The sequence below is a fragment of the Sphingopyxis granuli genome (assembly GCF_001559015.1).
GTDB classification, from domain to species: Bacteria; Pseudomonadota; Alphaproteobacteria; order Sphingomonadales; family Sphingomonadaceae; genus Sphingopyxis; species Sphingopyxis granuli.
On record NZ_CP012199.1, the window covers coordinates 109,013 to 166,683 of the forward strand.

Below are 57,671 nucleotides of genomic sequence, written 5' to 3' on the forward strand. Positions count from 1 at the left end.
CGGCACCTCGGCGATCGGCGCGCTCGCCCATTATGTCGTGATCGTGTCGAGCGCCGGGCTTGCCGCCTGGGCGCTCGCCTATCCGGTCGCGGTATTCGGTGGCCGCGTGCGTCTTCTCGCCTTCGCGAAGGCGGTCGCACCCGCGCAGGCGGTCGCGCTCAGCACCCAGTCGTCGCTCGCCTCCTTGCCGCCGATGCTGAAGGCATCGACCGATCTCGGGATCGACCGCTCGGTGTCGCGCGTATCGCTGCCGGTCGCGGTCGCGATCTTCCGCGTTACGAGCCCGGCGATGAACCTCGCAGTCGCCATCTATGTCGCGCACTGGCTTGGCATATCGCTCGCGCCGTCCACGATCGCGGCGGGCGCCGCGGTGGCAGCGATCACGACGATCGGGTCGGTGAGTCTGCCTGGACAAGTGAGCTTTCTGACCTCGATCGCGCCAATCTGCGTCGCGATGGGTATTCCGATCGAGCCGCTCGCCCTGCTGATCGCGGTCGAGATGATCCCCGATCTCGTGCGGACGGTTGGCAATGTGACCATGGATGTCGCTGCGACGACGGCGATCGCACGGATGGGGCCGGCGTCGGATGCCGTCAGTGAGGCCGCCGATGGATATGGAGGCGGCGAGGATGACGCCTCGTCGCGACCCGCGCCTTCCTTCGTTGGCGCGCAAGACGTTTGAAGGAGGAAAACCATGACCCGCGTTTCACTCGACGATGCCGACGTCCGGATTCTGGGATTTCTTCAGGAGGATGCGACGCTCTCGGTCGCGGCCGTCGCCGCCAAGGCCAATATGTCGCAGAATGCTTGCTGGCGGCGGATCAAGCGGCTCGAGGAAAGCGGAGTGATCTCGCGGCGCGTCACGATCCTCGACGCCAGTGCGCTCGGTCTCGACCTTACGGTCTTCGTGAGCCTGCGCGCTTCCGAGCATAGCGAAGCCTGGCTCGAGATGCTCAATTCGGCAATCCGCGATATTCCGGAGGTCGTCGAATTCTACCGCATGACCGGCGACGTCGACTATCTGCTCAAGCTCAGGGTCGAGAACATGGCCGCCTATGACGCGGTCTATCGGCGCATCATCCGTTCGATCCGGCTCACCGATGTAAGCTCGGCCTTCTCGATGGAAGAAATCAAGTTCACCACCGCGCTGCCGCTCACGGCGCGCCCGTCCTGACCTTCAGTACGGGCGCGGCGCGTCAGCGCGCGTAGCGCTTGCCGAGTTCGGTCGCGCGCGACGTCAGCGGCTGTTCCTTGCCCGCGATGAAGATCGCGGTCGGCTGGGTGAGCGGCTCGAGCGGATCGCCGTCCCAGATCACGATGTCGGCTGCCTTGCCGGGTGCGATCGAACCCATCTGGTCGGCAACGCCGAAGATGCGGGCGGGTGCGAGCGTGAGCGCCTCGATGCCTGCGGCATAGGGCAGCCCGCGCGATACGGCGAGGCCGGCATTATAGCGCATCTCGCGGACGCGGTGGCCGGCGTCGTTGCCGCCGATCGCAATCTCGACCCCCGCTGCCTTCAGGATCGACGCGTTCTGGAGCGAGGCACCGAGCATGTCGAAGTTCGCGGGGATGTTCGAGGTCGGATTGATGAGCACGGGGACCTTCGCCGCCGCGATTTCGTCGGCGACGCGCCAGGCTTCCTCGGCGCCGGACAGGATGATCTTGAGCTTGTAGTCGCGCGCCAGCTTCAGCACCTGCTGGATGTCGGCGGCGCGGTGGACGACGACGATCAGCGGCATCGTGCCAGCGAGCACGGGTTTCAGCGCCGCGACATCGGCCTGCGAGAGCTCGAACGGATATTCGTCGCGCGGCGCCTGACGCGCGAGATCGAAAATCTGGCGAAGCTGCACGAATTCGGCAGCGCGCGAGCCGCCGATGCGCGCGGCGCCATCCTCGCCAAGCTCGAGCATCATGCCGATCCCGGGCCGGTGGAGGATAGCCGCGCCCTCGCCGAGCGAGATCAGCGCCGCCTTGCCCGCGAATGGCAGTTCGCGTTCCTTGTCGCTGTCGTCATAGTCGGGCATCACGACCGCATGGGTGACGCCGCCGAGCCGCGCGATAGGTATGAGCGTCGACGCCGGGTTAAGCCCGTACTGGACGTCGAACGAGGCGCTGATCCCCGAATTATGCGTCTTGTTGTCGACCGAACCGTCGACCGAGCTGACCTCGAGTAGGCCGAGCGCGGTGTTCACCGCGATGAGCCCCGGAGTGACCGTCGCGCCCTTGGCGTCGATCGTGCGCACGCCTGACGGGACGGCGACATTTGCGCCGGCGGCAGCGATGCGCCCAGCGCGCACGAGGACCGTGCCATTCTGGACCTCGCCGACGGGGCCGGGGGTCAGAAGATGCGCGTTGGTGATCGCGAAGGTCTGCGCTGCGACCGGTGAGGCGGTCGCAGCGAGGGCCAGGGCGATGCCTGTGAAAACTGGGAGCCGTCGTTGCATCTCATTCCTCCCCGACCGGTTGGCCGATTTCAAAATCGCTTCGGTAGCGCGTGGCGGGATCGCTCGTGTCGAGGACGAGCGCGCCGTCGATGAAGACCTCCTCGGCGATGGCGTAGACGCTGAACGGATTCTTGCTCCACAGCACGACGTCGGCCATCTTGCCCGGCTCGAGCGAGCCGGTCTTGTCGGCAATGCCCATGATCTTCGCGGGGTTGAGGGTGATCCACTTGATCGCCTCCTCCTGCGGAATGTCGATCCCCGCGCGGCGCCCGGCGGCGATCGCGACCGCGCTTTCGACGTTGAGGCGCTGGATCAGTCGCTGCTCGTCCGAGTGGATCGCAACGCAGACGCCCGCCTTGCTCAGGATCGCGGCATTTTCCTCGATCGCGTCATAGGCTTCCATCTTGAAGCCCCAGCGCGTCGCCCAGGTCGCGACGCAGACATCGTCGGCGACGAGCAGGTCGGCGATCTTGTAAGCCTCGACCGCATGGTGGAAGGCGCGCGTCTTGTAGCCGAACTCGTGGCCGACATCGAGCATCACCGCCATTTCGTCGGCGCGGTAGCAATGGTTCTGAACGAGGATGTCGCCCTTCAGCACGCCTGCGAGCGTTTCGAGCCCGAGGTCGCGCTTGGGCGCCTCGCCGCCTTCGCCGCGCGCGCGCTTTTTTTCATAGATATCGACCTTGCGGCTATATTCGGCGGCATCGATCCAGGCGCGGCGGAAGCCCGCGACTTCGCCCATGCGCGTGGCGGGGGCGCGGCCGCGGCTGCCGTAGCGACCTTTCGGATTCTCGCCGCACGCCATTTTCAGCGTGTAGGGCGCGCCCGGGAATTTCATCTGCTGGACGGTCACCGCGGGCACATTCTTCACGCTCACGCCGCGGCCGCCGAAGAGGTTGGCCGAACCCGGCAGGATGAGCAGGCTGGTGACCCCGCCGGCGCGGGCCTTTGTGAATACCGGGTCCTGCGGCCAGATCGAATGCTCGGCCCAGACATGCGCGGTATAGGGGTCGATATTTTCGTTGCCGTCGGCATGGCCCTGGACGCCGGGCGCCGGAAAGACCCCGAGGTGCGAATGGGCGTCGATGATGCCGGGGGTGACCCACTTGCTGCGCCCGTCGATGACGCGCACGCCTGAGGGAACGGCGACATCGGCGCCGACCGCGATGATCTTGCCGGCGGCCATCAGCACCGTGCCATCGTCGATCCGGGTGCCGGTGCCGGTCAGGATCGAGGCGCCGACGATCGCCGTGTCGGCGGCGGGACGCGGTTGGTAGGTGCTCGCGAACGGTGCGGGCGCCGGCGCTGCCGCCGATTCCGCGGGCGGCGGCGTGCTGGCGGGACGCGCCGAGGAGGGGTCGCCGGCGCAGCCAGCGAGGAGCGCGAGCGCGGTGGCGAGCAGCGCAGTGCGCCCAGGGCGGTGGGTGAAGGGTTGAGGGGCTGGGTCAATGAAAGAGCGGGCCACGCTGGTGTCACCTTGTCCGAAAGAGGAAGGGAAGCAATTTTCCGGCCGCCTCGCCTTGCGGCGAAGCGGCCGGTCCAGGGACGTCAGAAGGTCTTGCGGACGTTGACATACCAGTAGCGCGGGATCGGCGAATGGAGCGAACCCATATATCCAAAGGAACTCGAATCGATGGGCGGCTGCGCATTGGTGATATTGCGGACGCCGACGCGGAGTTGGGTGCCGTCGGTGAAACCACCCTTGAGATCGTACTGCACATAAAGGCTGGCGGTGGTGTAAGCCTTTATCAGCAGATTCTCGCCGTTGATGGAGATGTCATTGTCGATGACGCTGCCCGTATAATTCACGAAGCCGCCTGCGGTGAACTGTCCGAGCTTCCAGGTAAGCGAGCCCGAACCGCGCCATTTCGGGAATTGGTCTCGACGAATTTGATCGCCACCCTCCGGGATGACCGTATCGATATTGATGTCGCCGGCCGCCCGCGCGTCGAGCAATATCTGGATGTCGGGAGAAACGTCGCGGAAATATTTCAACAGATAGGCGGCATTGGCGGCGAACGTGAAGTCGCCGATGCCCGTATCGCGCAGCCCGATATTGAGTCCGAAATCGATGCCGCGAACGGTCTGCGGTTCGAGGTTACGATATTGGTCATCGACATATTGCACCCGGCCCACCGGATCGATGCCGGTGCCAGCGAAAAGAGCGACGTCGTCCGCGGTGGGCGCAAGACGGAAAACCGTGGGGTCGCTCGACCCCTGTACGCGGGCCAGATAATCCGCGATCAGCGCATTGCCCTCGCCGAACACGCCGACGATGCCCTTCTGCTTCACCTGCCAATAGTCAAGGGTAAAGGTCGTCCGCAGCCGGCCCGTATTGAAGGCGGGCGGTTGAAGTACGGTCCCGATCGTCCACGTGGTCGAGGTTTCCGGTTTGAGGTCGGGGTTGCCCGCCCGTCGACCGGTGGTCACGAAACTCTGCGAGCAATCGTCGAAGGTGGCTATTCGTCCAGCGCGCAAATCAGCCTCGCACCGGATATAATCTCTTCTCGTGTTGCCGCGCGTGATGATGGTGGCCTTGGTTTGTTCGAGATTAGGCGCGCGGAAGCCCTGCGCCCACGAACCGCGGATGCGCCACCCATCGAACAGGTCCCATGCGCCGGCAATCTTCGGCTTGGCGATGCTGCCGAAGTCGGAATAATGCTCGTACCGTCCCGCCAGTTGCAGTTCGAAGCTGCGAACCAATGGTATATTCATTTCGGGCGCGATCAGCGGAACCGCAAGTTCGGCGTAGGCTGCAAAGACCGTGCGCGACCCCTTGGTGTCGGGGGTTGGGCTCACCCCAAAAAGGTCGCTGGGCTGTTCGAAGCCGGTGACGCTGTCGGTCCAGGTCATCGTCCCGTCAACTCGCTCGTCGCGATCGTCCAGATAGGAATCGCGTCGCAACTCGGCGCCGATGGCCATGCCGACATCGCCAGCGGGAAGCGTCAGCAGGTCGGCTTTCGAAGCGCGGAGATCCCATTGCGCCAAGGTCGATTTCCCGCGCCGGACAGTCTTGATCCGGAAATCCTCGCCCGCGGCGAGATTGCCGGCCGAAATCGGTAGGCCGGTAGGATCGTCGGGATTGCCGCCGCTAAAGGGATTATAGGCATCAGGCGTCGATAACGCGAGATTCTGCTGGAGCAAAGTGGCGCTGATCCCATCTTGGACGTCGCGTACCGTCGCCTGTGAATAAAGGGCAGCGGTTTCCCAGTTGAAGCCGAGCGCCTCGCCGCGCAGGCCGAGCAAAGCGCGAAACTGTCGGTTGGTGACATCGACCACCGTGGGTCCGAGATCGACGAAACGATAGCTGGTCATCGTAACCGGGAGGCCCGCGGCGGGCGCGTCGATCCCTGCAAGGCGGTTCGGGTTCGCCATGCCATTGGCGAAGGTAACGGGGCCGAAGGGGTTCCAATAGTTGGATGCAGGAACTGTCATCTGGATTGAGCCGATCGAGAAAACACTATCCTGGATGCTTCGCGTCTTGGCGTAATAATAGCCAGCTTCGCCGAAAAGTGTCAGATTGTCGGTCAGGTCGTAGTGGCCGTTCGCGAACACATTGATCCGGTCGAGCCGGGGAATGATCGACTGGGGGAAATTCTTCTGCGAATCCCAACGAGTGTTGCGGTCGGCACCGGTCGTGGCGCGTGTCGCGTCGTCGATACAGATCCCGCCGCCAAGATCGGCCGAGCAGCCGCCGTTCGCCGTCGGCTGGATCGAAAACACGCCGCCGGCGCTTGTGATGTTGGTCGTTCCGCGGCGCACGCGGATGCCGCCGGTCGTGAAGTTGCCCCATTGCGAAAGCGTGCTGGTGTCATCAAGGCTATTCGATCCCTCGAAGACGGTACCGGTAAAATCGTCGAAGAAGCGGTGATCCCCCGTGGCAGTGAAATCTTGGTCCTGCGAGGTCAGTGCGGAGCGGTTCGTATAGTTGAACAGCAGCGAGATATTGCCGCGATTCTCGGCGAAGTCGGTGCCGAGGTAACCCGAGCCGTTGAATTCGCGTAGCCCCGTTCCCTCGGCGCCGCCATATTGCAGCGATACCCCGCCGCCGTTGACGTTATCACGTAGAATCGTGTTGACGACGCCCGCAACGGCGTCGGTGCCGTATAGCGCCGCGGCGCCATCGCGCAGTACTTCCAAGCGTTGGATGCCGAATACCGGGATCGAGTTACTATTATAGGTAATGACCGGCGCGAGTGACGTGCTCGCCTGGCTGCTCGGATGTTGGACGAGGCGGCGTCCGTTGAGCAAGACGAGCGTGTTGCCGACACCGAGTCCGCGCAGATCGATCGAACCGACGTCTCCGCGTGCGAAATTGCTGCTCGTCTGGCCGTTGCTGCTATTGAACGACTGGTCGCTCATCTGAGGGATTGAGCGAAGTAGCTCATCGCCCGAAACGGCTGCCGTGGCCGCTATCTCGTCTTGGCCAACGACCGTGACCGGAAGGGCTTCGGTAATCTTGGTCCCTGCTATACGGCTGCCAGTGACGACGATTTCCTCACCGCGCGGGGCCGTTTGCGGTTCGGTCGCAGCTTCAGTTCGCGTAGCCTGTTCCTGCGCCGTCGCGTTTTGCGCAACGATCATTCCAATCAACGATGCGGCGGCGAGAATTTGCTTCCGGTAGCTAAAATATGTGCTGTTCGTCATGCCATGTCCCCTGTTTTCAACCGATTGGCGGGTCATCCTCCGTGCGGCGAGTGGATTTTTCCTCCATCTCGTCTTGCTTTGACGCAAGTTATCGAAACATCCCCATCAACATTGGCGCACAAAATTACAACCCATTGCGCTACAGCGAATTTTCCGTCTTACTAACCCCTGCTTCCGTTCAGACCAGTTCGATCACCGCATCAACCTCCACCGCGAAGTTGAAAGGCAGGCGGTATACGCCGATCGCAGAGCGTGCATGTTTGCCGACGTCGCCGAACACGTCGACGATAAGGTCGGAGCAGCCGTTCATCACCGTCGGGATCTCGTAGAATTCGGGACCCGCCTGGACATAGCCGCCGAGCCGGAGCACGCGCGCGACGCGGTCGAGATCGCCGTCCGCGGCCGCCTTGAATTGGGCGATCAGGTTGATCGCGCAGAGCCGCGCGGCGATGATGCCGTCGGCAAGGCTGCAGTCGGCGCCGACAATGCCCTTGATCCCGCCACTGGCATGGGTTGAGAGCTGGCCCGAGATCTGGACGATGTTGCCCGACCGGGTCGACGACACATAGTTGGCGACGGGCGGGCAGACCTGGGGCAGTTCGATCCCGAGACTGGCGAGGCGGGTTTCGATATTGGGCATGATCACTCCTTGGCTGTGAGAGAGGGCAGTTGTTCGGCGGGTGCGGGCTCGCCGGTGGCGGCTTCGCGCGCCATGCGACGGCCTTCCCAGCGGTCGATGACGGCGGCGGCGACCGAATTGCCGACGACGTTGGTCGCCGAGCGGCCCATGTCGAGCAGATGGTCGACCGCGAGGATCAGGAGCAGTCCGGCCTCGGGGAGCTTGAAATAGGCGAGCGTGGCCGAGATCACGACGAGCGAGGCGCGCGGGACGCCCGCCATGCCTTTCGACGTCACCATGAGCAGGAGCAGCATCGTGATCTGCTGGCCGATACTCATGTCAATGCCATAGGCCTGCGCGATGAAGAGCACCGCGAAAGTGCAATACATCATCGAGCCGTCGAGATTGAAGCTGTAGCCCAGCGGCAGGACAAAGGAGACGATGCGCCGGTTGACGCCCTGCTTCTCGAGCTCCTCCATCGTCTTCGGATAGGCGGCTTCCGAGCTGGCGGTCGAAAAGGCGAGGAGCACCGGAGTGCGGATGCTGCGGAACAGTCCGAAGGCGCGCGTGCCGATGATCGCGAGCGCGGCGAGGAAAAGCACAAGCCAGAGCGCGCCGAGCGAGAGATAGAAGCCCGAGACGAAGCCCGCATAGGTCACGAGGACGCCGGGGCCCTGCGTCGCGACGGTCGAGGCGAGCGCGGCGAAGATTGCGACCGGGGCGGTCTTCATCACGAAGCCGGTTACCTTGAGCATGATCGCGGCGACCTGCTCGACGAGGGCGAGCACGGCGGGAGCCTTGTCGTCGATGGCGGCCACCGCCGAGCCGACGAGGACCGAGAAGACGACGATCTGGAGGATCTCGTTCTCGGCCATCGCCTGGACGATCGATTGCGGGATGAGGTGGGTGACGAATTGCTTGAGCGAGAAGTCGCCGGTCGCGACGAGGCCTTCAGCGCCGGTTGTCGGCAGGTCGAGCGCGAGGCTCGCGCCCGGCTGGAGCAGGTGGACCATGACGAGCCCGATCGAGAGCGACACGATCGAGGCCCCGATGAACCAGCCCATCGTCTTCGCGCCGACGCGGCCGATCGCGGCGGCGTCTTCCATATGCGCGATCCCAGCAACGAGGGTCGCGAAGACGAGCGGCGCGATGATCATCTTGATGAGGCGCAGAAAGAGGTCGGTAAGGATCGAGAGATTGTCGGCGATTTCGGCGGCTCTTGCGGCCGGGTAATGCGAATTCACGAACCAGCCCGCCGCAATCCCGGCGACCATGGCGAAGATGAGGATGAAGGCGAAAGCTCTGTTCATGACTGTCCCGTTCCGGCTTCGCCCCGGCCGGGGCGTACAGGAAGCAGAGACGCAAGTGCGGCGCGGTTCCGCAGCAGCAATGCGGTCGACAAGCGCATATTGTTGCGACATGGCGGGCGCGGACCGAACAGGCTGGTGGGGATATCTACCGCCGCTGCGTCAAAGCAGGGCAGGGCGACAATCAGACAATCGAGGAGACGCGCGTGGCCAGTTTTCGGAAGATGATCGTAGCGGGAACGGCGCTCGCCGCCGGGCTTGGCTGGGCGAGCCAGTCGGTACTCGCCGAACCGGGCGGCGAGCTGGTCGCGATCACCGGCGCGACGATCTTCGATGCCACGGGCAAGGATCCCTATCGCGGCACCGTCGTCGTGCGGGGTGGCCGGATCGATGCGGTCGGAGCTGACGTCAAGGCTCCCAAGGGCGCGAAGATAGTGCGTGCCGACGGCAAGGCGCTGCTCCCGGGCTTCATCGACGTCCATACGCACTGGTCGCCGTCGGGCTCGCCCGCCGCGCTGCCGCAAATCGCCAACGCTTACCTCTCGAGCGGCGTGACGACCGTGAACGACTTCCACCAGCAGCCCGAAGCCTTCGCGCCGCGCCGCGCCTGGCTCGCCGACATCTACGCGCCGCACGTCAACTTCGTCGCGCGCATGAGCACGCCGGGCGGCCACGGCGCCGACTGGGGTGACACCAATACCACCAAATGGGTCGCGACCGCCGAGAGCGCGCGGCGCGAGGTGCAGGCGCTCCAGCCCTATCGCCCCGACTATATCAAGGCTTTCGCCGACGGCTGGCGCTACGGCCAGCTGCCCGAGGAAACCTCGATGAACGTCGAGACCCTCGCCGCACTCGCCGACGAGGCGCACAAGCATGGCCAGCGCGTGCTCACTCATACGGTGACCGTCGAACGCGGCAAGCTCGCCGCCGACGCCGGCATCGACGTGATCGCGCACAGCATCCAGGACGGCGTGCTCGATGCCGACGCGATCGCCCGGATCAAGAAGGCGGGCACCTTCTACGCCCCGACGCTCGCCATCTATCAGCTGAAGCCCGACGAGATCGGCCCCGGGCGCAAGGACGACGCCGCGACGCGCCTGCGCATTCGCAAATATGGCTTCGCCGAAGAGAATGTCCGCAATCTCCACGCGGCCGGCGTCACGATCGCGGTCGGGACCGACGCGGGGATCGGCGGTGCGAAGCACGGCGTCTCGACGCTCCAGGAAATGGAATTGCTCGTTGCGGCTGGCCTCACGCCGAAGGCGGCGCTGCTCGCGGGCACGTCGAATAGCGCGCTCGCGCTCGGACTTTCGGCCGACCGCGGCACGATCGAGAAGGGCAAGCGCGCCGATCTTGTGCTCATCGACGGCAAGCCGTGGGAAGCGATCGGCGATGTCGAGAAGATCGACCGTGTTTTCGTCGACGGCAAGCTCGTCCATGGCGCCGGGGTGAAGCTGCCCGCGGGCAACCTCGCCACGACGCTCCCGGCGTTGCCCGCTGAGGCGCTGATCGACGATTTCGAACGCGCCGATGGACGGAGCTCGCTCGACACGCTCCGCCTCACCGACATGGATGGCGGCGTCGAGCGTTCCTCGGTGGTCACCAACCGCGTGACCCACGCGGGCGGCGACGGCTCGGCGCTTGCCTTCGCGGTGCAGATGTCGCTCAAGGACAAGCCCGAGGGCGGCATCCTCGTGCCCTTGAGCCGTGGTTCGGTCCGTCCGGTCGATGCGCGCAAGTTCGCAGGCGTCCGGCTCGATATGCGCGGCGCCGGCCGCTATCTCCTCGTGGTCAACACGCTCGCAGGCGAATTCACCGCGCCGATCGAAGCGAAGGAAGGCTGGTCCGAGCTGCGCGTGCCCTTCTCCGCGCTCGTGGCGACGCGCCCCGGCCGCGGCGATGCGCCGTCCTGGCGCGGCGACGATCTCGTGCAGGTCGGTGTCGTCGTCCAGCGCGAGGCGGGCGCAAGTTCATGGGGCGAAATCGACAATCTTCGCTTTTACTGATTCCCGCGCGGCGCCGCTTACGGCGGTCTGCCGCAAAGCGAGCGATCCTTGCTCCATCCGTGTCAGACTCGGTTGGGCAATATAGGAGTGGGGTAAACTCGCTTCGTTGCGTCTCTTTCTATTGAGAGCGGATGCATTTGCTCAGAATCGCGCGTCCGCTGTTCCTGGAGGGAGTATTCGCTGATCATGGAGGAGGACCGGGCTGCATGGACTTTAGCAGCGGATGTCCCGCTCGCGGCTGCACGGCATCAGCTTTTGTCGATAGCGAAAGATACGGCGGCGGTGCGCGGCTTCTTCGATCCCGAGACCTCGACGATCAGCTATTTGGTCCATGATCGGCGCACGAAGCGCGGCGCGGTGATCGACAGTGTGCTAGACTATGACGCAGCTGCCGGGCGTACCTCGACCGCCTCGGCCGAAGCGATCATGGAGTATGTCCGCGCCGAGGGCATCGCGATCGACTGGCTTTTGGAGACCCACGCGCATGCCGATCATCTCTCGGCAGCAGCTTGGATCAAGGAAAGGCTCGGCGGCGCGATCGCGATCGGCGAGCATATCCGGGACGTTCAGGCTGTATTCGGCGACATCTTCAACGCCGGACCCGAATTTCGCCGTGATGGCTCGGATTTCGATCGTCTCTGGTCCGATGGCGACCGTTTCGCAATTGGCGAACTGCCAGTTACCGTGCTCCATGTTCCCGGTCATACGCCAGCTTGTGTTGCTTATGTGATCGGCGATGTGGTGTTCGTCGGCGACACGATGTTCATGCCCGATTACGGCTCGGCGCGCGCTGATTTTCCGGGCGGCGATGCTGTTTTTCTGTTCCGGTCGCTCCGCCGCATCCTTGAGCTCCCCGGCGATACGCCGCTCTTCATGTGCCACGACTATCTGACCGCGGAGCGGCAGGAGCACCGCTGGCAAACGACCGTCGCCGAGCAGCGTGCCGCAAACGTCCACGCGCGCGACGGTATCTCCGAAGACGAGTTCGTCGCTCGCCGCCGCGCGCGCGATACCGAACTCGCGATGCCTCGGCTGCTGCTGCCTTCGATACAGGTCAATATGCGGGCGGGGCGCTTGCCGCCCGCGGAGGACAATGGCGTCGCCTATCTCAAGATACCGATCGATCGGCTGTGAGCGCCGACACCTTTCCCCGAATGGAGAAACAATGACCATCAGGAGCCTGACCCCAGCACTCAGCGTGTCGCCGCAGATCGACCCGGCCGATGTCGTCGCGCTCGCCGCGTCGGGGTTCCGCTCGATCGTCTGCAATCGCCCCGATGGCGAGGAAGCAGGGCAGCCGACGGCAGCGGCGATCGCCGCTGCTGCAGAGGCGCACGGCCTTCGCTTCGTGCATATTCCCGTCATGTCGGGCGGGATCGATGAAGGCGATGTCGCCACAATGGCCCGAGCGCTCGCCGACCTCCCGGCGCCGGTTCTGGCCTATTGCCGCTCAGGCGCGCGCTCCGAGCAGCTTGCCGGTATGGCGTCGGCGCGCGGCGCCGATGGTAGTGTCGCGCATTATGATATCATCGTGATCGGTGGCGGCAGCGCGGGGATCGCGACCGCAGCGAGCATTCTGCGCCGCCGTCCCGGGGTGTCTATCGCGATCGTCGAGCCATGCGCGGATCATTATTACCAGCCCGGGTTCACGATGGTCGGCGGCGGCATTTTTGCGGCCGAGGCAACCCGGCGCGACGAAGCGGGGCTGATCCCAGCAGGCGCCGAATGGGTCCGCGGCGCGGCGGCATCCTTCGATCCCGCGAGCGACCGGGTGACGCTCGCCGATGGGCGCGTGCTCGGCTATCGCGCGCTCATCGTCTGTCCGGGGCTCAAGCTCGACTGGGACGCGATCCCAGGGCTCGCCGGAGCGCTCGGCGCGGACGGCGTAACGTCCAACTATCGATACGATCTTGCGCCCTATACCGACCGTCTGGTGCGCCGTTTTCGCGGCGGCCGTGCACTGTTCACCCAGCCGCCGATGCCGATCAAATGCGCGGGCGCCCCGCAGAAGGCGATGTATCTCTCGTGCCACCGCTGGGAGCGCGCCGGGTTGCTCGGGCAGGCCGAGGTGCAATTCCATACGGCGACGCCGTCGCTGTTCGGGGTCGCTGCCTATGTGCCTGCGCTCGAAGCCTATATCGCGCGCTACGCCGTCGATCTGCAGCTAGAATCGCGTCTCGTGTCGATCGACGGGCCGGCAAAAGTCGCGCTCTTCGAGCAGCGTCGCGGCGACGCCGTCCGCCGGGTCGAGGAACGCTTCGACATGATCCATGTCGTCCCGCCGCAGGTCGCCCCCGAATTTATCGCATCGAGCCCGCTCGCGGCGCCCTCCGGCTTCGTCGCGGTCGACGAGGCGACGCTCCGCCATAGTGTGTACGCCAATGTCTTCGCGCTCGGGGATGTCGCTGCAACCACCAACGCCAAGACCGCGGCCGCCGCGCGCAAACAGGCGCCTGTCGTGGCGCTCAACGCGCTCGCCGCGCTCGATGGCGCTCCGCCAGTGGCAGCTTATGACGGTTATGGGAGCTGCCCACTCACGGTCGAAGCAGGGAAGATCGTCCTCGCCGAATTCGGCTATGGCGGGAAATTGCTCCCGACCTTTCCCAAATGGATGATCGAGGGCACGCGGCCGTCGCGCATCTCCTGGCTGCTCAAGGAAAAGATTCTACCGCCGGTCTACTGGCACGGCATGCTGCGCGGCCGCGAGTGGCTCGCGGCGCCGGCGCCGATCGGTTCGGGGGCGTGACGCTCGACACGCTTCAATATCTGCTCGGCGGCCTGTCGGGCGGCATCGTCGGCTTCACCCTCGGCCTTGTCGGCGGTGGCGGCTCGATTCTCGCAGTGCCGCTGATGGTCTATCTCGTCGGGGTCGCGAGCCCGCATGTAGCGATCGGGACGAGCGCGCTCGCGGTTGCCGCCAACGCGGCCTCGGGGCTCGCGCAGCATGCACGCGCCGGGACGGTCAAATGGCGCTGCGGCTTTCTCTATGCGGGGAGCGGCATCGTCGGCGCGCTCGCAGGCTCGACCATCGGCAAGGCGATCGACGGGCAGAAACTGCTCTTCCTCTTCGCGTTGCTGATGCTCGTCGTAGGCGTGCTGATGCTGCGCGGGCGAGACAATCCCGGCATTGAGGGGGCCGCCTGCAATCGCCATAATGCGCCGAAAGTGCTCGGCTATGGTCTCGGCACCGGGGGCTTTTCGGGATTTTTCGGTATCGGCGGCGGGTTCCTGATCGTGCCTGGGCTGATCGCCTCTACGAAGATGCCGATCCTCAACGCGGTCGGCACCAGCCTCGTCGCGGTCACCGCCTTCGGGCTGACCACGGCGCTGAGCTATGCGGCGTCGGGATTGATCGACTGGCCGCTGGCCGCAGTCTTCATCGCCGGGGGACTCGCCGGCGGTATCGCCGGGACACGCGCCGCGCGTCAATTATCGAGCCGGGGGGCGCTGACCGCGATCTTCGCCGGCCTTATCTTCACGGTCGCAGCCTATATGCTCGTCAGGAGCGCGAGCGCTCTTTTCGCGACCGCGGGCGGTTGAGGTTCCTGCCGCCCGCCGCCACCGTCTATTTCATCTTTTCAATCCGCGTGATCGTTCCCGCCTTGCCGTTCCAGTCGAGCTCGAAACTCACCCGGTCTCCGACCGCCAGACCTTCCAGCAGCTTCTGCGGCGCGGCGAAGCCCATCGTCATCGCCGGCCAATCGAGTTCGGCGATCGCGCCATGATCGAGGGTGACCTCCCCGGCCGCGGTGTCGATTGCGGTCACGCTTCCCGTGCCCTTGCCGTGCCTGGTTTCGGCCAGCATCGCCATGGCGCCGACATCCTTCGCGGGCGCGGCCGCGTCTTCGGCCGGTTTCGAGGTTTCGCCTTGCTGGCCGCAAGCGGCAAGTCCTGCGGTGAGCGCGAGGCCCAGCGCGAATGTGACAGATTTCTTCATGTCGCTTCTCCTTCGGGTTGAATGGGATTTGCCGCGCGTCTCCGCATGAGCAGATAGGCGGCGGGAATGATGAACATCGACAAGAGCGGCGCGGTGAGCATGCCGCCGACCATCGGCGCTGCGATCCGGCTCATCACCTCCGAACCCGTCCCGGTCCCGACGAGGATCGGGAACAAGCCGGCGAGGATGACTGCGACGGTCATCGCCTTGGGCCGCACGCGCAGCAGCGCACCGTCACGGACCGCGGCCTTGATGTCGCCGTCGTCGCGGGCGGCGAGCGCCTGCTTGAGATAGATAAGCATCACGACCCCGAACTCGGCGGCGACGCCGGCGAGCGCGATGAACCCGACCGCGCTCGCGACCGACTGGTTATAGCCGAGCAGATAGAGCAGCCACAGGCCGCCGGTGAGCGCGAAGGGCAAGCTTGCCATAATGAGTAAAGCCTCGTCCCAGCGGCGGAAGGTGAGATAGAGCAGGACTAAGATGATCGCGAGCGTGACCGGCACCACGATCTTCATCCGTTCGGTCGCGCGGACGAGGAACTCGAACTGTCCGGTGTAGGAGACGCTCACGCTGGGGGGCAGCTTGACGTCGCGCGCGATCGCCCGCTGAATGTCCTGCACCAGCCCCTGCAGGTCGCGGCCGCGGCTGTCGACATAGATCCAGGTCACCGGACGTCCATTCTCGCTGCGCAGCATCGGCGGGCCGTCGCTCACCTTCACGCTGGTGACGGTGCCGAGCGTGATTTGCTGGCGCGACGGCGTCAGGATCGGCAGGCTAGCGAGTTCGCCGATACTGTCGCGCAGCTCGCGAGGATAGCGGACGCTGATCGGGTAGCGCGCGAGCCCCTCGACCGTCTGGCCGATCGTCTCGCCGCCGATCGCGCCGGAGACGATGGACTGCACGTCGGCGACATTGAGGCCGTAGCGCGCCGCCGCGGCGCGATCGATGTCGACGTCGATATAGCGCCCGCCGGTCAGCCGTTCGGCCAGCGCCGAGGCGACGCCGGGCACGGTCTTGACGACCGTTTCGATGCGTTTGGCGGTCTGGTCGATCGCCGCCAGATCCGATCCCGCGACCTTGATACCTACCGGGCTCTTGATCCCGGTCGCGAGCATATCGATGCGGTTGCGGATCGGGGGAATCCAGAAATTGGCGAGCCCCGGAACGCGGACGCGCGCATCGAGTTCCTCGACCAGCTTTTCCTCGGTCATGCCGGGACGCCATTGCTCTTTCGGTTTGAAGCGGATCGTCGTTTCGAACATCTCTAGGGGCGCCGGGTCGGTCGCGGTGTCGGCGCGCCCTGCTTTGCCGAACACGCTCTCGACCTCGGGCACCGTCTTGATCAGCCGATCGGTTTGCTGGAGCAGGCTCGACGCGCGCGCCGCTGAAATGCCGGGAAGCGCCGAGGGCATGTAGAGCAGGTCGCCTTCGCGCATCTGCGGCATGAACTCGCCGCCGATCTGGGTCATCGGCCACAGGCTGGTGGCGAAGACGAGCGCGGCGATCACGAGCGCCTTTTTAGGGCGGTCGAGCACCCAATCGAGTGCCGGCCGATAGGCGTGGGTCAGCCAGCGATTGATCGGATTGGCCTGTTCGGCGGGGATCCGGCCGCGGATCAGCCAGCCCATCAGCACCGGAACCAGCGTGATCGAGAGTATCGCGGCCGCGGCCATCGCATAGGTTTTGGTGAATGCGAGCGGCGCGAAGAGTCGCCCTTCCTGGCCCTCGAGCGTGAAGATCGGGATGAACGAGAAGGTGATGATGAGGAGGCTGAGGAAGAGCGCCGGCCCAACTTCGGCGGCGGCCTCGGTGATCACGCGCCAGCGTTCGGCGCCCTTCAATTCCTCGCCCGGATGATCGCGCTCCCAATGTTCGAGATGCTTGTGGGCATTTTCGATCATCACCACGGCTGCGTCGACCATCGCGCCGACCGCGATCGCGATGCCGCCCAGCGACAGGATATTGGCGTTGAGCCCCTGCAGCCGCATGACGATAAAGGCGATGAGGATGCCGAGCGGCAAGGTCAGGATCGCGACCAGCGCCGAGCGCGCGTGCCAGAGGAAGAGCGCGCAGACGAGCCCGACGATGATGAACTCTTCGACGAGCTTCGAGGTCAGATTGTCGACCGCGCGGTCGATCAGCCCCGAACGGTCATAGGTGGTGACGATCTCGACCCCGGGCGGCAGACTGCGCTTGAGCTCGGCGAGCTTGGTGCGTACGCCGTCGATAACCTCGCGGGCATTCTTGCCCTCTCGCATGACGATGACGCCGCCGGCGACCTCGCCCTCGCCGTTGAGCTCGGCGATGCCGCGCCTTGTGTCGGGGCCGATTTGGACCGTCGCGACGTCGCCCACCGTAACCGGAATGCCGCCGCTTGCAGTGCGGAGAGGAACCGCGCGGAAGTCGTCGAGCGATTTCAGATAGCCGCTCGCGCGGACGATATATTCGGCTTCGGCGAGTTCGAGGCTGCCGCCGCCGCTTTCCTGGTTGGCGCGTTTGAGCGCGTCTGCCACCTCCGGCGCCGTTACGCCAAAGGCGGCGAGCTTCTGCGGATCGACGATGATCTGATATTGGCGCACCATGCCGCCGATGCTCGCGACCTCGGCGACGCCCGGAACCGATTTGAGTTCGAAGCGCAGGAACCAGTCCTGGAGGCTGCGCAGCTCGGCAAGATCGTGGCGCCCGCTCTTGTCGACCAGCGCATATTCATAGATCCAGCCGACCCCGGTTGCGTCGGGGCCGAGGCTCGCGCGTGCGCCCTCGGGGAGGCGGCTTTGCACCTGGCTCAGATATTCGAGGACGCGGCTGCGCGCCCAATAGGGATCGGTGCCGTCGTCGAATAGCACATAGACGAAGCTGTCGCCGACGAAGCTATAGCCGCGCACGACGCGCGCTCCGGGCACGGAGAGCATCGTCGTCGTGATCGGATAGGTGACCTGATCCTCGACGATCCGCGGTGCCTGGCCCGCATAAGTGGTGCGGATGATGACTTGAACGTCCGAGAGATCAGGCAGGGCATCGACCGGCGTCGTGCGGACCGCAGCGATCCCGAGCAGCGTCAGGATCAGTGCCGCCGCGACGACAAGTCCGCGCGCCGCGACCGAGGCGCGAATGATCTTCGCGATCATTGCGCAGGCTCCAGCGGGCGCACGGTGAGACCGGTCAGGCTCGCTTCGGAATCGAGCAGGAACTGACCCGACGCGACGACCTTCTCGCCGGGTGCGAGCCCCCGCAATATCTCGGTCTTGCCGCCGCCTTCGCGCCCAGCGACCACTTCGGCAGGATGATAGCGACCGTCGCCCTTCTCGAGCATCACGATGCTGCGCGTGCCGGTGCGGATCACCGCTTCGCTCGGCACCAGCAGCGCCGGTTTGGCATCGCCGCCGAGCGCTACCGCCGCGAACATTCCGGGGCGGAGACGCCCGCCGCGATTGGCGAGTTCAATGCGCACCGTCAGAGTCCGACTGTCGGCGGTCGTCGTCGGCAGGATCGCCACGACCCTGCCGGCGAAGCTCTCGCCGGGAAAGGCGGTAAGGGTCGCCGTCGCCCGCTGGCCGATGTTGACCAACCCGGCCTGCGCTTCGGGTAGCGCCGCGTTGAGCCATACCGTGCCGAGCCCCGAAATTTCGGCGAGCGTCTGCCCCGTGGCGAGCGTGACGCCCGCGCGCGCATTAAGTGTCTGGACGACGCCGCCGATCGGAGCGCGTACCGTCAGCCTGCCGCCGGTTCGTCCGGTCCGGTCGACCTCGGCAATCACCCCTTCGGGCATGCCCATCAGCCGCAGCCGCTGGCGTGCCGCTGAAGTGAGGTCGGGGCGTCCGAGTTTCTTGACGCTCAGATATTCGGTCTGGGCGCCGCCCCATTCGGGCAATTGCAGGTCGGCGATCGGCGTGCCGGCGCCGATGACGTCGCCGGGCGCGAGGCGATAGACGCGCTCGACGAAGCCGCCCGAGCGCGCCTGGACGATGGCGACGTCGCGCTGGTTGAAATCCACACTGCCATTGACGTCGAAGGTCGCCGCCAGACTGCCCATTTCGGCCGCGACGACGCGTATTCCGAGGCTCTGCCTCGCGGCCGGATCGACCGTGATGCCGGGGCCGGTGCCAGAACCGCCAGCCTCATCGGCATATTTAGGCTCGAGCTGCATATCCATGAAGGGCGACTTGCCGGGCTTGTCGAACTTCTGGTTCGGAAACATCGGGTCGTAATAATAGAGGATCTTGCGGCTGTCGGCGGGGGTTCCCCCCGGCGCATGGCTGTCCCCGCGCTGTCCCAGCCAATAGCCGCCGCCGCCCGCGATCAGCACCGCGGCCAGGATAGCGGCGCGCCACCGCGCCGCTGACGTCGCATCGGTCATCGCCCTGTCTCCCCATAAATGTAATTGATCCGGATCGCGTCGCGCGCGACCTCGGCTTCGCGCGCCAGCGCATCGACTTCGGCCTCCACCAGCGCGAGCGTCGACAGCAGCGCTGTCCCGAGGTCGAGCTTCCCGGCGGCGTAACTGGCGAGGTCGAGTTCAGCGCGCTTCTTGGCGAGCGGGACCAGCCGCGACCGTGCATTGCCAAGCTGCTCATGATGCATGCGATGGTCGGCGAGATCGGCATCGAGCGCCGCCGTGATGTCGCGCTTCGCGGCCTCGCGGTCGAGGCGCGCACGCGTCGCTTCGCTGGCTCGCGCCGCGATTTTCGGGTCCTGCCGCTTCTTCGAGAAGAAGGGCAGGTCGATGGTGACGCCGAGCGTGACGAGGTCGCCATAATTGGGCTCGCGACGTCCATAGGCCGCATTGACGCTCCAGTCGGGGCGCTTGTCGGCGCGCGCAAGACCCGTTTCGGCGTCGGCCGCCAACGTGCGGGCATCGAGCGCGCGCAGCCGCGGCAAGGCGTCGATGCCGGCGCGGAGCGTCGCCTCGTCGACCGTCGGCGGCGGCGGGTCACCCGCCGTGTCGGCGACGGGGTCGCCGGTGAAACGCGCGAGCTGTGCGCGGGCGCGGGCGATCTCGGCGGCGAGCGCGCTGCGGCGGTCGTTGATCGCGGCGCGAAGCTGATCGGGCTCCAGCGCTTGCGCCGGGCGCGCCGCGCCGCTCGCTAGTCGCGCCGTCACCGTTGCTTGCAAATCCCCGAGACCGGCGTCGAGCAGGTCGAGTTCCTTCAGCCGCTTCTTGGCATAGAAGAGATCGACCCAGGCAAGCGCAGTCGCGAGCCGGACGTCCTGCGCGGTAACTGCCTCGTCGGCGCGGGCGATTCCGATATCGGCCTGCGCGCGCGTCGCGCGTGCGCGTCGCTTGGCGGGGTTCGGGAAATCCTGGCTGACGCCGATGACCTGCATCGTGAAATCGTCGCGATTGAACCGGCCCGCATCGGGACCGGTTACCGGGAAATCCTGGATGGCGAGATTGAGCTTCGGGTCGGGAAGCCGGTCGGCGGCGATTGCCGCCGACCGCGCGGCATCGAGCCCGGCTTCTCGGGCTTGTAATTCGGGCGCTCGCGTTTCCGCCAGCCGAAGCGCATCATCGAGCGACATCGGTTCGGCGTGCAGGGCCGTGGGCAGCGCAAGCACGGCTGCCGCAAAGAAAAGGCGCATGATTTCCCCCTTTTTGGATCGGGCGAGGCCATCCCCGGCGCATAGGCGCCGGGGATGGAGATATTACGCCGCGGGGTGCGCCATGTGGCCGCCGGTCATTTTTTTCATGCAATCGGCCGGATCGGCCTTCATCATGTCGCAGTCGCAGTTGGCCATCTGGGCGGACTTGTCCTTCACCCAGACGCGGACCCGCGAGGTGGTATTGGACTTGTTCGGCCCCGGCACCTGGCGGGTCTGCCATTCATAATGGCCCCCCGGCGCTTCCTGTGCGAAAACGGGAGCGGCAAGCGTTGCGGCCGCGAGTGCGGCAAGAGCAAAAATAGGTTTCATGTCGAATTCCTCGGTTGAAAAGCTAGGAAAGGCGCGCCGGAAGCGCGGTTCGCCTTTTGCAATTCAGCCGAGGGATAGAGGTGGATCGGGTTCGGGGCCGAATGTTCTGCCAGCGAGCCGCCGGACAGGAAGCGGATCGAGCAAGCCTGGAACATGCGCTTTCGTTTCGAGCGGCATAGCCGGCGATACGACGGCGGGCGGAAGCGCGCAGCCCATCTTGGCAATGCAGTCGAGCGTGAGACCTTGGCAGGGCCTCTTGTCCTGCGACTTGTCGATGCCCATCATCTCCGCGCATTCGTCGCTCATTGCGGACGCGGTGATGGCCGTGTCGGGCATCGGCATCGCTGAAGCGAACGCCGCTTCCTGGGCCAAGAGACCCAGCAAGGCTCCGAGAAGGAGCAGGAGCGAGAAGCGGCGCTTCATGACGAAAGCATGATCCTTGGCGCATTCCGCGTCAACTTCATTCTGGCAAGCCGGACAAATCGGAGAGCCCAATTCCATCGGTCAAACGTTCTCTGTACCATTTTTTGAGGGATGGGGCGTTCTGGTGCGTAATCAATCTCAGTAGGGGATGTTGGGTGTTTGAACCCGGAAGCCGTAAACAGCGGTTTCCGGGCATGCATGTTTTTGTCCTCGACTTCCCCGAAACTCATTTGAGCTGCGCGACGGCGCAGTTCTTCGAAACAGGGGAAGCGTAGTGAACAATCTATACTGTTGCTCGTTAAAGAAGCGCACAATGCAGCGAACTTCGCTCGCGGCGATTGCGATGGCGTTCGCAATGCCTGTGCAGGCTCAGGAAGCCCAGTCGGAAGGCCTCGCGGAGATCATCGTAACGGCCGAGAAGCGCGAGGAAAATTTGCAGTCTGTTCCCGTCTCGGTCACAGCGATGACCGGCGAGGCGCTTACGGCAACGGGCATATCCAACGTCGAAGACCTGCAATTTTTCGTGCCGGGCGTGTCGATCACCAACGATTCCATGGCGATCATCAATATTCGTGGAATCGGCACCTCCGCGTTCGGCGTTGCGACCGATCCCAGCACGACGGTCCATTACGACGGTGTCTACATCTCGCGTCCGACGACGAGCTATCAGGATTTGTTCGACGTTGAACGCATCGAGGTTCTGCGCGGTCCGCAGGGCGTTCTCTTCGGTCGCAACTCCGCCGGCGGCACGCTCAACATCATCTCCAAGATGCCAACGGAGGATTTGACCGGCGCGCTGGGGCTCACAGTCGGAAATTATGAGAAGCGCTCGCTTAGTGGCACGATTTCGGGGCCGCTCGGAGCGGGCGTCCGAGGCCGTCTCACCTTGCTTGCCAACCAGCGTGACGGCATCTACCGCGACATCGTTTCGGGACGGCGATACCAGAATGAAGACAATCTCGCCGGACGACTGACGCTTGCGATCGACGCTAGCGACCGTCTTGAGATCGTGCTGCGGGCGGATGCCAGCCGCGATCGCGAGACCGGCGCACGGTCTGTCCGGCCCTTTTATCCGCAAGGCTTCATCGATGCGGGGGCGACGATCCCGGCCAATGACAAAGAAGCCGCGCTCGACCGCCTGCCGCGTTACGACGTCGATGCTTGGGGCGTGTCCTCGACGATGAACTGGGATGGTGGTCCGGTCACGATCCGCTCGATCACTGCGCTGCGCAAGAGCAAGGTCGTCCAGGCGCTCGATGTCGACTCGACCGACCTCTTCCTCCGCGATATCGAGTTTTTCGAACGCTCTCGCAGCTTCACGCAGGAGTTCCAACTGCTCAACAATGATGCAGACAAGCTGCGCTGGATCGTCGGAGCCTTCTATCTCAACGAAAAGGGCAATGACGAAATACGGATCATCGAACCGGGCCGTCGGCTCGCGATCCCGGAAAACAATACGACGAACGCTTTCGCGCTTTTCGGTCAAGCGAGCTACGAACTCATCGAGCGCCTCCGTTTGACCGGGGGGCTCCGTTATTCCTACGAGAAGAAGGATTTCGCATATCGGGTCTTGCTGAACGGAAACCAGGTCGATGCCGGCCAGCCCAGATCATCCTGGACCGCCTGGACTCCGAAAATCGGGATCGATTACGACGTTGCCGACGACGTCATGGTTTATGCGTCGGCAACCCGCGGGTTCAAATCGGGCGGATTCCAGCTGGGCGACGGGCGGCCCTTCCTCCCGGAATATATTTGGAGCTACGAAGTCGGCCTGAAATCGACGCTCCTCGATCGTCGGCTTCGAGCAAATGTTTCGGCCTTCTACTATGATTACACCAATCTTCAGGTGGTTGAGTATAACAATGGCGTTGCCAGTACCACCAACGCCGGCAAGGCGACGATCAAGGGGGTCGAGGCGGAACTGATGGCGCGGCCGTTCGATCGTCTGACGCTCACATCGACGATCGCTTATCTCGATGCTCGCTACGATGTCTATTTTGACGATGCCGGTGCAAGCCTCAAAGGCAAGCGGCTGCCCAACGCGCCCAAGTGGAACATCACTCTCGGCGGAGAATATAAGGCGTCCCTGGGCGGCGGAATGCTGACATTGCGGACCGACATCTCTTGGCGCGACAGCGTCTTTTTCAAGCCCAGCAACAATCCGCTCTTTTCCGGAAACGCCACGACTCTCGTCAACGGCCGTATCGCCTGGCAGCCAGCTAGCGAAGCGTGGGAAATTGCACTTTATGGCCGAAATCTGACCGACGAGCGATATGTGAGCTATAGTACGATCGGGACGGACGCCACCGGTGTCTCGAATCCGACCCTTCCGCTCTACATCTACGGCGAGCCGCGTCAGTACGGGCTGCAGCTGCGCTATTTCTTCTGAAGTTCCTCGTCTCGCGAGGTTCTCCGGCGGCTCCCCTACGGTCGTCGGTCCTCCCGGGCGCTAGCGCGCCCGGGAGGAATACCTCGCCTGAACGCAGGTCATGATACGTTCTCGTTCCACAGGGCGCCGTCGCGTGAACGGGTTGACTCACGCCGACAAGGGTCGGCGATATGCAATTGTCGATGAGGTCAGTGCCCTGCGTGTTCGCCCGCCTCGCTTGTTTCCTGACTCGCGGCCTTGGCCTCTGTCATGCCTTTCATCATCGCGTCATGGTCCATTGGCACATTCTGCGTCATTGCCTGATACTGAGCCGGCGACAGGCTTGGAAGTTGCCGGATGAACGCGACCATATCCCAGATAAGACGATCATCGTGCGTTTTTCCCCACGCCGGCATGGCGGTCATCTTGATTCCATGCTTGATGATCCAGAATTGCTCCGAGGCAGAACGATCCGAACCTTTGAACAAGATGGGCGCTTGCGGATACAGCCCCTGACTCATTTCGGTTTTTTCCATTCCGGGCGCCAGATGGCAGCCGCTGCACATCTCCGTGTATAGTCCGGCGCCCGATGCGATCCGCGCCGGAGCCGCCAAATCCGCCGGCACCGCGATCGATCCGGACCGGGCTGCGATGGATTGCTCCCTGAATGTTTCGATGACGCTGTAAGTCAGTCGGCTATGAGGTGCATCGGCCGCTATATTGTACAGGCCGAGATAGACGGTGATTGCTCCAGCGCCAGCTATGACGGCAACGGCCAGGAGCGTGAACGCCAAGCTAGGCATGTGCTTCCGGAAATCGAAGTTTCGAAAACGCTCCATCGTCTATCTCCCTCAAAACAAGCGTTGAGCTGTGAAGCCGAACGCGATGCAAAGGCTGTTCAACAGATGATACGCACCGCAACAGGTTTTCCCTTGTCGCAAAGGAGACAGGTGGTTTGCGTACTTGCCGCGTCGAGGTAATTCCGGGCGCCCCTTACTCGATCGGACTTATGCGTTTCGTTCAGGCGCGGGCTCGGCGAGGCCTCAGGGCCCGCCCGGGCCCGCGAGCCTCGGGGGCGAGCCCTTTCTTCACGCGATCAGGCGCCGCCCGCCGGCCGCACCTTGGGCTTGCGTGAGGAACTGTGCAGATTGAGGATCTGCCACTTTCCGTTTTCCCATTTAAGGACGCTCGTTGCGACGCCGTCCCGCTCGATTGTTTCGCCGCTCGCGAGTACGATCGAGAAGCTATAGGTCTCGGTCGCGATCGCTACATCGCCTTCGCCCCGAACCGATATCTTGTAGTTGCGGAAGGCAAAGGATCTGAACTCCTTGAGTTCGGGACCGAGGTGATGGTCGCGATAGTGGGCGAAATTCCCTTCGACGCCGCCCGACTCGAATATCTGGGCGTCTGGCGAAAAGAGTGCCTCGACGCCGGTCAGGTCCCGCTTTTCCATCGCTGATTTATACTGCGCGAGCGCTGCCGCCGCGCCCTGATAATCCACAGGCTCGGTCGCCTGAGCCGGGACGGCCACCAGCATGGCCAATGTGATTGCTGTAATCGTCAGTCGTCTCATATCATTTCCCCTTATTGCGTCCGAACTTCTCCGGTGGTTTCGATCAGATTCTGGCAAAGCGCAGCCGCAACGAATTGGCGATGACGCTGACGGACGAGAGTGCCATCGCAGCGGCGGCAATGACCGGCGAGAGCAATAGTCCGAAGACCGGATAGAGCACGCCCGCAGCGACCGGAATCCCGGCGACATTATAGGCGAAAGCGAAGAAGAGATTCTGGCGGATGTTCGCCATCGTCGCATGGCTGAGATGCCGCGCCCGCACGATGCCCAGAAGGTCGCCGCGCAGCAGCGTCACACCCGCGCTTTCGATGGCGACATCGGTTCCCGAGCCCATCGCGATGCCGACGTCAGCGGCGGCGAGCGCGGGGGCGTCGTTGACCCCGTCGCCGGCCATCGCGACGATCCGGCCCTCTTCGCGCAGCCGCTGCACGACCGCACTCTTCTGGTCGGGGAGGACGTCGGCCTCAACGTCGTCGATGCCGAGGCGCCGCGCGATCGCCTCGGCGGTGACGCGATTGTCGCCGGTGAGCATGATGACCTTGATTCCGGCCTCGCGCAGCGCCGCGAGCGCGTCGCCCGTCGTTTCCTTGACGGGGTCGGCGATGGCGATGACCCCGGCCGCCTTGCCATTGACCGCGATGTAGATCGCCGTCGCGCCGTCTGTGCGAAGGCGGTCGGCTGCCTCGGTGAGCGCGCCCAGATCGACGTCATATTCTTCAAGAAAGCTCGCATTGCCGAGGACTATCGCCTTGTCGTCGACGACCCCGACGATACCCTTGCCGACCGGCTGGTCGACCCCCGACGGCTCGACCAGCGCGAGGCCCCGGTCCTCGGCGGCCTTGACGATCGCGGCCGCCAATGGATGTTCGCTGCTGCGCTCGAGGCTCGCGGCAATCCGGAGCAGATCCTGCTCTTCGAAGCCTTCGGCGACTTCGATGGCGACGACCGAGGGCCTGCCTTCGGTCAGCGTCCCGGTCTTGTCGACGACGAGGGTGTCGACCTTCTCCATCCGTTCAAGCGCCTCGGCATTTTTGATCAGCACGCCGGCTTCGGCGCCACGCCCCACGCCGACCATGATCGACATCGGCGTCGCGAGGCCGAGCGCGCAGGGGCAGGCGATGATGAGCACCGAGACGGCGGCGATAAGGCCATAGGCCATGGCGGGCGCGGGGCCGAGAAGCGACCAGACAATGAAAGCGACGATGGCGACGACGATGACGCCGGGCACGAACCAGCCCGAAACGGTATCGGCGAGACGCTGGATCGGCGCCCGGCTGCGCTGCGCGTCGGCGACCATTTGTACGATCCGCGCGAGCATCGTGTCGCGCCCGACCTTCTCGCTGCGCATGAGCAGGCCGCCCGTCTGGTTGATCGTCCCGCCGATCAGCGCCGCGCCGGCCGCCTTGGTGACCGGCATCGATTCGCCCGTAACCATCGATTCGTCGACTGTGCCGCGGCCTTCTACGACGATGCCATCGACGGGGACCTTTTCGCCCGGACGGATGCGCAGCATGTCGCCGACCGCGACTTCCTCGAGCGCTACCTCCTCGTCGCTTCCATCGCTGCGGACGCGCCGGGCGAGCTTCGGTGTCAGGTCAAGGAGCGCGCGGATCGCGCCGCTCGTCGTTTCGCGGGCCCTGAGTTCGAGCACCTGCCCGAGTAGCACCAGGACCGTGATGACTGCGGCGGCCTCGAAATAGACCGCGACCGAACCATCGGCGGCGCGGAAAGCTGCCGGGAAGATTTGCGGGAGAATCGCCGCCATCATGCTGTAGCCCCAGGCAACGCCCGTCCCCATCGCTATGAGGGTGAACATGTTGAGGCTCTTGTTGCGGATCGAGAGCCAGGCGCGCTCGAAGAAGGGCCAGCCAGCCCATAGCACAACGGGGGTCGCGAGCAGCATCTGGATCCAGTTGTTCGTCTGGCGGCCGACATATTGGTGGAGGCCCGTCAGATGGCCGCCCATTTCGAGCGCAACCACCGGGAGGGCGAGAAGGAGCCCGATCCAGAAGCGCCGCCGCATATCGCGATATTCTTCGCTGGGGCCGTCCGATGCTGTCGGCATGACGGGCTCGAGTGCCATGCCGCAGATCGGGCAGCTTCCGGGGCCGGCGCGCTGGATTTCGGGATGCATCGGGCAGGTCCAGATGGCGCCTTCGGGTGCATCGGCTGCGGCCGGCTCGCTTTTTGCGGCATAAAGATCGGGATCGGCCTCGAATTTGGCGAGGCAGCCTGCGCTGCAGAAATAGTGATGCTTGCCGCTATGCGTCGCGGTGTGAGGTGTGGTGGCCGGATCGACCGTCATGCCGCAGACGGGATCGGTCGTGCTCCCGCTGCCTTTTTCTGCGCCCTGATGATCGTGCATCGCCGCCGCTCCCGTATGTGTCGGATGCCCGCCTCGCGGCGGGGCGGTCCAAACGCCACCGGTCGAGTTCGCCGCTGGCGTCGTTCCTGGCGGTTCCAGAATGGAGCCGCTTCTATCGATACGCAAGAAAGGCGATTATCCCTTGGATTTTCTTTGCCCTGTGCCGTCAGGTCCCGGGCTTTCGGGCCTCGATGATCGCGATCGCACCGGTTGGCGTGCGGAACGTCTCAAGTTCGCGAACATCGCAAAAGCCTGCCTCTCTCATCAGCACCGGGAGCAATCCATCGGCGTTGGGTTGGGTGTCCTGGACGCCGTCGAGCTGCTGGATCGTCAGGCGGAACAGCAACCGCATGAGGCGGCTGCGCTGTTCTCCATAGTCGGCGACATAGAGTTTGCCGCCCGGCGCGAGCACCTGCCGGGCCTCGCGTAGCAGACGTGCCTTTTCCTCAAGCCCGACCTGATGAAGGACGAGGCAGATCGCAATCTTGGAAGGCGAGGGCCAGTCATCGATCGCCGAAGCCGCGAAAAAGCCAACTCGAAACTCCGGCGGTGGAACAATCTGCGCGGTCTTCGTTCGGGCAATTCGCGTCGCGGCCTCGTCGGGGTCGAAACCAAGATAGCGGACGTCCCGGCTATGGCGAGCGATCGCCAGCGCGAGATTTCCCGTACCCGAGCCGATATCGAGAATGACGTCACCCTCGCCGAGCGCCATATGGCGAACGAGACGGTCGCGCCACACGCGCTCGCGCGTCGTCACCGCGACGCCGAAATCATAAAAGGGCGTCAGGAAGTGATATCCTGCCGCTGGCGTGTAGGATCTTGCTACGGGTTTCGGGTCGGGCATGGCCGTCTCCTTTCGACGCTTTGGCTTGCCGCCGGATTGCGGCCGCACTCGCCGGTCTCGAGGAGACGCTTAGGGGCAAGCAGGCGCGGCGGTCTTGAATGTTTCGCCGGAGCGACGCGGTGCGAGGCGCATCCGGCTCAGGGCACGATTTCGAACGCGAAGGCGCTAAGGCCAGCCGAAGGTGTCACGCCTAGCCATTGAGCGCAGCGGCGCGTGAAGTGCGACTGATCGGCGAAGCCTCCCGCTGCCGCGGCGTCGGCGAGACCTCCGCCGCCGACCAGCGCCCGCACGGCGCGTTGAAGCTGGAGCCACTGCAGCAATTTGGCCGGAGGCACGCCGAAGTCGCGGCAGACGATTTCGCGAAGGCGCGAGGGCGAGAGGCAGGCGACGTCGGCCAACGCGCGCGCGGTCGACAAATCACTAGGGGCTGCGAGCGCCTCGGACAGGCGTGCATCCACCGGACGCACCTGCGACCGGTCGAGATAGTCGGACGCCCAGCGCTTCGCGTCCGCGCCGCTAGCGATATCGCATAGTCCGGCCGTCTCTACTGGTGTCAACAGGACGGGCGCCGATCCGGCGGACAGCCGCGCGTCGGCACGAAAAAGCGGGTCGAGATAAAATGATCGCACGAGGGCACCCGGCGGTCCCAGGCGGTGCCGGACATGCGATGCGATGGCAATGGCGTGTCCGGCTGGGACTATCATGTCGGCATCACCGGAAATTTCGAGGTCTCGTTCGACGGCGAGGCTGATCTGATGCGCCACATGGCTATGAGGACGGCTGCTCCCGATGCGTGCGTCAATCAACGCCCAGCCGGCCCCGAGCATGATCGAACCGGACCATGAGACGGTGCTGGCGGTCAAACCGGATCGACGGCGACGAAGGGTTCGAGCGTGCCGAACCAGGCGACCAGCGCGAGTATGGCGAGCGCGGCCGACGCTTCGATGACCAGGCTTCTGCGCATGGCTGCGATCGCGAGGTCGGGGTCGGCGGCGACATTGTCGGTATTGGTCTCCGGGACGGCGGCCGCGAGCGCCGGGGTCAGCTGCCAGCGGTTCGCCGCCGCGAGCGCTAACATCAGTCCGAACAGCGCAAGCTTGGCGAGGAGCAATTGTCCATAGGGCGAGCCGAGGGAGCGGCCGAGATTCTCGGCGCCGACGATCATCTGGCTGTTGACGAGGCCGGTGGCGGCGATGACGAGGACGCAGATCGTACCGACGCGCGAGAATTGATCGAGACTCCGCGACGCAATTTGGAGTCCCCCCGGCCATTCGCGGAGGCGCTGGGGCGAGATCAGCATAAGAAAGGCGCCGATTGCGCCGATCCAGACCGCCGCTGCGATCAGGTGCAATATGTCGCTGGCCCGATGCAGGGTGCCCGCCGCGCCCTCGGTCGCGCCCGCATGGCCCGACCAGACCAAGGTCGCGACGGCGACCGAGCCGGCAAGAGTGAGTATGGCGGCTGCGATTGTCGGCCGGCGCGTCATCCAGACTGCCGCCGCCAACGCAACGAGCAGCGCGGCGCTCCGGTAGATCCAGGCCATGCCGACCTCGGTTTCGCGAACCAGATCCCAAAAGGGTTGGAACTCCAGGGAGAGGATGCCCACGCCCTGCATCGAGGCCGCGAGCACGCCCATTCCGAGGGTGGAGACGAGCAGCCCGATGGCGCAGAGCCATCGTTCTGCGCGCCAGATCGCGGCCATCATCGGCTGCGGCTCATGGCGTTCGCTCCGCGTCAGCGCAAAAAGCGGGAACGCAGCAAGGCCGGCGATGAGCATCAGGTCCGCATAAAGTGCGAACCTGATGCCGATCAGAACGGGGTCCCCCACCGTCTTTTACTTTACGGTGAAGCTGAATTCGCTGCCCATGCGGTGGGTATCAGCGCCCGCCGCCGACCATGTGACCTTGTAGGTTCCGGCTGTCAGCGGCCGCTTGAGCATCAGCATCGCCGACTTGCCCTCTTTGCCCATCATCGACGAGTAAGGCACCTTCATCGGGGCATGATTGGCCATGCCGGGCATGCCGGTCATGACCAGCTCGGTCTTAAGGGTCGAGGCGACGATCTTTTCGTTGAACTGAAGATTGACCGACGTGACCTTCGAAACGGTCGAATTGGCGGCCGGCGTCGAGCTGACGAGCTTGGTGTGCGCGCTCGCCGCGACCGGCGTGATAAGCAGTGCGAAAGCCGCGGCTGCAGAGGGGAGAAGAGACTTGAACATGAACACCTCCAAATGCGTGTCTGTCCTGCTAATACGCAGGATATCGGCACGGCCCTCAAATATTCCGGAATAATATTCCGGTGTGAGGGGTGAAGCGCTTCGGCGCGTATGTACAATGATGGAAAGGTTTGAAGAGACGATCGATGGATGAGGAGCTTCGCATTTTGAATAGGATCGATCTGCCCGCAGCGCTCGACGCGCTCGACGATCGCATCATGGGCGCATTGGCGATCCGCCGGCGCGAAGCGGTAGCGACGCGCCGCCTGATGGCGCTCGCGGCCTTTGTCTCCCTTGGCGGCGGTATTTTCGCGGGGAGCGCGATTTCACAGCCGGCGGTCGCGGCAAGTCCCCTTACCCCGTTCGGTCCGCCTAGCGCATTGGCGCCTTCCACCTTGCTGGGCGTGCAGTAACGATGCCGTCGCGCCGTCTTCTTCTCGTGGGGCTCATTGCTTTCGCCGCGGCGATTGCCGGCGTGTTCGTCGGCCGTCTGGTGGCCGATGCGCCCAGAGCCAGCGAAACCGAACTTCATGCGCTTCTTCACGGTCAACTTGACCTGACCCCGGAGCAGGAAAGGAAACTCGAGCGGATCGAAGCCGACTTCGCCGGTCGCCGCCAGGCGCTCGAACTCGAGATGCGCGCCGCCAACGTCCGGCTCGCGCAGGCGATCGAAGCCGAGCATGGCTATGGACCGCGCGTCACCGAGGCGATCGACGAGACGCATGAGGTGATGGGGACATTGCAGAAGGAAACGCTCCAGCATCTCTTCGCGATGCGCGGGGTTCTCAACCCCGATCAAGCGGAAATGTTCGACAAAAGCGTGGTCAAGGCGCTGACCGCCGATGCGCGGTGAGCGCCGACCTATCGCAATGTAGCGACCAGGATCTGGCGGCCTTTGCGCGCGCGCACCGCGAAGACGCCTATCGCGAGTTGCTGCGCCGTTACAAAACGGGCGTCTACCGGCTCATCGTAAAGCAGATCGGAGATGCCGACGAGGCGATGGATTTGACGCAGGAGACGTTCGTCTCCGGCTTTTCGGCGCTCGATCGCTATGATGGCGAACGCCCCTTCCGCACATGGATCGCCCGTATCGCGCTCAACAAATGTCGCGACTGGGCACGACGGCGAAAGGTGCGCGCCTTTTTCTCCCGCGCGCTCCCGCTCGAAAATGCGCATCACGTAGCAAGCGATGGTCCTGGGCCCGATTCCGCGGCGACCGACAGGCGAGAGCTCGCCAAGGTTCGCGGGGCGATCGATCAGCTGCCGCAGAATTTGCGCGAAGTGTTGCTCCTCCGCGGTGTCGACGAGGTCAGCCAGGCCGAAACAGCGGTCATTTTGCGCGTCAGCGAGAAAACGGTCGAAACGCGCCTCTATCGAGCGCGGACCAGGCTCCGGGAATTGCTCGCGGGAACATCTGCGAGCGCCGAGGGTTGAGGGTTCGACCGCTCGTTCAGGCGGCATCTCCTCATCGTCCGGCATTTTTATTGAGGGGCAGCCGTGCCGCCTGCGTATAGCTTTAGGAACAGTCAGTAACGGTCGGAAAGAATATGCAGATGGAAAGGCGTCGGTTCGTCAGTGGAGCTTTGGGTGGAGGGGCTGCTGCGGCGATGGCCGCATGGTTCCCGGCCTGGGCCCAGTCGGTGTCGTCCGGCATCACCGCGCCGCTTCCGACCGTATCCGGCAATGACATAACGCTGCGCATCGCCCGGCAGACGATGCGCATCGACGGCAAGGTCAGCCGCGCGATCGGGATCAACGGCACAGTGCCCGCGCCGCTCGTCCGGCTGAAGGAAGGGCAGACAGCGCGCCTGACCGTCGTCAACGATCTCGACGAGGACAGCTCGATCCACTGGCACGGGCTGATCCTGCCGTTCCAGATGGACGGTGTTCCCGGCGTCAGCTTCCCCGGCATCAAGCCGCGCTCGAAGTTTGTCTATGAATTTCCCGTCGTTCAATCGGGGACCTATTGGTATCACAGCCATTCGGGGCTTCAGGAACAGCTCGGCCATTATGGTCCGATCGTCATCGATCCCGCGGGCGCCGACCCGATCGGCTACGACCGCGAGCATGTCGTCGTCCTGTCCGACCACAGTCAATTGTCGCCCGAGGCGATCTTCCGCAAGCTCAAGGTCAATCCCGGCCATTTCAACATGCAGCGCCAGACGCTGGCGGGCCTGCTCGCCGGCAAGGATCAACCGCTCAAGGAGCGGATCGATTGGGGCAAGATGCGGATGGACCCGACCGACGTCGCCGACGTCAATGGTTCGACCTACACCTTCCTCGTCAACGGCCATGGTCCGCGCGACAACTGGACCGCGCTCTTCAGCCCGGGCGAGCGGGTGCGCCTGCGTATCGTCAATGCGTCGGCGATGACGATCTTCAACGTCCGCATCCCGGGCCTCAGGATGACCGTGGTGCAGGCTGATGGGCTCAATGTCGTGCCGACCGAGATCGACGAGTTCCAGATCGCGGTCGCCGAAACCTATGATGTCATCGTCACGCCGGTCGAGGACCGTGCTTATACGCTCGTTGCCGAGGCCAATGACCGGTCGGGCATGGGACGCGCGACGCTCGCACCGCGCGCCGGCATGGTCGCCGAGGTGCCGCCCCTGCGCGAACGCCCGCTCGCGACCATGAAGGACATGGGCATGGGCGACATGTCGGGTGGCTCGATGGCGGGTATGGACCATTCGGGCGGCGATATGGGCGCCATGCCCATGCCGGCGAGCGACCCTTCCTGTCCTCCCGAACATGCCAAGATGGGCCATTGTACGCCCGCGGGGGAAAGCGGCGCGATGGCGGGCATGGATCATGGATCGGGCGGAGGCATGCAGCACAGCATGCGCGACTTCAGTGTCGCGCCGCAGGTCAAGCGCGATCCCAGCGTCCAGACGATCTCGCCGATGCCGATGGATCGCATGGGCGAGCCGGGGCAGGGGCTCGAGGATGTCGGGCACAAGGTGCTGACCTATCATGACCTTGTCGCGCTAGAACGCAACCCCGATACCCGCGCCGCCTCGCGCTCGCTCGATATCCATCTGACCGGCAACATGGAACGCTTCATGTGGTCGTTCGACGGCATCAAGATGTCCGACTATCACGAGCCCATTCCCTTCATCGAGGGCGAGCGGGTACGGATCAACCTCATCAACGATTCGATGATGAGCCATCCGATCCACTTGCACGGCCATTTTTTCGAGCTGGTGACGGGGAAGGGCGACCGCTCGCCGCGCAAGCATACGGTGCTCGTCCAGCCGGGCGGGACTGCGAGCTTTGATTTCACAGCCGACGCGCTCGGCGACTGGGCGTTCCATTGCCACCTTCTCTATCACATGCACGCGGGGATGATGCGCGTCGTCAGCGTCCGTCCGAAGGGAGACGGCGAATGACCCGGGTCGCGCTTCTCCTCGCGGGTATCGCCCCGCTGGCCTTTGCTGTGCCCGCCGCGGCGCAGTCGATGGATCATTCGATGCATGGTGCGGCGCCCGCGCCGACACCCGCTCCCTCGCCAACGCCAGCGCCGGTAGCGCAGCCCGCGCCCGAAGCGCCCGCCGAAGGGTCGGTGGAGCAGATGGACCATGGGAACATGCAGGGCATGGACATGGAACCCGAGGCTTCAAGCTGCCCGCCCGAACATGCGGCGATGGGTCATTGTACGCCTGAGGCGGAGGCTCCAGACAAGGGTGCTTCGGACATGGACGCGATGGATCATGGCGCACCGCAGCCGTCCGATCCCGATTGCCCGCCCGAACATGCCAAAATGGGCCATTGCACCCCGAAGGGCGGATCTGCGGACCCCATGGCGGGAATGGAAGACATGGTGACCACGAGCAGCGCTAGCGGCACCGATTTGCCGCCGGGCGATGCTACCGCGCCTGCGCCTCCCGGCGACTGGTATGCCGATCGAATCTACCCCAAGGCTGAAATGGAGCATTCGCGCCACGACATGATGAAAGAGAATGGTGCGCAGACCATCGCTTTCATCAGCTTCAACCTCGCCGAATATCAGGCGCGCAAAGGCCGCGACGGCTTCCGCTGGGACGGTGAGGCTTGGTATGGTGGCGACATCAACCGGCTGACGATCAAGAGCGAAGGCGAGGGCGTGTTCGGCGAAGGCATCGAGAGCGCCGAGGTACAGGCGCTCTACAGCCGGGCGATCGGGCCCTATTTCAACGCGCAGGCGGGTATCAGGCAGGATCTTGGGCCCGGCCCCGACCGCACCTATGCGACGATCGGCTTCGAGGGGCTCGCCCCCTATTGGTTCGAAGTCGAGGGCGCGCTGTTTCTTTCGAACAAGGGTGACCTGCTCGCCCGGCTCGAAGGCTATTACGACCAGCGCATCACCCAGAAGCTGATCCTCCAGCCGATGGCGGAGGTCAATTTTGCGCTCCAGGATGTCCCCGAGACCGGCGTTGGTTCGGGGCTTTCGGATTTCGAGCTCGGGCTTCGCCTGCGTTACGAGGTCGTGAAGGAATTCGCGCCTTATGTCGGCGTCGAATGGGCGCGCAAGGTCGGCGATACCGCGCGTTTTGCCCGCGCCGCGGGCGAGGATGCGAGCGGCGTCAGCTTCGTGATGGGGGTGCGGGCCTGGTTCTAGAAGTTTCGCGGGGTGGCGACACGTCGAGGAGAAATGCCGTGAAACCAGCCTATCGCAGCCTCGCGCTGCAGACGATCGTCAGCGGCGTCATCATGTATTTGGTGATGTTCGTCATGATCGACCGCCTCTCGAGCTTCTACAATAATCTCAACATGCTCTACATGACGCTGATGATGGTCTCGCCGATGGTCGTGCTGATGATCGTCGCAATGCCGGGCATGTTCCCGTCGAAACGTCTCAATACGTTCCTGCTGCTGGGATCGGCAGTTGCCTTCTTCGGGAGCTTCGGGCTCATCCGGACACAGACGACGATCGGCGACACGGCCTTCTTGCGTTCGATGATCCCGCATCATTCGGGTGCGATCCTCATGTGTGAACAGGCTTCTCTCAAGGATGCCGAGATACGCGAACTCTGCCGCGGCATCATCGCGGGGCAGGCGGCCGAAATCGAACAGATGAAATCCATTCTCGCGAGGAAATGACATGAAAAATCCGATGACGCGCCGTCATCTTTTCGGCCTGATTGCGGTCGGATCGGGGATGGCGCTTGCGGCATGCAATTCTGCCTCGGGCCCGGCGGCGACCAGCGATAAGAATGGCGCGGCGCCCGCGCCGGGCGCCGAGACGTCCAGTCCCAAGCGAATGCTCGTTTATCGCGATCCCCAATGCGGCTGCTGCGAAGCTTGGGCGGATATCGCGCGCAAGGCGGGTTATGATGTGACTGTCGAGAACCGCTCTGACATGGCCGCCGTAAAGACGCGATATGGTGTGCCTGGCCAGCTGGCGTCGTGCCACACGGCAGTTATCGGCGGCTATGCCATTGAGGGTCATGTGCCGATGCAGCATGTCGCGAGGCTCCTTCACGACAAGCCACGCGACATTCGAGGGATCGCCGTGCCCGGCATGCCGCGCGGCTCACCGGGAATGGAAATGCCGGACGGAAGCGTGGACGCATTCGAAGTGATGGCGTTCGGCAGCGACGGCAAGGTTTCTGAATTCCGCGCATGACCTGCCGACACCAAGAGGAGACAGATATGACGAGATTCATTCCCCTGGCGAGCGCCGCCGCGCTGATATTTGCTCTGGCAGGATGCGGCACTGAGCCCGCGCAGCAGAGCGACGTCACACCGGAACAGAGTGAGGTCATTGCCGGTGAGCCGCCCGCAATGGTCGAGACCATGCCCGTAGCGGACGAGACGCCCGCTGTGTCTGCCCCGACGGCGCCGACCGAAGAAGCGATGCCTCCGGAGAAATCCCGCCCCAAGCAAGAACCTGCCGCGAAGGCTGCTGTGCCGCCGCGGGCAAAGGCCGCGCCGGAAGCGCCGAAACCTGTCGAACCCGAGCCCGATCCTCATGCCGGGCACGATATGGACAAAAAATAAGGAGCATGTGCCGACGCGGCATGTCGCCCGGGCGGTCGAGGACAAACTGCGCGATGTGTCCGACATCGCCGCACCCGGCATGCCGCGCGGTCGGGTGCTGTTCGATGCCGTGCAGCGAGAGATATAACCATATGGAATAACCATCTCGTTTATAGCGATGAGTGGTGATTATTTCTGGTCATGCCAAGGCCGCGAAGATAGCTCGGTGGCGAAGCCGAGAGCTTTCGCAAATGGGAGGGGACCATGAAGAAATTGCTTCGCACGAGTGGCTCGATTATCGCCGTCCTGGCAGGCATTTCGGCCGCCGCCGCCTTCGCGCAGGATAACGCCAAAGAGGCGCCGCAGCCGGGCGCGTCGCAGGGCGAAATCGTTGTGACGGGCACGCGGCGGAACGATCTCAAGGCGGCCGATTCCGCCCAGCCAATCGACATTATCACCGGCGCCGAACTGCTCGAAAAGGGCACGGCCGACATGAACGATCTTCTCCGCACCGAGGTCCCGTCGCTCAACGTCCAGCGCCTCGTCAGCAACGACGGCGCCGTTTTCACCCGGCCTTTCTCGCTGCGCGGCCTGCCGCCGGACCAGACGCTGGTGCTCGTGAACGGCAAACGGCGCCATCGCGGCGCGACGGTCCAGTTCACCAATGTTCCCTATATCCGGGGATCGCAGGGACCCGATCTTTCGGCGATTCCGTCGATCGCGATCGGCCAGCTGGAGGTTCTGCGTGACGGCGCGTCGGCGCTCTATGGATCGGATGCGATCGCCGGCGTTCTCAATTTCGGTCTGCGCCGCGATCGCGAAGGCGGATTGCTGATCGCCCGCTATGGCCAATTCTACAAGGGCGACGGTGAGGATTTCCTCGTCCAGGGCAATGTCGGGCTTCCCTTCACCGACGCCGGTTTCGTCAACATCAGCGGCGAATATGTGAACGCCAGCACGACGTCGCGCGGTATCCAGCGTCCCGACGCGCAGGCGCTCATCGATGCCGGCGTTCAGGATGTCCCGGTCCCGGCGCAGCGCTGGGGAAATCCCGAATCCGAGGCGGCGCGCATCTTCGTCAATGCCGGCATCGAACTGTCGGACGAGATGGAATTCTACACCTTCGGCAACTATAGCTGGAGCCGCGGCACGACGGCCTTCTTCTACCGCAATCCCAATGCCAGCTTCATTTCCACCTCGATTCCGCTCACCAATACGCCCGGAGGACAGCGCTTCAGCTTCCGCCAGCTCTTTCCCGGCGGCTTTACCCCGGATTTCGGCGCCACGGTGACCGACGCGGCGCTTGCGGCCGGCCTCAAGGGCGAATTCTCCTCGGGCCTGACCTATGACCTCAGCGCTTCCTATGGTCAGAACCATGCTTCCTACCGGATCGAAAATACGGTCAATCCGTCGCTTGGTCTCGCGTCGCCAACATCCTTCAAGCCGGGGCAGCTCGAGCAGCGCGAACTCGCTTTCAATCTCGATCTCACTTACCCCATCGCGATCGGCACCTCCGATCCGCTGACGCTTGCCGGCGGTCTCGAGTATCGGCGCGAGACATATGAGATCACGGCCGGCGACATCGCATCATGGCAGGTTGGTCCTTTCGCGTCGGTCATCGATCCCGATACCGGAAACCGCGTCGGACTGCCGGTCGGCTCGAACGGCTTCCCGGGCTTCAGTCCCATCCAGGCGGGCGAGTTCGCGCGCAGCAACTGGGCCGCCTATACGTCGCTCGAAGGCAATCTCACCGACGCGCTCCAGTTCGGCCTTGCCGGCCGCTACGAGAATTACTCGGACTTCGGCTCGAAATTCACCTGGAAGATCAACGGGCGATATGATTTCTCGGACGTCTTCGCGGTGCGCGGATCGGTCAACACCGGCTTTCGGGCGCCGACGCCGGGCCAGTCGAACGCCTCGCAGGTCCAGACCAACATCGACTCGATAACCGGGGCGCCGCTGACCGCAGGCATTATCGCGCCCAACAATCCGGTGGCGCAATTCTTCGGCGCGACGCCGCTTCGGCCCGAGAATTCGTTCAACGTCGCCGGCGGCATCGTGGTGAAGCCCTCCAATCGCATCACCTTCACGCTCGACTATTTCAACATCAAGGTCGAAGACCGGATCGCCGTATCGGGCAATTTCAATCTCACCCCGGCGCAGCGCGCGCAGCTCGCGGCGCTTGGCATTCCCGGCGGGGATTCCTTCCAGCAGGTGAGCTTCTTCACCAACTCCTTCGACAGCCGCACCCAGGGCGTCGACGCCGTGCTGACGGTCGGCTTCGACCTAGGCGGCGGCAAGGCCACGCTGGGCCTCAACGGCAATTATACCAAGACCGATGTCATCAAGGCTTCGCCGGTGATCACTGCGGACCGCGAGCGGCTGCTCGAACTCGAGGGCTTCGTTCCGAAGTGGAAGGGCAATGCGTCCTTCACTTATGCGGGCGAGCGCTTCGGCTTCGTCGCGCGGGCAAATTATTACGGCAAATGGACCGACTATGGCGCCGCACCGGCTGCCGACCAGACGGGCGGCGCCGAACTGCTGGTCGATCTCGAGCTGTCCTACAAGGTCAGCGACATGCTCAAGCTTGCGGTCGGCGGCGAGAATATCTTCGACAATTACCCCGACGTCGAGGCGCGGCAATCCCAGATCAACAACGGGATCCGATATCTCCGCTTCGCGCCGACGGGGTTCAACGGGGGCTTCTGGTACGTCCGCGCGACCGCCTCCTTCTGATCGGTGGCCGTGAGGGCCGTGCGGCGTCTTGTGTCTTCAGCTGGCGTCGGAGCCGAACATCGCGTCGCGGTGGGATTCGAGCACCGCGATAAAGGCCGCAGCGACTTGGGACATCGGCCTCAACTTCGGCGTGAAGAGCATATATTCGAAATGGACCTCCGGCGCGAAATCACGGACCGTAAGGCCCCGCTCGGCATAATCCGCTGCGGTCACGGGGTTGAGGATCGAACATCCGACCCCCTGCATGACAAGCGCGCAGATGGTCATCGCATATTGGGTTTCGATGACCATCTCGCGGTGGACGCCCGCGTCCTCGAAAATGCGATCGATGCGGTGACGCACGCCGTCCTCGAGCGCGAGCGAAATGAAGGGCTCGCCCTCGAGATCGGCCGGCCGGATGACGTCCTTGACGGCCAAGCGGTGGCCGGCAGGGAGAACGCAGGCGCCGGGGCAGCGCAGGAAGCGCTCCATCCTTATGCCGGGCAATTCGCGCGCCGGCGTCGCGAGCCCGATGTCGAACTGCTGGTTCGCCATCCATTGCCGCACCGTCGAGGAACTGCGGGTCTGGAGCTGAACGGTGACGCCGGGATGTGTCTCGCGAAAGGCCGCGATCACACGCGGCAGGAAACTGACCGCGAGCGCCGGAAGGGCGGCGATCCGGAGCGTGCCGGTCGCCATGTTGCGGATGTCTTCCGCTACCCGCTTCAGGGCCGCAATACCCGAGAAGCTTCGCTCGACTTCGTAGAAAAAGGCGTCGGCTTCGGGCGTCACGGTGAGCGCGCTGCCGCGCGAACGCAGGAAGAGCTGAAAGCCCAGCTGATGCTCGAGCTCGGCAAGCATCTTGCTCACCGCGGGTTGCGACAGGTTGAGCGACTGCGCGGCCTGGGTGACCGATCCCGAGAGCATCACGGCCCTGAAGGCTTCGAGGTGACGCAGGTTCATCGGACATTGCTCCCTATAGCTATTTCTTATGGCGCTAGCATTGAAAGCCTCGTTTATGAATAGGTCGCACGCATCGCGCCGCTGGTTACCGGCGCTGCTCGCCGCAGGCGCCCTGTTACTCGGCGGCTGCGGCCGCGAGCCCGCCGGCACCGGTGGGCATGAAATCGCCGCGGCGAAGGGGTCGACGCTTGCGCGGATTCGCGCGCGCGGAACGCTCAATTGCGCAATTCATACGGGGCAGCTCGGCATGTCCTATCTCGACAAGCGCGGACGCTGGCAGGGCTTCTTCGTCGATTACTGCCGGGCGCTCGCCGCCGCGGTCCTCGGCGATGCCCGCAAGGTCCGGTTCATGCCGGTCGCCTCGAACAAGCGCTTCACGATCGTGCAGACGGGCGAGGCCGACGTCCTGTCGCGGACGACCACATGGACGCTGACGCGCGACACCGACCTCGGGGTGAATTTCGTCGGCACCATGTATTATGACGGGCAGAGCTTCCTGGTGCCCCGGCGATCGGGTGTGCGGCTTCCGACGGATCTCGATGGCGCATCGATCTGCATCACCAAGGGGACGACCTCCGAACTCAACACCGCCGAATATTTCGAGCGCAAGGGGCTGCGTTTCCAGTCGGTCGTGTTCGAGAATCCCGAGGAAGCCAAGCTCGCCTTCTTTGCCGGGCGGTGCGACGCAATGACCACCGATGCCTTCACGCTGACGGTGATCCGCCTGGCCGACACCGCACATCCCGACGATTATGTGGTGCTGCCCGAGCGGCTCACCAAAGAACCGGTCGGCCCAGTCGTGCGCAGCGACGACGAGCAATGGTATGAGATCAACAAATGGGTGCTGAACGCGCTCTTCGCTGCCGAGGAAATGGGGGTCACCCGCGCGAATGCCGCGCGCATGCGTATGGCCTCGCGCGACCCTGAAGTGCGCAAGATGCTCGGCGGCTTGCCCGGATTCGGCAAGTCGCTCGGCCTTGACGATGACTGGGCGTACCGGGCAATCGAGGCGACCGGCAATTATGGCGAAATCTTCGGCCGGCACATTACGCCGCTCGGCGTCGAACGCGGACAGAATAAGCTCTATCGGGACGGCGGGCTGATCTACCCGTTGCCGATGCGATGAACCATAAACACAGGCGGCTTGCCATCGCTGCGTTGCCCTGGCTGCTGATCGCGGGCGGGCTTGTGGTCGCCTACGGCCTGTTTGCGACATTGGCGGACAATCTAGCGGACCGAAACATCCGGACGGGGTTCGGTTTCCTGTTCGACCGGGCGGGCTTCGCGATTGGCGAAACGCTGATTGCTTACGCGCCGGGCGATTCCTATGCCGCGGCGCTGGCGGTGGGTCTTCTCAACACGCTCCTGATATCGGCGCTCGGCATCATCTTCTCGACCTTGCTCGGCCTCGCGGTCTGCATGGCGCGCCTGTCGTCCAACTGGCTGCTTGCGAGGCTCTCCGGCCTTTATATCGAGCTGGTTCGCAATATTCCGCTGCTGCTCCAGATGTTCGTCTGGTACGCCGCGCTGCTGTTCGGTCTGCCCGGACCCGGCCCGGGCGCCGTCGGACCGTTCGACCTCGATAATCGGGGATTGCACCTCCCCGCGCTCTCCTTGGCCGATCCGGGACGGCCGGTCTTGCTCATCGCGATCGTCGCCTGTGCGATCCTGCTGGGTGCCGTGCGGCGAGGAGCCGTTCGCACGCGCACTGCGCTGGCCTTCGCCGGCATCTCCCTGGTGCCGCTCTTGCTGTGGGGCGGGATCGATCTGCCGCGGGCGGGGCGCTTCGGAACCGTCGGCGGATTGTCGCTCTCCACGGAGTTTCTGACGCTGGTCGCCAGCCTTTCGGTCTATGCCTCGGCCTATCTGGCCGAGATATTCCGCGGCGCGATCCTCGCCGTTCCCGCAGGGCAGAGCGAGGCCGCCAAAGCGCTCGGCCTGTCGCCCGCGCAAACAATGGGACGGATCGTGATGCCGCAAGCGCTGCGCATCGCCATACCGCCGATGACGAGCTGGCATCTCAACACGATCAAGAACAGCTCCCTGGGCGTGGCGATCGGATATCCCGAATTTGTCTCGGTGGTCGATACCGTCATCAGCCAGACAGGCCAGGCTATCGAGGGCGTCGGCCTGATCGTCGCGACCTTCCTGCTGCTTTCGCTATCCTTGTCGTTCGTCACCGGCCGCTATGCCCGCCAGTTGGGCTGGAGCGTCGCCGGGCAGCCCGGCCGGAGCATCCAGTCGGCGCCCCTCGAACCGTTTCCGCTGCGCTCGGCGGCCGCCTGGCCGTCGTGGATGCGGCGCAATCTGTTCAGGGGAGGACGCCAGTCGATATTGACCATCGCGATCCTCGCCATGACCGCGGCTTTCGCCGGCAAGGGGCTCTCGTGGCTGCTGTTCGACGCGACCTTCGCCGGGGGCGCGGCCGATTGCCGTTTGGCCAGCGGTGCTTGCTGGCCATTCCTCCGCGAAAATGCGAGGCTGATATTGTTTGGCACCTATCCCGAAGTCGAGCAGTGGCGGTCCGCAGCAGCGGCGGCCGCGCTGCTTTCATGCCTTGCCTTCTCCTTCGTCCCTCGATTTTGGCGCAGCCGCCTCGGGCTTGTCTGGCTCGGCGCAATCGCCGTGGCGGTACTTCTGCTACGAGGAGGATTCGCGGGCCTTTCCTATGTCCCGATGGAGAAGTGGAGCGGCCTGCCAGTCACATTGCTGCTCGCGAGCCTCGCGGTTGTCGGCGCGTTTCCGCTGGCCATACTCCTCGCGTTCGGCCGCAGGTCGACGCGGCGCGGCATTCGCTGGCCGAGCGTCGTCTTCATCGAGCTGGTTCGCGGAACGCCGCTGATCGGGGTGCTCTTCCTCGCTGCGGTCCTGTTTCCGCTGTTCGTGCCCTCTTATCTCTCGATCGACAGCCTGCCGCGCGTCCAGCTCGCGCTCATATTCTTCACTGCCGCCTATATGGCCGAGGTCATCCGGGGCGGCCTGCTGGCGGTTCCCGTCGGGCAGGCCGAGGCCGCGCACGCTCTCGGCCTCACCAAATGGCAGGCGCGGCGCCATATCCTGTTGCCGCAGGCGCTGAAAGTCAGCGTGCCCGGGCTGGTCAATACTTCGATCAGCGAGGTCAAGAACACGACGCTCGTCCTCATCGTCGGCGTCTTCGATTTGTTGCAGACGACCCGCCTCTCCTACGTCGAGGCGCAATGGCGACCCTATTTCGCCGAAGCCTATCTTTTTACCGGGACAATCTTTTTCCTCCTCTGTTTCTCCCTGTCCCGGCTCAGCATGAAGATCGAACGGAAACTAAACTATGCAGGATAATCACGACAGAAAATGGCCCGGGGAGCCGGCAAGCCCGAAAGGGCGCGTCTGGCAGGATCCGACGCGTGCCGTGCACGGCGGTCCCCGCCCGTGCGATCAGCGGGGCCTCATCAATCCGCCCGTCGACCGGGCCTCCACCATTATCTACGATAGTGTCGAAGCCTATATGGACCGGCACCAGGGTCTCTACGATGAGGTCATCTATGGCCTGTACGGAACGCGAACGACCTTTGCGCTCGCCGAGGCTGTCAGCGAACTTGAAGGCGGCTGCAACACCGTCATCACCTCGTCCGGAACCAGCGCAATCGCGCTGGCCCTCACGGCTTTCGTGGCCGGGGGCGACCATCTGCTCGTCGCGGACTGCGTCTATGGGCCGACCCGCAAGTTTCTGACCGACGTTCTCGCGCGTTTCGGGGTCGAGGTGGAATATTTCCGGCCCGATATCGGAGCGGAGATTGCCGGGCTGTGCCGCAGCAACACCCGGCTCATCTATATGGAGACCCCCGGCTCGCAGACATTCGATATGATCGACGTCCCCGCGATCACGGCGATTGCACGCAGCCGGGGCATATTGACCGCTCTCGACAACACCTGGGCCACGCCGCTCTTCTTCAAGCCCTTGGCCCATGGGGTCGACATCTCGCTTGCTTCGGCAACCAAATATCTCTCAGGGCACTCCGACTGTCTGCTCGGCACGATGACCGCCGCTAGCGATGCCGTCTACCGCCAGCTCAAGGACGCCGCCGCGCGCTGGGGGAACTGCGCGAGTCCGGACAATTGCTATCTCGTCCACCGGGGCATCAGGACGCTCGATGCGCGCCTTGAACGCCACCAGCGCACCGCAGCGACGCTGATCGAATGGTTCGCCCAGCAACCCGAAGTGGTTGCGGTCCGCTATCCGGCTCATCCCGCCGACCCCGGCCATGCGATCTGGAAGCGGGATTTCACCGGTGCGTCCGGATTGTTCGGTGTTCAGCTCGACGGTCTTACCCCGCCCGAAACTAGCTCCTTTTTCAACGAATTCTCGCTATTCCAGCTCGGTTCGAGCTGGGGCGGCTTCGAAAGTCTCGCGGTTCCGGCGTGGCCCGCTCCGATCCGCGATTTTCCCAATGGCGAGGCAGATGGGGCGCTGATCCGCATTCACGCCGGCCTCGAAGCGCCGCAGGATCTGATCGCCGACCTCGCCGCAGCCTTCGCGCGGGTACGAGCGCTACGCGGCCGGGGGCAGGCGTCATGACCGACGCCTCGGGCCACGCGGCCGTCAGCTTGCGGCAGGTCGACAAATATTATGGCGCCTATCATGCCCTCCGCTCGATCGACCTCGAAATCGCCCCGCGCGAGCGGATCGTGATTTGCGGGCCTTCGGGCTCCGGCAAGTCGACGCTCATTCGCTGCATGAACAGGCTCGAGGTGCCCGACTCCGGCGCCGTCCTGATCGAGGGTGCCAAGATTACCGACGCGTCACGGGAGGCCGTTGCGGCGCTCCGCGCCGTCGGCATGGTCTTTCAACAGTTCAATCTGTTCCCGCACAAGACGGTGCTGGAGAATTGCACCCTCGCGCCCGTCCTGCTCGGCGGCTTGTCTCTTCCGGAGGCGGAGGCGCGCGCCATATCCTATTTGGACAAAGTGAGGATTGGCGACCAGGCGGGCAAATATCCGGGGCAGCTCTCGGGAGGGCAGCAACAGCGGGCCGCAATAGCTCGCGCTCTGGCGATGGAACCCAGGATTCTTCTCTTCGACGAGCCGACATCGGCGCTCGATCCCGAGATGATCAAAGAGGTACTCGATGTGATGACGGCCCTTGCCGGCGAAGGACGGACGATGGTGTGCGTGACGCACGAAATGGGGTTCGCGCGCGAGGCGGCCGACCGGATTCTTTTCATGGATCAAGGCCGGATCATCGAGGATGCGAGCCCAGCCGATTTCTTTGCCGCTCCAAAAAGTGAGCGCGCGCGAACCTTCCTCGACCAGATACTTTCGCATTGAGTGGCCGCGATGCCGGCCCGCCCGGACCGTGACGCCGCTGGTCCCGTCATTTCGTGAGCAAGTCGAAGGGGTAAGGAGCCCTCTCGTTGCGTGAGCAGACCGCTGCCTGCAAAAAAATTTCAAAATCGATGAGGGGTGATGCGTCGGGATGCGTATTTAAAGCATATCTTGCGCCCGGAATTTACGCTCTAACTATTTGATATGATTCATAAATTTCCTGTTGACCTGTATATACATTTGATGCTCTCTGAGGGGAATCAGCCAACCATCAGGGGGTTTCGCTATGATGACCAGGACATTTTTGCTCGCCAGCGCCGCGGTGGTCGCTACCTTCGCAACGCCCGCTTTTGCGCAAAGCGACGCTCCGGCGCAGGCGCCGGCCGCCGAGGATGCCCCCAGCGGTTCCGATATCGTTGTAACGGGGTCGCGCATTCGCCGCCAGGATCTGGCGGGCGTCGGTCCGGCGACGGTGGTCTCGGCCGAGCAGATCGAGAATACAGGCGTCGTCAACATCGAGACGGTGCTGCAGCGGCTGCCGGCCAACGCAGGCTTCGCGGGCAACCAGACCTCGGCCTACTGGGCGAACAATGGTTATGGCACCGCGCAGGTCAATCTCCGCGGGCTCGGCATCAAGCGCACGCTCGTGTTGCTCAACGGCCGCCGCCTCGTCGCGGGCGGCACCGGCGCCAACTCGTCGCCCGACCTCAACATGATCCCGGTTGCGGCGCTGGCGCGTACCGATGTGCTCAAGGACGGCGCGTCGGCGATCTACGGCGCCGACGCGATGGCGGGCGTCGTCAACCTCGTGACGCGCACCGACTATGAAGGCCTCGGCCTCAGCGTCCGGCAGGGGATCACCGAAAAGGGCGACGGATCGGATTTCACCGCCGATCTTCTCTGGGGCATCCGCAACGACCGTGGCGGATTCATGGCTGCGGTCACCTATCAGAAGACCAAGGCGGTCAACATGGCGACGCGGGCGCCCTGCTCGCTCGCCGAGACAACGCCGGGCCAACTGTCATGCGTCAACAGCGCTTCGACGATCGGTGGCCGCGCGGTGCTGCCCAACGGCCAGCAGATCAACTTCAACCAGACCCTCGGCGGCGACGGCGACTTCTTCGAACCCTACAGTGCGGCGAAGCATAATTTCAACTCGAACCCGTTCCTCAACGCGGTGAGCCCCGTCGAGCGCGTCAGCACCGCCTTCTTTGCCGATTATGACATCACCGACAATATCGAGGCCTTCGGCGAATTCCTCTACACCTTCCGCAAGTCGAACCAGATCGCGACCCCGGGTACGCTGCGCAATCTCGCGATTTCGGCGAGCAACCCGACCAACCCGACGGGGCAGAATATCGTGCTCGTCCAGCGCCGCCTCGCCGAGCCCGGCCCGCGCCAGTTCTTCCAGGAAACCGATACCTGGCAGGGTACTTTCGGTCTGCGCGGCAAACTGTCGAACGACTGGGGCTGGGAAGTCGCGGGGGCCTTTGGCCGCAACACAGCGGTTGATGGTTCGACCAACATCGCCAATCTCGAGCGCGTCGCGAATTCGCTCGATACGACCAAGTGCAGCCTCGCGGCCGGTGCGACGATCCCCTGCGCCGACTATCTCGGCTTCGGTGACCTGACGCCCGAAGTGCTCGACTATATCCTCTTCACCTCGCGAGACCGCGGCGGGAATGAACTGGCGACGGTGACCGCCGATCTCAACGGCGACCTGTTCAGGCTGCCCGCCGGACCGGTCTCATTTGCCGCGGGCCTCGTCTATCGCAAGGAAAAGGGCTGGCGCGATCCCGATCCGCTGACCGTGCTCGGCATCGCCAACACCAACCAGCAGGATCCGATTTCGGGGACCAGCACCGCCAAGGAAGCCTATCTCGAACTGTCGGTGCCGATCCTCGCCGACAAGCCCTTTTTCGAGGCGCTGACGCTCGACGGAGCCGTCCGCTATTCGGATTATGACCTGTTCGGGAGCGACTGGAACTACAAGGCCAGCCTCGACTGGGTGATCAACGACAGCTTCCGCCTGCGCGGCACCTATGGCACCGGCTTTCGCATCCCCAATGTCCCCGAACTGTTCGGCGGGGTGTCCGAAGGCAATCTGACGACCACCGATCCCTGTTCGCGCTACACGACGAGCGGCAATGCGACGCTGATCGCCAACTGCCAGGCGTCGGGGGTGCCGTCAAACTATGTCCAGTTGGGGACGACGATCCTCACCACGGTCGGCGGTAACGAAGATCTGAAACCCGAAAGCTCGACGACTTGGACGGTCGGGACGGTGATTTCGCCGAAGGGGCTGATCCCGGGCCTGTCGCTCACCGCCGACTGGTTCGACATCAAGATCAAGGACGCGATCCGCGCGATCCCGGGTTCGACCAAGCTGGCCATCTGCTATGCCAGCCAGAATCTGTCGCATCCTTTTTGTGACGACTTTACCCGCAGTGCGCTGACCGGCGAAGTCACCTTCCTCTCGGCGCAGCCAATCAATACGGGCCGCGAGGAAATGAACGGCCTCGACCTCGGGCTCGTCTATAATAATGACATCGGCAGCGTGAACGTCTCACTCGACGTCAACCTGACCTACCTCAACAAATATGTCGTCCTGCCTTTCCCCGGCGGCGCGCCGATCGATTTCGACGGCTTCATCGGCGGCGGCAACGGCGGCTATCCGAAATGGCGCGGTTATGGCGTGCTCACGGCCGAGAAGGACGGCATCAGCGCGACCTGGTCGACGCAGTGGATCGGCAAGGCGACCGACTTCAATGCGGCGCCCGGCGAGATCGGCTACAGCACGCCGAACGTCTTTTACCACAATCTCCAGCTCGCCTATGAGATCGACGACAAGACGCGCTTCCAGCTCGGCGTCGACAATCTCTTCGACCGCAAGGCGCCCTATATCCAGAGCTTCACCGATGCGAACACCGACACGATGACCTATGACCTGCTCGGCCGTCGCTTCTACGTCGGTTTCCGCACCGCCTTCTGAGGGACCGGAAGATGGCGATACGTTGGCCACTGCTCGTTCGGCGAACGCATAAATGGCTGGCGCTGGTCGTCGGGGTTCAGGCTTTGCTCTGGACGCTGACCGGCTTCTACATGGTGGCGGTGCATATCGACATCATCCACGGCGACAATCTGGTGCGCTCCCCGGTCGCCCAGCCCTTCGACCTCGACGGCCTGATCGCGCCGTCGAAGGTCGTCGCGGCCGCGCCGGGGGTATCGGAAATCCGTCTTCAGCGGTTTTCGGGTCAGCCGGTCTGGCGTGCGGAGACCCCTGAAGGGGCGCGCCTGTTCGACGCGCGGTCGGGTGCGCCACTGGCCGATCTTACCGAGGCTCAGATTCGCGAACAGGCGCGGCGCATCTACACCGGTGACGGCAAGATCGTCTCGGTGCGACTCTTGACCAAAGCGCCCCAGGAAATGCAGTCGCGCAAACCGCCCTATTGGCAGGTCGAGTTCGAGGGCTGGAACCGCCCGACGCTCTATCTGTCGCCGCAGACGGGCGAGCTGATTTCGCGCCGGCATGCGCTCTGGCGCGTCTTCGACTTCGCCTGGATGCTCCACATCATGGACTATGATGAGCGTACCGACGTCAACAACCCGCTGCTCCGCGTCGCGACCTGGAGCGCCTTTGCCATGGCGCTGACGGGCGCCTGGTTGCTGATCTGGTCCTTCCCGCGCCGCAAGAGGAAAAAGGCATGAAGCGCATCCGGCTGACGCCGCTTTTCTTCCGGCGCATCCATAAATGGGTCGGGCTGATCCTCGGCCTCCAGTTCCTGCTCTGGGCGCTGAGCGGCTCGGTGATGGCGCTGCTCGACAAGGATAAGGTTGGCGGGCACGGCGGCGGCATGGGGCATTCGCATCCGCTGCCGCCCGGCGAATATTTCGACATCGCCGCCTTGCCGCAAGGCGAACCTGTTACCGGGGTCGTGCTGCGCGATCTTGGCACCCGGCCGGTATACGAACTCCGCACCCCCAAAGGCATTCGTTTGGTCGACGCTACGGACGGCGCTGATATTCGCGTCGATGAGGGAATTGCCCGCGAAGTCGCATCGATGATGAATGAGGCGCCGATCCGCAAGGTAAGCGTGATCGCGAAGCCGAACCTCGAATCGCGCGATCACGAAGGTGCTATGTGGCGGGTCGATTTTGCCGATGCCGAGAACAGCAGCGCCTATGTCTCGCTGGATACCGCACGCTTCCTCGTCATGCGCGGCGACACCTGGCGGACGTGGGACTTCTTCTGGATGCTCCACAATATGGACTACATCAACCGGTCCAGCTTCAACCACCCGCTTATCATCTTCGTTGCCTTTGGCGCCCTATGGCTTTCCGGCACCGGCTTCTATCTGCTGTTCAAGAGCTTCAGTCGCGCGGATTTCCGTTGGCTGCGCCGGCGCCGCAAGCCCGTTGTGGTCCGCCGAACCGCCTGACGCGTCAGTCTTCGACTGAAAAGGCTGCGGAAAGCTCGAAGCGCGTGCCGGGATGGGAGAGCCAGGCGTGCGATACCAGCCGCCCGCGGCTCCAGGTGCGCCGCGTCATGCGCAAAACCGGCTCACCTTCATTGAGGCCAAGCATGCCGCGCGTGCGCGCGTCAGGCATAGTCGCGCAAACCCGGTGCTCGACCCGCTGGAGCGGTGCGGTCCGCGTCAGATATTCGTTGGGCGTCAATTGCGTGAAATCGAGCGTGCCATAATCGGGCGCCACGGACGCAAGGACGAACCGCTCCTCGAGCTGGATCGGGAACTCGGCCTCGTGGTGGACGATAATCGAATGGAAGATTTTGGTGCCTACCGGCACCTCCAGCAACACGGCGGTTTCGGCGCCCGCCTTTTCCTCGATATTCTGGACGACCCTCGCGCGGTAGTCATGGCCGCGCCCGCGGATTTCCTCGGCGATATTCCGGATTTCGATCATATGTCCGATCGGCTTCGGCTCGGCTATGAACGAGCCGCTGCCTGCCCGGCGGACGATGATACCCGCAGATTGCAGCTCGCGAAGCGCCCGGTTTGCCGTCATGCGCGAGACGTCGAATTGCTCGACGAGATCCGCTTCCGAAGGCACACGATCGCCTGGCTTCAAGCGGCCGTCGCCAATGGCGTCGTAGATGCTTTGTTTGATTGCTGCATAACGTGGAGGCGCATCCGGGGAGGCGCCGTTGGCAGACCGTTTGGCGCCGTTTGAGCTCAGTCGAGGCATTAGATCCATCACCCGTCTATACAGGTGAAATCATTCAGATTCCAAGCGTTCCGACGGGTTTCGCGATAAAGATCGGGAACCGCTGCCGATCACTCCATCCGGGCTGCGGATTCGAAACGAGCCGAGTGTCAAACCGGGCTTCATGGCATTGCTCGCAGGCAGGGCTCCGGTCTGGTCAGGAGTTTGTTGGCGCGCATCTGCCACGATATTCAATCTCATGCCGCCTTTTTTCGGGGTGCTTCCTGCCGGGCGATGAAATCTGCCAATGCCGCCTTTCGCGATCCGCGGTCGAGTGAATATGCCCTTTGCTTGAAAACGGCGCCGTCGAGCAAGGCAGCGATGTATCCAGAAAGAGTGTCCGCAGCCATGATGAGAGCGGCATCCAGAACGTGAATATATTTGCTGGTGACAGTGCCCTTCGCGTGACCCATCAGCGCCGCGATGGTGACTTCGGTAAATCCGAGGTCGTTGCCGATGCTGGCGAAACTGTGGCGCAGAACGTGCGGTGTGACGCCTTCGAGGGGTGAACCCAGGAATATCTCGCCCCAGTGATTTGGAAAGCCGCCAAATGCGGTGTCTTCCCCTCGCGGTCCGGAAAACACATATGTGCCGCTGTTTTCGCTTTGTTGTTGCTCGAGAAACTCTACGACCGGCAGGCCAATAGGACGGACTGACTTTCCCTCCTTGCTGTCGGAAAGCCGCAGGCAACTTCCATCGAGATCGACATCACACCATTTGAGATTGATGATCTCGCCGCGTCGGCAACCGGTGAGGGCGATTTGCCGAATGATGTCGATCGTTGGGCCGAACTTATCGATTTGCCCGGCGCTTTTCAGCATACGGCCGAGAATTCGATACTCGCCATCGTTGAGCCGTCGAGAACGGACATTGTCTTTGGGACGTTTGATGCCATGCGCGGGGTTGCTGTCGATGATGCCGAGATCGACGGCATAAGTCAGTATGCCGCCAATCAATCCGAGGGTCCGAGCCGCCGTGCCTGGGCCGCCGCGGACATTGGCTCGACCGCGCAGCTTGCTGGTCTTGATGAAGGCTCTCGTCTTTCCCGCCATGATATCGCGCATGACCTTCGTGAGAATCGCTTTTGTGAGATCCTTGACCCGGCGTGATCCAAGGAGCGGGATGACGTGTCGCTCGATCCGCCCGAGATCGATATCGACGGTCGATTTCTTCTTTGGCCGCCCACCTTTGCCGAGTATAAGACCATCTCTTAAGTCCTGCATGTAAAGCTCGCAGAGTTCCTTCATCGACATCGCCTTGTTGAGCTCTGCCCGATCTTCCGCAGGATCCTCACCTTGCGCAACGCGCGCGAGTTGCATCTTGGCCTCGCGCCTTGCCGCTTCGGGCGTCCAAATGCCGTGGGTGCCAATGGTGTAACGACGCGAGCGGCCGCCCGATCGATACTGAATGAGATAGCTGCGTTTCCCGGTGGGGAATATTCGGAGCCCGAAGCCCGGCAATTCCTCATCCCAGAGGACATAGTCCTTCGCTTCCGCTACAACTGCATCGACGACGCGTTTAGTCAATTTGACCATCGAGCCTTCTCCTTTTGGCCCGGTTTTCGCGTAAGCACCACGTAAGCACGCGGATGAAAATCAGGGCGCATCTGAGGTTAGGCCAGCGCAACTCGACAAAGCAAGAAAGTTGATATATTTGAGTATGTTAGAAAGCAAAAACTTGCTCTGGCGTTGTCCGGCGTAAACATGCTAGTACCCCCTCCGAAGGCAAGGCTAAGTCAAGCGCGCTGTGGGTGATGGTTGAAAAAGTTGAGGAATGCCAAGCGATTGGCGGAACTCGAAGGAAGCAGAGAAACTGCTTCCGTGGTCACGGAAGCGCCGCGGAAGCAAACTGAAGGAAGCTGTAGAGTACGAACGACCACAATCGGCAGTGCCTCGAGCTCGCACCGTTTGCGATCGTTTGAAGTTGGAATCGAGATTGACCCCGGTCGATCTCGGACACTATCTGAAGATAAATGCACCCATAGCTCAGCTGGATAGAGCGCTACCCTCCGAAGGTAGAGGCCTCAGGTTCGAATCCTGATGGGTGCGCCATCTGCCTCCTAACATGGCTCAGGGTCGAGCGGTTGCTCCCCATCTCTCGAACAGCCCGTCACGAAATCCCTTCCGGATTCTCACCCTCATGGGGCGTTGAGGAGTTTCCCCGTTGAAGGAGTCGGCCGAGACGGAGGCTCCGGGCGGAAGGCTCCGTGTCCTTGGGGATACCCACGATATTCCGGCGCGCAATCATTCAGGAACGGTCAGCAATCCCTTCACAGCAAACAGCTCGACCGTGCGCATGAGGATGGCGCTCGCATGAGTGAAGTTTCCGAGCTGATCCTTGAAATAATAGCTCCACTTTTCGCCATGGAAGAGGTTGTTCCGCAGGCGGTAGACGATGATGAGCAAGGCCAGAATGGTCTCCGCGGCGCCCGTTTGAGCCTCACTTGAAACAGCCTCGACCTCGGTACGGCCGCCGTTCGGGCCCGGGTGGAAGCGCAACGCCTGGAAGCGATGGTTGAAACCACTACCGTCGCGGTAACGCGCCGTGAAGAACGCAAGAGCCTCCTGAAAGGGCTCAACATCCAGACCAGATCCATGGTTCGCGGCCTGGGCGACGCGCGCACGGAAACCGCCAATGCTGGCATTGTTTGCCATCACTCGCGCTTCGAAGAAGCTCCAGAGCAGGGAGAATTCGTGGATTGCCTGGCGCTCGTCGGGAACCAAGTGAGCGTAGCCTTCGGTATTGGCGTTGAGCCATGCCTCAACAGGCGACATCGATCTTTCTTCCCGCACTCGTTTCGCAACCTACGCCCAGATGACAAAACAACGACCGGGCACTGGGTAAATCTACCCTCATTCGTAGGGTAGCTCACCGAACAGACCGATCATGAGATCACCGTCGTACAGAGAAAATGGAATCTCGACATAGTGGTCTGGATGGCGAGGAAGAGCGCGCCCGTCGTTCGGGCCATTTTTGGTATGGCCGCGGATGCGCTCGCCATTCTCCTTGATGTAGGGAAGCACGACTAGCCGGCCGTGGTTGGTGGAGAGGATTGTACCCTCCTTCCAGACCGTCGCCCCGTCGGCTTCGCGCGTCGAGGAGGTCTCCTTCACCTGCCAGCCGACGCCGCCGTGGGCCTCGTACCAAAAGACGATGCCATTTGAGACCAGGACGCGTTCGCCTCGCGCGAGCGCTTCGGCAAGGAGGCGCTGCACGCTTGCAAGCTGGAGCAATTGATTGGCGCGAGGCAGCAGGATTTGTCTGATCCTAGCTTTCGTTTTGCCCCAATGCATGGTCGCGCTGAGATCGAAGCCATTCGCAATCTTTGCGCGTTCGGCGGTCAAGGCTGCCTTTTCACCCGCGAGATACGGCTTCGACCAGATGCCGTCGTGCCCGAGGAACAGCAGGTAATGTGTCCAACGGTTGTTCGATCGACCGACCTTGGCGACCTTGAGGTAGGGCATAGCCGCAAGCTGATCCGCGAGATCGGCACGATAACGCTCGGCCTCCGGTGCGAGCTTAAGCGAATCGGCGTTCGGCTGCTCGTCGCCAGCATGACGACGCAGGGCTTCGGCGAGCATCAGCGCCTCTTCATCCTGCAAGCGCTGCTTGGCCTGCAAGGCTTTGTCGACCTTCAATTGCAGGGATCGCTTGGCGACAGGGTCCATCGCACGATTAGAGAGCGCTGCCCGTAGGGTAGGATTGAGCGCGGTAGCGGCTGCGATGGCGGCATCCCGATCAGGATAGTGGTCGGCAAAAACCGAGTCGTTCTCGCCTGGCACCATGCGCTCGCGCCAGATCGGAGCGAGTTCAGCTTTGTCGACAAGCTCCTGCATGAACCAGCGTTCGTGCAACGGGCGGTAATGGGGCCAGACCGCGAGAATGGTATCGGACGCTCGCTTCAGCTCGGACCACTTCATGCCGCTTTGTCCTGACGGGTCCGCACGTCGGCGATCCATTTTTCGAGCACATCGATCTCACTCTCGATAAGCGCCGGGGCGGGCAAGCGTGGATTGATCTCACCAGGCTGACTATGGAGGAGCGCTGAACAGCGCCCAAAAGCCTGCCGCATCACCATGCAATCAGCGTCGGTGAGCACCGTCAGTTTGATGAGCCCCGTCGTGTCGACCTTGCGCGACAAGCGGCGGATCACCGGCCCTACCGCTTCCTCGACGGCGCGTTCCCATCTGGTACGAAGTTGATCCTGGAAGGACGTCACCTCACGAAGCCACTTCGCCTGATCGCCGCGCTCGTGATGGATTTTCACGTTTGCAAGATGCGTCTTCATCCCCTCGATCACTTTGTCGAGCGGCATGACACTGGCCGGCGGCTCCTGGTGACAATAGCCGGCGTTGTCGGCGCCGCGGCTGATCAGCCGATATGCCACCGGCGTTGCTTCCCGGTCTTTAGTCGCCCGGCAGGCTTCATCAAGAAGAAGCAGGAAGGCCATGTCGTGGGTGAATACAATCACCTGGCGGGTCAGCCCGGCCTCCGCCAGTCGAGCGGCAACCTTGTCACGGTGTAGATGATCGAGCGAGGAGACCGGGTCGTCGAACACGATCGCCGACTGGGCGTCGATGGTTGAAAGCTCCGCCATGAAAGCGGCGAGTGCCACGCAGCGGTGCTCGCCTTCGCTGAGAACTTTACCGACCGGCTCGCTCGGTTTGTTGATGAGCCGGACCTGGAAGAAGGGAACGCCCGCGCTGGTTTTCGCCTGCTGAAGCTCGATGGCAAGACCGGCAACGCCGAGTTTATTTACCTCGATGGCGAACTGACCACGCAAGCGGTTGGTGACGAGCGCCTGCGCGATACGGGCGCTCTGGGTCGTGATCTTGTTTGTCGTCGTATCCTTGTTGGCCTTCTCGATCGCCTCGATCGCCTTAAGGCGTTCGATCTGGGCCAGCACATCGGCTTTCACCATACCGAGCCATTTGCGGTCGGCGAGGCCATCACGCTCCGCGATGAGCGCTATCCGCTGCGAAGAATTGGCCTCAGCCTGGAGACCCGTAATGCGAGCGGCGATATCATCGAGCACCGTGCGCAAAGGGGTAACGGAAGGGACCGCTGCGGACGGAAGGGCCGGCATTGCCGCCAAGTGGTGCGTTCTCAGAAGCGAGCGCAGCCGCCAAGTCAGTTGCAGGGTTTCACGGCGAAGAGCGGCCGCCAGTTCTTCCTGGCCGATGTCATCCCGTATCAGGGCGACGATTGCCAGCAGGTCCGTCATCGAGACGGCTTTCGACGAGACCTCCTCGCACTGCTCATTATAGGCGTCAGCAGCTTCCTGCTCGCGACGCTTGCTCTCGTCCTGCACAAAGGTCTCAAAACTGCGAAGCCGCCGCGCGGCGTCCTCGCTGAGCGGCTGTTGGCAGAGGACGCAATGAGCGTCGCTTTCCGTTACCGGAAACGGCCGATCAGGGTAGGCTGATGCGCGCGAATAATTGCGGGCGGCCTCCCACAAGACCTTCCAGACGTCAGAACCGATGTCGGGCAGCGGCTGATCGGCAAAGAGATTTGCGGATGCGGCTGCCGCGGCGGAGCGCGCGTTGGACAAATGCCTGCGGGCCTCGCTGAGCGCGGTCCACACGTCATCCGTGGCGGTCGCGGCCAACCGCTCGAGCTGACTGACGATGGCATTGATGCGGTTTTCCTGGCCCTGAAGCTGACGAACGGTCCGGATCGGATCACTTGAGAGATCGGTTGTGAGTGTCTGCAAGCGTGCGTCCTCGTCGGACGATAGGCCGGCGAGCTTCTCAATGGCGTCGGGTTTGGTCTCGCCCGACAGTTCGGCGATCAGCTTGCCGACTGCGGTGTCCTGCTTGCATTCGGGTTTGGAAAGGACAGCCGGGGTCTGCTCCTGGAGCACCTTTATCTCGGCGGTCAGCTTGGCCTTTACATCCTGACAGGCCTGCGCGAGGCCGGCGAGAATTCGGAGCGGAAGCGGCGTGTAGGCGAGATCGTTGGTGTTCTCGACATGGACGTTGGCAGTCCGGGAATCGAATACGCTGACGGCGGAAAGCATGGCATCCGGTGCGGTACCTTGGGTCCACGACGCGCTTCGATTCTGTCCGCCGATAAAGAAGTCGATACTGGCGGCGGGAGTGCCGGGGCTAGCCGCATAGATGTTGGGCAGGATCGCGTCGCCTTTCGGCGAACGCGCACGGCAGAGCTGTTTGAGAACGCGGGCGTAGCCAGATTTCCCTGCGCCATTGTCACCATAGATGACCGTGAGACCGACTTTTCCGAAGGATAGCCGCTCGCCGGACGCGAGGGCGTTGACATGCGACAGGCCGTGAAGGGCCCCAAGGCTGACGACGGCGTGGCTGGCCGCCGGGTCCCGGACGTGGCTGGCGTCGAGGGGAGCTGCCTGTTCGGTGGCTTTGCAGATGCCGACAAGCGTCGTGATATCGGCGCTTTCAAGCTTGGGCTGACTACACAGCCGCCGCAGCGCATCGCGCTGCCAAGCCGGCAAATCCGCCGACCATTTGAGAATGTCAGCAAGAGCTGCTGCTTCGTTAGAAAGATCGCCGTCCTGTCCGTCCATGATTCCCCCTGACCTTTACTGCCCCCAAGGCTCAACTTCCGCCTTCGGCTCTTGCCATCAGCATCTCATACTCCCCCGATGATGCGGCGTTCTTGCCCCAGCGGCACGATCCATCCGCCCGCGCGGTCCGACCGTGCAAAGTCATCTGGCTGCGTGGTCTCGGTCAACCGGCCCCGCACTGCCTCAGGCTCGGCATCGATGGCGGCGCGGATGAGATCCCGGTCTATCCCGACGAAGATCGGCCGGAGATTAAGGCGAGCGAGCACTTCCTGATCGGTGCCGGAGATATCGGCATCGTTTACAGGTCCGGCG

At 63.5% G+C, this 57,671-nt stretch carries 48 protein-coding genes and 1 tRNA gene (2 of these 49 running past the window's edge); 24 read left to right on the plus strand and 25 right to left on the minus strand.

Annotation, left to right across the window (positions count from 1 at the left end; genetic code table 11):
* Both SGRAN_RS00545 and SGRAN_RS00550 read left to right on the plus strand, forming a co-directional pair.
* A protein-coding gene (locus tag SGRAN_RS00545; protein ID WP_082737027.1) for a dicarboxylate/amino acid:cation symporter crosses the window boundary here: on the plus strand, positions 1–682 show its 3' portion. It extends 644 nt beyond the left edge of the window; only the last 682 of its 1,326 coding nucleotides appear in the window; the start codon falls outside the window, past its left edge; it ends in the stop codon at positions 680–682.
* Between the two features lie 12 nt (positions 683–694).
* Positions 695–1,174 carry an Lrp/AsnC family transcriptional regulator gene (locus tag SGRAN_RS00550; protein ID WP_037512420.1) on the plus strand — a complete coding sequence of 160 codons (480 nt, stop codon included), beginning with the start codon at positions 695–697 and terminating at the stop codon, positions 1,172–1,174.
* Between the two features lie 22 nt (positions 1,175–1,196).
* Here the strand turns inward: SGRAN_RS00550 and SGRAN_RS00555 are convergent, their stop codons facing one another.
* From SGRAN_RS00555 to SGRAN_RS00575, 5 genes are all read right to left on the minus strand, one after another.
* Positions 1,197–2,444 carry an amidohydrolase family protein gene (locus SGRAN_RS00555; RefSeq protein ID WP_082737028.1) on the minus strand — a complete coding sequence of 416 codons (1,248 nt, stop codon included), beginning with the start codon at positions 2,442–2,444 and terminating at the stop codon, positions 1,197–1,199.
* A 1-nt stretch (position 2,445) separates the two neighbouring features.
* Complete coding sequence (locus tag SGRAN_RS00560) at positions 2,446–3,909, minus strand: amidohydrolase (RefSeq protein ID WP_404950388.1); 1,464 nt, start codon at positions 3,907–3,909, stop codon at positions 2,446–2,448.
* Between the two features lie 83 nt (positions 3,910–3,992).
* Complete coding sequence (locus tag SGRAN_RS00565) at positions 3,993–7,091, minus strand: TonB-dependent receptor plug domain-containing protein (RefSeq protein ID WP_067179781.1); 3,099 nt, start codon at positions 7,089–7,091, stop codon at positions 3,993–3,995.
* Between the two features lie 178 nt (positions 7,092–7,269).
* Positions 7,270–7,731 (minus strand): RidA family protein, encoded by a 462-nt coding sequence (locus SGRAN_RS00570; RefSeq protein ID WP_067179783.1) that lies wholly within the window; start codon positions 7,729–7,731, stop codon positions 7,270–7,272.
* A gap of 2 nt (positions 7,732–7,733) precedes the next feature.
* Positions 7,734–9,020, minus strand: a complete 1,287-nt coding sequence (locus tag SGRAN_RS00575) for a dicarboxylate/amino acid:cation symporter (RefSeq protein ID WP_067179785.1) — start codon at positions 9,018–9,020, stop codon at positions 7,734–7,736.
* Between the two features lie 203 nt (positions 9,021–9,223).
* Between SGRAN_RS00575 and SGRAN_RS00580 the strand changes: the two genes are divergently transcribed.
* From SGRAN_RS00580 to SGRAN_RS00595, 4 genes are all read left to right on the plus strand, one after another.
* Positions 9,224–11,023, plus strand: coding sequence for an amidohydrolase family protein (locus SGRAN_RS00580; protein ID WP_200905403.1), 1,800 nt, complete (start codon positions 9,224–9,226; stop codon positions 11,021–11,023).
* 186 nt (positions 11,024–11,209) lie between these two features.
* Entirely contained in the window at positions 11,210–12,157 is a 948-nt protein-coding gene (locus SGRAN_RS00585) for an MBL fold metallo-hydrolase (protein ID WP_067179787.1), read from the plus strand.
* 31 nt (positions 12,158–12,188) lie between these two features.
* Positions 12,189–13,769 carry a bifunctional protein tyrosine phosphatase family protein/NAD(P)/FAD-dependent oxidoreductase gene (locus SGRAN_RS00590; RefSeq protein ID WP_067179789.1) on the plus strand — a complete coding sequence of 527 codons (1,581 nt, stop codon included), beginning with the start codon at positions 12,189–12,191 and terminating at the stop codon, positions 13,767–13,769.
* Entirely contained in the window at positions 13,766–14,563 is a 798-nt protein-coding gene (locus tag SGRAN_RS00595) for a sulfite exporter TauE/SafE family protein (RefSeq protein WP_053556386.1), read from the plus strand. Before SGRAN_RS00590 ends, SGRAN_RS00595 begins: the two co-directional genes overlap by 4 nt.
* A gap of 25 nt (positions 14,564–14,588) precedes the next feature.
* Here the strand turns inward: SGRAN_RS00595 and SGRAN_RS00600 are convergent, their stop codons facing one another.
* The 6 genes from SGRAN_RS00600 to SGRAN_RS00625 all read right to left on the minus strand — a co-directional run bounded on the left by SGRAN_RS00600 (position 14,589) and on the right by SGRAN_RS00625 (position 21,296).
* Entirely contained in the window at positions 14,589–14,960 is a 372-nt protein-coding gene (locus SGRAN_RS00600) for a copper-binding protein (RefSeq protein WP_067179792.1), read from the minus strand.
* Positions 14,957–18,091, minus strand: coding sequence for an efflux RND transporter permease subunit (locus SGRAN_RS00605; RefSeq protein ID WP_067179793.1), 3,135 nt, complete (start codon positions 18,089–18,091; stop codon positions 14,957–14,959). Before SGRAN_RS00605 ends, SGRAN_RS00600 begins: the two co-directional genes overlap by 4 nt.
* Positions 18,088–19,320 carry an efflux RND transporter periplasmic adaptor subunit gene (locus SGRAN_RS00610; RefSeq protein ID WP_053555660.1) on the minus strand — a complete coding sequence of 411 codons (1,233 nt, stop codon included), beginning with the start codon at positions 19,318–19,320 and terminating at the stop codon, positions 18,088–18,090. Before SGRAN_RS00610 ends, SGRAN_RS00605 begins: the two co-directional genes overlap by 4 nt.
* A complete protein-coding gene (locus SGRAN_RS00615) occupies positions 19,317–20,543 on the minus strand; it encodes a TolC family protein (protein ID WP_053555659.1) in 1,227 nt (408 codons plus the stop codon). Before SGRAN_RS00615 ends, SGRAN_RS00610 begins: the two co-directional genes overlap by 4 nt.
* 63 nt (positions 20,544–20,606) lie before the next feature.
* Positions 20,607–20,873 (minus strand): hypothetical protein, encoded by a 267-nt coding sequence (locus SGRAN_RS00620; protein WP_053555658.1) that lies wholly within the window; start codon positions 20,871–20,873, stop codon positions 20,607–20,609.
* Between the two features lie 63 nt (positions 20,874–20,936).
* Positions 20,937–21,296, minus strand: a complete 360-nt coding sequence (locus tag SGRAN_RS00625) for a hypothetical protein (protein ID WP_053556385.1) — start codon at positions 21,294–21,296, stop codon at positions 20,937–20,939.
* Positions 21,297–21,609: 313 nt separating this feature from the next.
* Here SGRAN_RS00625 and SGRAN_RS00630 point away from each other — a divergent pair, with 313 nt between their 5' ends.
* Positions 21,610–23,685, plus strand: a complete 2,076-nt coding sequence (locus tag SGRAN_RS00630; protein ID WP_067179796.1) for a TonB-dependent receptor — start codon at positions 21,610–21,612, stop codon at positions 23,683–23,685.
* A gap of 188 nt (positions 23,686–23,873) precedes the next feature.
* Here the strand turns inward: SGRAN_RS00630 and SGRAN_RS00635 are convergent, their stop codons facing one another.
* The 7 genes from SGRAN_RS00635 to copC form a co-directional block, all read right to left on the minus strand.
* Complete coding sequence (locus SGRAN_RS00635; protein ID WP_053555656.1) at positions 23,874–24,503, minus strand: c-type cytochrome; 630 nt, start codon at positions 24,501–24,503, stop codon at positions 23,874–23,876.
* 257 nt (positions 24,504–24,760) lie between these two features.
* Entirely contained in the window at positions 24,761–25,237 is a 477-nt protein-coding gene (locus SGRAN_RS00640) for a YybH family protein (RefSeq protein WP_067179799.1), read from the minus strand.
* Positions 25,238–25,280: 43 nt separating this feature from the next.
* Positions 25,281–27,602 carry a heavy metal translocating P-type ATPase gene (locus SGRAN_RS00645; RefSeq protein ID WP_067179802.1) on the minus strand — a complete coding sequence of 774 codons (2,322 nt, stop codon included), beginning with the start codon at positions 27,600–27,602 and terminating at the stop codon, positions 25,281–25,283.
* A gap of 166 nt (positions 27,603–27,768) precedes the next feature.
* Entirely contained in the window at positions 27,769–28,446 is a 678-nt protein-coding gene (locus tag SGRAN_RS00650; RefSeq protein WP_067179804.1) for a class I SAM-dependent methyltransferase, read from the minus strand.
* Between the two features lie 137 nt (positions 28,447–28,583).
* On the minus strand, positions 28,584–29,309 hold the full coding sequence (locus tag SGRAN_RS00655; RefSeq protein ID WP_232314621.1) for a helix-turn-helix domain-containing protein: 726 nt from the start codon (positions 29,307–29,309) through the stop codon (positions 28,584–28,586).
* Positions 29,306–30,274, minus strand: a complete 969-nt coding sequence (gene copD / locus SGRAN_RS00660) for a copper homeostasis membrane protein CopD (RefSeq protein WP_067179807.1) — start codon at positions 30,272–30,274, stop codon at positions 29,306–29,308. The genes SGRAN_RS00655 and copD overlap by 4 nt, the downstream gene beginning before the upstream one ends.
* A gap of 6 nt (positions 30,275–30,280) precedes the next feature.
* Positions 30,281–30,670 (minus strand): copper homeostasis periplasmic binding protein CopC, encoded by a 390-nt coding sequence (gene copC, locus SGRAN_RS00665; protein WP_237234043.1) that lies wholly within the window; start codon positions 30,668–30,670, stop codon positions 30,281–30,283.
* 137 nt (positions 30,671–30,807) lie between these two features.
* On the opposite strand from copC, the gene SGRAN_RS00670 reads away from it, so the two are divergent.
* The 9 genes from SGRAN_RS00670 (at position 30,808) to SGRAN_RS00710 (ending at position 39,355) form a co-directional block, all read left to right on the plus strand.
* Positions 30,808–31,074 (plus strand): hypothetical protein, encoded by a 267-nt coding sequence (locus tag SGRAN_RS00670; RefSeq protein ID WP_067179810.1) that lies wholly within the window; start codon positions 30,808–30,810, stop codon positions 31,072–31,074.
* 2 nt (positions 31,075–31,076) lie between these two features.
* Positions 31,077–31,514 carry a periplasmic heavy metal sensor gene (locus SGRAN_RS00675; RefSeq protein WP_067179812.1) on the plus strand — a complete coding sequence of 146 codons (438 nt, stop codon included), beginning with the start codon at positions 31,077–31,079 and terminating at the stop codon, positions 31,512–31,514.
* Complete coding sequence (locus SGRAN_RS00680; protein ID WP_067179814.1) at positions 31,511–32,095, plus strand: RNA polymerase sigma factor; 585 nt, start codon at positions 31,511–31,513, stop codon at positions 32,093–32,095. Before SGRAN_RS00675 ends, SGRAN_RS00680 begins: the two co-directional genes overlap by 4 nt.
* Positions 32,096–32,214: 119 nt before the next feature.
* Positions 32,215–34,050: a copper resistance system multicopper oxidase gene (locus tag SGRAN_RS00685; protein ID WP_404950389.1), complete on the plus strand. Its 1,836-nt coding sequence runs from the start codon at positions 32,215–32,217 to the stop codon at positions 34,048–34,050.
* Positions 34,047–35,258: a copper resistance protein B gene (locus SGRAN_RS00690; protein ID WP_067179817.1), complete on the plus strand. Its 1,212-nt coding sequence runs from the start codon at positions 34,047–34,049 to the stop codon at positions 35,256–35,258. The genes SGRAN_RS00685 and SGRAN_RS00690 overlap by 4 nt, the downstream gene beginning before the upstream one ends.
* Before the next feature lie 92 nt (positions 35,259–35,350).
* Positions 35,351–35,740 (plus strand): DUF305 domain-containing protein, encoded by a 390-nt coding sequence (locus tag SGRAN_RS00695; protein WP_223181178.1) that lies wholly within the window; start codon positions 35,351–35,353, stop codon positions 35,738–35,740.
* A 1-nt stretch (position 35,741) separates the two neighbouring features.
* Entirely contained in the window at positions 35,742–36,266 is a 525-nt protein-coding gene (locus SGRAN_RS00700; RefSeq protein WP_067179819.1) for a DUF411 domain-containing protein, read from the plus strand.
* 26 nt (positions 36,267–36,292) lie between these two features.
* Positions 36,293–36,640: a hypothetical protein gene (locus tag SGRAN_RS00705; RefSeq protein WP_067179820.1), complete on the plus strand. Its 348-nt coding sequence runs from the start codon at positions 36,293–36,295 to the stop codon at positions 36,638–36,640.
* 243 nt (positions 36,641–36,883) lie between these two features.
* A complete protein-coding gene (locus tag SGRAN_RS00710; RefSeq protein WP_039578990.1) occupies positions 36,884–39,355 on the plus strand; it encodes a TonB-dependent receptor plug domain-containing protein in 2,472 nt (823 codons plus the stop codon).
* A gap of 36 nt (positions 39,356–39,391) precedes the next feature.
* Here SGRAN_RS00710 and SGRAN_RS00715 read toward each other — a convergent pair whose 3' ends face one another.
* A complete protein-coding gene (locus tag SGRAN_RS00715; RefSeq protein WP_003046376.1) occupies positions 39,392–40,297 on the minus strand; it encodes a LysR substrate-binding domain-containing protein in 906 nt (301 codons plus the stop codon).
* Positions 40,298–40,352: 55 nt separating this feature from the next.
* Here SGRAN_RS00715 and SGRAN_RS00720 point away from each other — a divergent pair, with 55 nt between their 5' ends.
* The 7 genes from SGRAN_RS00720 to SGRAN_RS00750 all read left to right on the plus strand — a co-directional run bounded on the left by SGRAN_RS00720 (position 40,353) and on the right by SGRAN_RS00750 (position 50,034).
* On the plus strand, positions 40,353–41,423 hold the full coding sequence (locus SGRAN_RS00720) for an amino acid ABC transporter substrate-binding protein (RefSeq protein WP_237233637.1): 1,071 nt from the start codon (positions 40,353–40,355) through the stop codon (positions 41,421–41,423).
* Entirely contained in the window at positions 41,420–43,612 is a 2,193-nt protein-coding gene (locus SGRAN_RS00725) for an ABC transporter permease subunit (protein ID WP_237233638.1), read from the plus strand. The genes SGRAN_RS00720 and SGRAN_RS00725 overlap by 4 nt, the downstream gene beginning before the upstream one ends.
* A 70-nt stretch (positions 43,613–43,682) precedes the next feature.
* Complete coding sequence (metC, locus tag SGRAN_RS00730; RefSeq protein WP_237233642.1) at positions 43,683–44,849, plus strand: cystathionine beta-lyase; 1,167 nt, start codon at positions 43,683–43,685, stop codon at positions 44,847–44,849.
* Positions 44,846–45,598 (plus strand): amino acid ABC transporter ATP-binding protein, encoded by a 753-nt coding sequence (locus SGRAN_RS00735; RefSeq protein ID WP_067179828.1) that lies wholly within the window; start codon positions 44,846–44,848, stop codon positions 45,596–45,598. The genes metC and SGRAN_RS00735 overlap by 4 nt, the downstream gene beginning before the upstream one ends.
* A gap of 283 nt (positions 45,599–45,881) precedes the next feature.
* Positions 45,882–48,587: a TonB-dependent receptor domain-containing protein gene (locus SGRAN_RS00740; protein ID WP_067179831.1), complete on the plus strand. Its 2,706-nt coding sequence runs from the start codon at positions 45,882–45,884 to the stop codon at positions 48,585–48,587.
* An 11-nt stretch (positions 48,588–48,598) separates the two neighbouring features.
* Positions 48,599–49,303: a PepSY domain-containing protein gene (locus SGRAN_RS00745; RefSeq protein ID WP_067179834.1), complete on the plus strand. Its 705-nt coding sequence runs from the start codon at positions 48,599–48,601 to the stop codon at positions 49,301–49,303.
* The gene (locus SGRAN_RS00750; protein ID WP_067179837.1) at positions 49,300–50,034 is read left to right on the plus strand and encodes a PepSY domain-containing protein; all 735 of its coding nucleotides are present in this window, start codon (positions 49,300–49,302) and stop codon (positions 50,032–50,034) included. Before SGRAN_RS00745 ends, SGRAN_RS00750 begins: the two co-directional genes overlap by 4 nt.
* Positions 50,035–50,038: 4 nt before the next feature.
* On the opposite strand, the gene hutC is transcribed toward SGRAN_RS00750, so the two are convergent.
* The gene (gene hutC, locus SGRAN_RS00755; RefSeq protein WP_067179840.1) at positions 50,039–50,800 is read right to left on the minus strand and encodes a histidine utilization repressor; all 762 of its coding nucleotides are present in this window, start codon (positions 50,798–50,800) and stop codon (positions 50,039–50,041) included.
* 215 nt (positions 50,801–51,015) lie between these two features.
* A complete protein-coding gene (locus SGRAN_RS00760) occupies positions 51,016–52,353 on the minus strand; it encodes a tyrosine-type recombinase/integrase (protein ID WP_067179842.1) in 1,338 nt (445 codons plus the stop codon).
* 439 nt (positions 52,354–52,792) lie between these two features.
* Here SGRAN_RS00760 and SGRAN_RS00765 point away from each other — a divergent pair.
* Positions 52,793–52,869 (plus strand) — tRNA-Arg (locus SGRAN_RS00765).
* 192 nt (positions 52,870–53,061) lie between these two features.
* On the opposite strand, the gene SGRAN_RS00770 is transcribed toward SGRAN_RS00765, so the two are convergent.
* From SGRAN_RS00770 to SGRAN_RS00785, 4 genes are all read right to left on the minus strand, one after another.
* Positions 53,062–53,592, minus strand: a complete 531-nt coding sequence (locus tag SGRAN_RS00770) for a hypothetical protein (protein ID WP_067179845.1) — start codon at positions 53,590–53,592, stop codon at positions 53,062–53,064.
* A gap of 78 nt (positions 53,593–53,670) precedes the next feature.
* A complete protein-coding gene (locus tag SGRAN_RS00775) occupies positions 53,671–54,738 on the minus strand; it encodes a hypothetical protein (RefSeq protein ID WP_067179847.1) in 1,068 nt (355 codons plus the stop codon).
* Positions 54,735–57,359 (minus strand): AAA family ATPase, encoded by a 2,625-nt coding sequence (locus SGRAN_RS00780; RefSeq protein ID WP_067179849.1) that lies wholly within the window; start codon positions 57,357–57,359, stop codon positions 54,735–54,737. Before SGRAN_RS00780 ends, SGRAN_RS00775 begins: the two co-directional genes overlap by 4 nt.
* 65 nt (positions 57,360–57,424) lie before the next feature.
* Positions 57,425–57,671 carry the final stretch of a hypothetical protein gene (locus SGRAN_RS00785; protein WP_067179852.1) on the minus strand. It continues 878 nt past the right edge of the window, so only the last 247 of its 1,125 coding nucleotides appear in the window; its start codon lies beyond the right edge, outside the window; the stop codon is at positions 57,425–57,427.

What these genes read in the sequence shown, in the direction of transcription:
- SGRAN_RS00715 (WP_003046376.1), bottom strand. Translation starts at nt 40,297, where the DNA reads ATGAACCTGCGTCACCTCGAAGCCTTCAGGGCCGTGATGCTCTCGGGA.
- SGRAN_RS00590 (WP_067179789.1), top strand. Translation starts at nt 12,189, where the DNA reads ATGACCATCAGGAGCCTGACCCCAGCACTCAGCGTGTCGCCGCAGATC.
- SGRAN_RS00650 (WP_067179804.1), bottom strand. Translation starts at nt 28,446, where the DNA reads ATGCCCGACCCGAAACCCGTAGCAAGATCCTACACGCCAGCGGCAGGA.
- SGRAN_RS00550 (WP_037512420.1), top strand. Translation starts at nt 695, where the DNA reads ATGACCCGCGTTTCACTCGACGATGCCGACGTCCGGATTCTGGGATTT.
- SGRAN_RS00645 (WP_067179802.1), bottom strand. Translation starts at nt 27,602, where the DNA reads ATGCACGATCATCAGGGCGCAGAAAAAGGCAGCGGGAGCACGACCGAT.
- SGRAN_RS00685 (WP_404950389.1), top strand. Translation starts at nt 32,215, where the DNA reads ATGGAAAGGCGTCGGTTCGTCAGTGGAGCTTTGGGTGGAGGGGCTGCT.
- SGRAN_RS00775 (WP_067179847.1), bottom strand. Translation starts at nt 54,738, where the DNA reads ATGAAGTGGTCCGAGCTGAAGCGAGCGTCCGATACCATTCTCGCGGTC.
- SGRAN_RS00585 (WP_067179787.1), top strand. Translation starts at nt 11,210, where the DNA reads ATGGAGGAGGACCGGGCTGCATGGACTTTAGCAGCGGATGTCCCGCTC.
- SGRAN_RS00780 (WP_067179849.1), bottom strand. Translation starts at nt 57,359, where the DNA reads ATGGACGGACAGGACGGCGATCTTTCTAACGAAGCAGCAGCTCTTGCT.
- SGRAN_RS00635 (WP_053555656.1), bottom strand. Translation starts at nt 24,503, where the DNA reads ATGGAGCGTTTTCGAAACTTCGATTTCCGGAAGCACATGCCTAGCTTG.
- SGRAN_RS00725 (WP_237233638.1), top strand. Translation starts at nt 41,420, where the DNA reads ATGAACCATAAACACAGGCGGCTTGCCATCGCTGCGTTGCCCTGGCTG.
- SGRAN_RS00705 (WP_067179820.1), top strand. Translation starts at nt 36,293, where the DNA reads ATGACGAGATTCATTCCCCTGGCGAGCGCCGCCGCGCTGATATTTGCT.
- SGRAN_RS00770 (WP_067179845.1), bottom strand. Translation starts at nt 53,592, where the DNA reads ATGTCGCCTGTTGAGGCATGGCTCAACGCCAATACCGAAGGCTACGCT.
- SGRAN_RS00735 (WP_067179828.1), top strand. Translation starts at nt 44,846, where the DNA reads ATGACCGACGCCTCGGGCCACGCGGCCGTCAGCTTGCGGCAGGTCGAC.
- hutC (WP_067179840.1), bottom strand. Translation starts at nt 50,800, where the DNA reads ATGCCTCGACTGAGCTCAAACGGCGCCAAACGGTCTGCCAACGGCGCC.
- SGRAN_RS00565 (WP_067179781.1), bottom strand. Translation starts at nt 7,091, where the DNA reads ATGACGAACAGCACATATTTTAGCTACCGGAAGCAAATTCTCGCCGCC.
- SGRAN_RS00750 (WP_067179837.1), top strand. Translation starts at nt 49,300, where the DNA reads ATGAAGCGCATCCGGCTGACGCCGCTTTTCTTCCGGCGCATCCATAAA.
- SGRAN_RS00570 (WP_067179783.1), bottom strand. Translation starts at nt 7,731, where the DNA reads ATGCCCAATATCGAAACCCGCCTCGCCAGTCTCGGGATCGAACTGCCC.
- SGRAN_RS00625 (WP_053556385.1), bottom strand. Translation starts at nt 21,296, where the DNA reads ATGAAGCGCCGCTTCTCGCTCCTGCTCCTTCTCGGAGCCTTGCTGGGT.
- SGRAN_RS00600 (WP_067179792.1), bottom strand. Translation starts at nt 14,960, where the DNA reads ATGAAGAAATCTGTCACATTCGCGCTGGGCCTCGCGCTCACCGCAGGA.
- SGRAN_RS00670 (WP_067179810.1), top strand. Translation starts at nt 30,808, where the DNA reads ATGGATGAGGAGCTTCGCATTTTGAATAGGATCGATCTGCCCGCAGCG.
- SGRAN_RS00760 (WP_067179842.1), bottom strand. Translation starts at nt 52,353, where the DNA reads ATGGTCAAATTGACTAAACGCGTCGTCGATGCAGTTGTAGCGGAAGCG.
- SGRAN_RS00555 (WP_082737028.1), bottom strand. Translation starts at nt 2,444, where the DNA reads ATGCAACGACGGCTCCCAGTTTTCACAGGCATCGCCCTGGCCCTCGCT.
- SGRAN_RS00745 (WP_067179834.1), top strand. Translation starts at nt 48,599, where the DNA reads ATGGCGATACGTTGGCCACTGCTCGTTCGGCGAACGCATAAATGGCTG.
- SGRAN_RS00640 (WP_067179799.1), bottom strand. Translation starts at nt 25,237, where the DNA reads ATGAGACGACTGACGATTACAGCAATCACATTGGCCATGCTGGTGGCC.
- SGRAN_RS00695 (WP_223181178.1), top strand. Translation starts at nt 35,351, where the DNA reads ATGTATTTGGTGATGTTCGTCATGATCGACCGCCTCTCGAGCTTCTAC.
- SGRAN_RS00575 (WP_067179785.1), bottom strand. Translation starts at nt 9,020, where the DNA reads ATGAACAGAGCTTTCGCCTTCATCCTCATCTTCGCCATGGTCGCCGGG.
- SGRAN_RS00690 (WP_067179817.1), top strand. Translation starts at nt 34,047, where the DNA reads ATGACCCGGGTCGCGCTTCTCCTCGCGGGTATCGCCCCGCTGGCCTTT.
- SGRAN_RS00630 (WP_067179796.1), top strand. Translation starts at nt 21,610, where the DNA reads ATGCAGCGAACTTCGCTCGCGGCGATTGCGATGGCGTTCGCAATGCCT.
- SGRAN_RS00720 (WP_237233637.1), top strand. Translation starts at nt 40,353, where the DNA reads ATGAATAGGTCGCACGCATCGCGCCGCTGGTTACCGGCGCTGCTCGCC.
- SGRAN_RS00740 (WP_067179831.1), top strand. Translation starts at nt 45,882, where the DNA reads ATGATGACCAGGACATTTTTGCTCGCCAGCGCCGCGGTGGTCGCTACC.
- SGRAN_RS00700 (WP_067179819.1), top strand. Translation starts at nt 35,742, where the DNA reads ATGAAAAATCCGATGACGCGCCGTCATCTTTTCGGCCTGATTGCGGTC.
- SGRAN_RS00710 (WP_039578990.1), top strand. Translation starts at nt 36,884, where the DNA reads ATGAAGAAATTGCTTCGCACGAGTGGCTCGATTATCGCCGTCCTGGCA.
- SGRAN_RS00610 (WP_053555660.1), bottom strand. Translation starts at nt 19,320, where the DNA reads ATGACCGATGCGACGTCAGCGGCGCGGTGGCGCGCCGCTATCCTGGCC.
- SGRAN_RS00615 (WP_053555659.1), bottom strand. Translation starts at nt 20,543, where the DNA reads ATGCGCCTTTTCTTTGCGGCAGCCGTGCTTGCGCTGCCCACGGCCCTG.
- SGRAN_RS00620 (WP_053555658.1), bottom strand. Translation starts at nt 20,873, where the DNA reads ATGAAACCTATTTTTGCTCTTGCCGCACTCGCGGCCGCAACGCTTGCC.
- SGRAN_RS00605 (WP_067179793.1), bottom strand. Translation starts at nt 18,091, where the DNA reads ATGATCGCGAAGATCATTCGCGCCTCGGTCGCGGCGCGCGGACTTGTC.
- SGRAN_RS00675 (WP_067179812.1), top strand. Translation starts at nt 31,077, where the DNA reads ATGCCGTCGCGCCGTCTTCTTCTCGTGGGGCTCATTGCTTTCGCCGCG.